The organism is Novacetimonas pomaceti (assembly GCF_003207955.1).
In the GTDB taxonomy this organism is placed as follows: domain Bacteria; phylum Pseudomonadota; class Alphaproteobacteria; order Acetobacterales; family Acetobacteraceae; genus Novacetimonas; species Novacetimonas pomaceti.
Window position 1 is genome coordinate 1 of record NZ_NOXG01000011.1, and the last position, 57,671, is coordinate 57,671.

The following is a 57,671-nucleotide window of genomic DNA, read 5'->3' on the forward strand; positions in this document are numbered from 1 at the left end:
CTGCCATGCCTGGAACCAGCTCGTCAATCAACCATGGCGCATCATGTCAATCGGACTGCGCAATTGGGCTCATGGGTTATAGCAATCAACGGTTGGTATTACATAGCGACGGAAATACTTCCCATATATCTAGGATATCGGAATGAAATAATCCGACACGGAAATCATATATTTATTGTCTATCTAATATCCCTTGATCAGACCTATATACGGAATCAAAAATTATTCCAGTATATGCAAGCATTAATTTTCCCGTTACCGATGAAACATATGCATGTCAATATTTCTTTTCCCAGGCCGATGCACATATCTTCTTTTATCCATCCGCCAGAATATCAACATCAGAATAACTGAAAACAGTTCCATGGATAAATATGTCTGGGAACAGATGATTTATAAACAACATTTTGACTTAACAATAAAACCCTGAAGCATTCAGCGATAATCTCGCGAATGAACGCAACGGTCAATGATACCAATGGGTATAGATAACACCTGCGGATGGGACACAGCAGGCTGGAACCGTCCTGCAACCAGACCTGCCATCTCGCGTGCCGGAACCAAACCCGACATGCCCCCGCCCCGCCAGAAGGCCTTCATGCCATTGTCCACAGGCATGAAGGCTCCCCTGTCGTTCCTGTCGTTCCTGTCGTCCGACACTGACGGCGGTCAGGCAGGCACGAACACCTGCGCCACCGGCACCACAGGCGGCTGCCCCTGCCATCGTCCTGCATCCACGTCTGCGATTTCCCTGTCGATCTCGCCAACGACCCGCCGCGAAAACGGCCCCAGATGCAGGTAAAGCGCGCTGGTCATGACCACATAGGGCAATGCCTTCGGGTTATGCAGGGCGCAATCCAGCAGCATGCGCCAGAACTGCCCCGCCGTGCCAGGTCCCGCGCGATGGATGCGAAAGAGGAGCCGGACAAAGCTGCGCAGGTCGCCACGTATCATCCGATGGCCCCGCCCGCGCCTGAGCATCCGGCCAAGCCGTCGCACGCGACCGAAATAGGCAACCGGGTCATAGATGGCCTTAAGGACCGTCCTGTAATCATCCAGCACGTCACGGCGTGGCCGCTTCGTCTCGAAATTCAGCCCGGCGGTGCACTGGTCCCCTGACTGCGTCTGTTCCCCGCCGGAAAAGAGACGCCCTTCGGCCCGCAGGCGGCGCGTCAGCTGGGTCGTGGGCAGGGCATATAACAGGCCGACCATGCAGACCGGGATCGACGTATCCTCGATACATTCGATCATGCCGGCCGCAACGCTGCCCTTTTCGCTGTCGAACCCCACGATGAAGCCGGCATTGACGAAAATCCCCGCCCTGTGGATCGTCTCGATGCTCTGTTGCAGGCTGCGCCTTGTGTTCTGCTTTTTCTGCATCAGGACGAGGGAGTCCGTATCCGGACTTTCGATCCCCACGAATATGGCGAAGAAATTGGTGTCCGACAGACTGCGCAGCAGGTCGGCATCATCGGCAAGGTTGATCGAGGCCTCGGTTGAAAACTCGAACGGGAAGTTTTTCCTATCCTGCCATGCCCTGAGGTCCGGTAGGAATTTCTTCAGCGCCTTTTTGTTACCGATCAGGTTGTCATCGACAAAATCCACATGCCCACGATAGCCAAGGGCATACAGGGCATCGAGTTCGGCCAGCACCTGTCCATTTGTCTTGGTGCGCGGCACCCGGCCATACAGTTCGATGATATCGCAGAATTCGCAGCTGAACGGACAGCCACGCGAAAACTGGACGCCGACATGCAAATACTGGTCCAGCTTCAGCAGGTCAAAGCGGGGCAGCGGGCTTTTCGTGACGTCCGTCTTGCCCATCGGGGCCTCGAACACGCCCTGCCTGTCACCACGATGCCAAGCGGCGATGAAATCACCCATGATTTCCTCGGCCTCGCCCAGGACCTGAAAATTCGCGGCACTGTAGAGCGCCGGGCTGGACGTGACATCGGGACCGCCGACCACCACCGGCCTGTTACGGGCACGGCACATTTCGATAATGTGCAGGGCGTCGTTACGCTGCGGCAGCATCCCGCCGGTCATCACGATGTCGGCCCAGCCGAGATCGTCATCGCCCAGGGTTTCGGTATTGCGATTGACCAGACGGACTTCCCAGTTTTCAGGCAGCAGGGCCGCAACCGTGATCAGCCCAAGGGGGGCTGCCGGATAACGCGCGCCCGCCAGGTCACAGGCTTCCTGATAGTTCCAGAAGGAGTTGGCGTTGAAACGCGGAAAGATCATCAGGACCTTGCAGGGGGCGGTCATCGTGCAATGTTTCCCCAAGCCGACAATCGGCTATGGGCGAAACGATCTTTTCCCCTGATAACGGAAAATGAACAGATGGACGGATCCACCTCCGGCGAAACGGCGGTATGCCAGCGAACAGTCGTCACTATGGATGCTCCATCTGGATGAACCGACGCTTCTACACCCGCAGGCTGGCAATAGCGATAGGACCGTATCGAAAGGATGGCCGCGTCAGAAGATGCATCCGCGCCCCCCGATTGGTTCTGATGGGATCAAGGCGGTGTTTTTGAACTGGAGGCAGCTGGAGCAGCGCAGATACAGCCAATACGCCCCAAACTGTCCGCCGCCACGTTCAGAAACACCGACAGGAGTGCGCATGGAATGACGCACTGCCACTCGGGCAGAAGATCAAGAACAATCTGTTTCAGGCAGTGTGGGATCGGATGCGGACAGTAAAACTGTCGTATCGGCTGCCGGTCAGCGTAACACCGTGCGGGCCGCCCCTATATGCCAATCCTCTCCAACTTCCGGGTCAGACGATTGGGCGGGAAGAAAGAGGGCTTTGACAATCATTTTAAATTCCGTTCCTACACCCCTCATTACACAGTTTTTGAAATCTCCGCCAACCTATATAGCGTAGCCAGAAGAACGCGGGGTGCCCCTCGCATTCCATGATAGCCTTCCGTCTCCTTTATATTGACCATAGCATCAAGCAAACGGTACGCAGGGCCATCGCAATTGGAGATGACCTCACTGATGGCTTCCATGTCGAGCGTAATGAAGCGCAGACCACGTTCACGCTTCTCAATAAGCGCATCCAAGGCATCAGTGAAATAAGGATCTTCGGTCCAGCTTTTTGTGCGTTCGTTATTAGGTTCTCTCATTTGATGAAATATCCCGTTCTGTCTACTGGCCATTCAGCATAGACCGACGTCCCTTCGGCCTGAATGGCTTTCTCGCACTTATACTGTCCGTATTTCATCTTCCCACAGGCTGCGCGGTTCGAGCGCAACCCAGTGCAGCCAGCACACGCCGAACCCGGGCCCCGGCGCGCAGCAGGGGTTGGCGGGAAAGGTTTCCTTCTTTCGCGCCGCCAGAACACCCTTCACTGTTCTTCCGGCTGCTCATAGCATTTCCCTTTGCCGGAAAAGTATAATGCGGAACATGAAATTATATGTCGGATATATTAGAATTACTTCAAGTTCCCTGTGATGGAACTTGAAGGAATGGTTCGGTTCGACCCCAGATTGATCGCAGTGGTCAAACCGGCAAAGTCGTTACCCTGCACCACAACGTTATTATTCCTGGAAACAAACACAATTCCCGCAGGAGAACCGGAAGCCTCATTGCCGCAGGTGCCGGTAAAATCGTTATTCGCGACAATGACATGCGTAACACCTGTGTTGATATACAGATCAGTTCCGGTAGGACCACCACCACAGAACTCACTATTGAATATTCGAAAGTGCGACATGCCGGTTACGTCGATTGTATTCGCCCGATTCCCGTAAAACCGCATTCCGGAGAACGCAATGTTCTGAATTGAACCCCCTGCGGTGTTCTTGATGTTCACGCCCATATTGCCGTTTGAAGACGACCATGAACCCTCAAAGTTCAGGCCCTTGACCTGGGCGGTGGCGTCAGCCGTATCGATTTTCAAACCATCGACCGTTGCCGTGTCTGACAGCACGGTATTGCTGGCGAACACCCACGTGATCTGCTGGTTTTTACCGGGATCGAATACAGTTCCGTAAGCGCCGTACAAGACATCATTATTAACAAGATAAAGGCCCCCGGCATCTTCAATCCGCATGCCAGTCGCCCCTCGTGCGGATGCAATGGTCGTATTGGTCACCCGTGGATCAACGGTAGCTGCCAAAGTGGTAGCATGGCCGATGCGTAGTCCAATCCTGGAGACGCCTTCAATGCGCGCCCTATCCACTATCTGGGAATTACCGGATAAATCGATTCCGCAGACAGGGTTGATTATGTGCACGTCTCTGATGGACGCTCCGAACGGAGTGTTCGTCGCGGCATCGATACGACACGACGGATTCGTTCCATATTGGGTGATGGTCAGGTCCTGTATCCCGGCATATGCCCCAGCGCCGAACACGAACTTTCCAGCACTCCCTGCCTGTATTATGGTGGAGCCCATCCCCGCCCCCGACACAGTCACACCCGCCGGAATGGTGACCGTGCTGGTGATGTAGCAGGTCACACCAGGTATCGAGACGTGCTTATTGGACGCCGCCGCTGCCTTCATGGCAGCGTTGAAGGCGTTTGTATCGTCGCTGGTCACGGTCCCGTTACATGCCGCCCCAAAATCTTTCACGTTCAGGGAATCCGTAAGACGTGCAGACATAGGTCGGCCAACTGCGCCCGTCCATGCCGGGGTGTATTGCACCAATGACGCCGCCACGCCATCGGTGGTTCCGGCGGATGGCACGATATGGGCCGGATCCCCCGTTTGCGCATAGGACTTCCGCCCGGGCATGGACTGGGCCTGCGCCGCCATGGGCGCCAGCAGGACCGCGCAGAGAAAAGCAATCTTCTTCATTTCACGATGTCCTCCGGCTGGCTCTTCCTGTTTGGCACCAGGATCCCCACGGCTGCGACGACCAGTTCCGCTGCGGGCTTGTCCCATAGTGGCACATACATGCCCAACTGTCCCGGCTTGAAGTGGTTTTCTGCCCATCCGACATTCAGACCGATATCCGTCCTGGTCTGATGGGCGACGGCCCACCGACTGCCCGCGTGGGGCGACGGGATCATCGCGGCGACCGCTGCGCACGCAAGAATGAATGCGGAACCATAAAGCGCATGCTCCCTCGGCACCTCGGCCAGCAGCAACGCAATGACCGCCCCAAGGCCGCCGAACTTTGCGGTTGCGTTCATCTGCCGTCTCCGTTCAGGCCAAGATGGTAGAAATCCTGCCGGGCGATTATCTTGATGAAAAAGCAGGGACTGGGCGAGATGGCATTACTGCGTTCACAAGGATCTGCTCAGGCTACAGGCAGACGGGGGCTGGAGTGAGATCAAGACCGTCACTGGCTATGCCAAACTGATGCCAGATACCTATCGGGATGAGATCATCAGGTGGTGGGCACACGGCCCTGATATCCTGCGGTAGACCCCAAAATGACTGCACGGATTTTGCACGGATCAGGGAGATTTTTTACGGATCATGGCGGACGCTGGCGGATTTTCCAGAAGAAATGAAAAACCCCGGAACCGCGCAATAAATGGCGGTTTTCCGGGGGTTTCTGACCGAAGCACGTGGTGGGCGCAACAGGGATTGAACCTGTGACCCCTACCATGTCAAGGTAGTGCTCTACCGCTGAGCTATGCGCCCTTGTGCTTCGGTGGAATGGCTTCTAGCTCTCGTTTGGGCATGGTGCAACCCCCTTTCTTCAAAAAAATTCACATTGACCAAAATCCTGCGTGCTGCGCCTATGCCCGATATGCGTTCCTATCCCGTCCTGCCGGTCAGTTTCCCTGAATCCCCTGTGTTCTCATGTCGCTAGCCGCCCTCGCTCCCTTTGAGATCATTCACCCCCGGCATGGGAATGCGCCGCTGGTGGTGGCGTCGCCGCATTCCGGACGGAACTATACCGCCCACTTCCTGAAACAGTCGCGCCTGACACCTTTTGCCCTGCGCCGGAGCGAGGACTGCTTTGTCGAGGAACTGCTGCAACATGCGCCGGATTACGGGGCAAGCCTGCTTCATGCCACTTTCCCCCGCGCCTATTGCGATGCGAACCGGGAAGCATGGGAACTCGACCCCAGCATGTTTCGCGACACGCTGCCGGGGTGGTGCAACACCTCAAGCAAAAAGGTGAAGGCAGGGTTTGGAACGATTGCGCGCCTGGCAGGAAGCGGCGGGCTGATTTACAGCCGTCCGCTCGATTTCGAGGAGGCGGAATACCGCATCCGTGGCTGCTGGTATCCCTATCATGCCGCACTGGCCTCGCTGATTGACGGCAGTGTGGAAAAACATGGCGTATGCATCCTGCTGGACGGACATTCGATGCCACGACAGGGACAGCGCGAGCAGGCTGATTTTGTTCTGGGAAATGCCTGGGGAACTTCCTGCGCGCCAGAGGTCACGACACTGGTCGAGGATATCCTGATGGCGCATGGGTATCGTGTTGTCCGTAACATGCCTTTTGCCGGGGGATATGTCACACGACATTACGGGCGTCCGCGCAAGGGCGTGCATGCATTGCAGATGGAGATCAGCCGTCACCTCTATATGGATGAATGCACGCTGCAACGGCATCAGGGTTTTTCCAGCCTGCAGCATGTCCTGTCCGGCATCATGGCTGAACTCGCGAAACTGGGGTATCGGATGGCCAGTCATTAGGCCCTGCAATCATCCGTCAGGAATGTGGCTGACTTTTCTCGCACTGTTCCTGCAGTTTCCGTATGGCATCTGGCGGCATGGGGGCAGTCATCATCGCGTGGTAATTTACGCACGCAGGCGTTTCCTGCCGTTCGCGAGGGTGCCGATGCGAGCAGGATGCAAGCGACAAGGCGATTACGGTTGCGGTAATCCAGAGCTTCATCATGTCCCCTCCAATCCCCGCATGATGATCCTTATGTTCTGATCAGCACGCAAGCCGCCGGGAATTACGGCCGGGAAGGAAACCGCATGTTGGCATGCTTCCATTTCAGATGGCCACCCGGATGGCGACGGTTACAACAGCGTCAGTCGTTGCGCACAAACCTTCCGTCCCCTCACATGCTCGATCACATTCAGACCTGCCACCGAACATGACGGCGGTCCGACTCACAGGCGATGACGCCGCATGCCTATCGGGATGAGATCATTCGGTCGTGGACACAGTGATTTATAATGATCCGTTGTCTGTACTGAATTAAATCAGCACAGTCATCTTCTTGGCATGTCAAGGGACACAGGTTCGATCCCTGTTGTGCCGACCATGGGATTCGGCAGATATATGTGCAAATTGTGCAATTTTTCTGCACCATTTGCACCCTCCCCTGCAATACTCACGCATGTAACCGCGTGGATGGACACGAAGGAGGAAAACAGCCGAAAATGCATTCCCCGGCACCGGGTTGTCGGTGAAACGCAGCTCCGGGCCCGGAGCTGCCTGAGACAGCATGCGCACCCATCGCGCCGTGACGGGCCGGAATCAGGTCCGACCCGCGGCATCAGCTATTCGAAACTCCCAGAATACCCGATCAGGCTTTTGCAGGAACCTCGCCCTGCGGGGTCTGGGCGTTGACCGCCGCCGGAAGCAGATGCGCAAGGACAGGCAGGATTGTATTGGCCGGCAGGCCAACATGATCGACAAGGGCCTGCACCTGCTGATTGCCAAGCAGCGAGCGGAGTTCATCCGCAGAAATCGGCAGATTTTCGCCTGAACCGATCCATGAGCGGACCTTGTCGGTCAGCCCCGCCTGCTGGGCCTGGTCCAGAAGGGAAGAAATCATGGCGGGCGTCAGCATCTGCGACAGGTAGGAATGAATCTGCCCCGACAGTCCCGAACTGGCGGCCAGATCGGTCAGTTTTCCCATTACATCGTCGAAAATACCACTCATGATCATATCCCTGAAATTCGCTACGGCGTTTTTCAATATAATCGATCTTGGATAATTATAAAAAAATATAATAAGCCAGATCAAAAAAAAGCGGTGCATGCGCACCGCTTGAGTTTAGGGAGGAAACGTCCAAGAAGCAGTTGCCAAGGCAAATCTGCTTCCCGGTTTTATGATGTACCTCACGCTTATGTGTCAACAGGAAAATCTCCGGTGATTTCGCCCGCCGTACCCTTACGGGCCAGATAGAGATGATAGGACAGGACGGTCTTGGCATCCGTCCGCCCGATCGTGGGCAGATCATGCAGCGGCAGGACATGCAGCCGGATGTTTTCATGTTCATTCGCCAGCCCCGTATGGCGCCCGTCCATTGCACGAAGGACCTCGGCCCTGACCTCCAGTTCCGCGTAATACAGGGCGATCGCTTCGTCCGTGCCACCGGGCGAAAGCCAGACGGTGTCCAGCAGCACCAGATCGGTCTTGCGGACCTTCAAGTCCACACCGACCTCCTCGGACAGTTCACGCAGGGCGGTACTGACGAATTCCCCCCCGTCCAGCATCCCGGCTGGCAGCGCCAGAAGATCAGGACGGGCAATCGGGACACGCGCTTCCTGCGTCAGCACCGTGCGTGGGGTTTCCCCCGGGCATGTCAGCACCAGCAGGACAGATACCGAATCCCCGCGCAGCATCGCGGCCCCGGGCACGGGCCTGCCATCATGCAGTGCATCCGCCACGGCGAATATGAACCCCACGCGCGTGCCGAACATGACGACATCGTGCACGTCGATGCGGCGCACGTCGAAACGGGCACATAACCCGTCACGCCAGCGGACAAAATGGGGTGCTTCAAGCACGGCCGCCTGCCGCTCGGGCGGGATCAGGGAAGAAAAGTGGATCTGGACCGCATCGGACATGCCTCGCATTCCCCCTTATCGAACGTCCCCTGCCCGGCCTGTCAGACGCGATGGCGGACAGGCGGTCGTTTCCTGTCCACAAACCGGGCAGACAGCCGGACAGGGAACGTCCTGCCCGGCCAAAGCAGTTTTTTACCGCAGGATGCCGGTATGCCCGATCGAATAACGTCCCGGCTGCGGCCAGACCGTCAGGCCATGGGGTTCCTGCCCCACCGCGATCTTACGCACCGCGCCGCTTGTCGTGTCAAATGCGTACACCACGTCATCGAACCTGCCCGACAGCCATAATGTCTTGCCGTCGGCGCTGACATTGCCCATGTCCGGGCTGCCGCCATGCGGGATGGGCCACTGCCTGACCACTTTTTCGGTGGCGAAGCTGACAACGGATACGCCACCGGCCTTGCCATGGGGCGGGCCATGGATCTTGTGCGACCCACGGTTGGCAACGTACATCATCGTGCCATCCCTGCTGGGATAAAGGCCGTGGGTGCCGACACCGGTCGGGATGAAGCCCGTTTCACGGAAACTGTCGCCATCAATGATGAACACGCCATCCGCGTGCATGTCCGCGACATAGAATGTATGGCCGTTCGGCGCCGTCAGGATATCCTGCGGCATGCCGCCACTCGACAGCTTGAGATAGCCGAGGACCGTGTGGTTCACGGTATCCACCTTGGCCAGGTAACCACCGAATTCGCACGTAAAGATGGCATAGCGCCCGTCAATCGAGAAATCGGCGTGATTGACGCCCTTGCATCGCGGCACCGACACGGATGTCTGCAACTGCATGGTATGGGGATCGCGGAAATCCAGCCTCTCGCGTGCTTCGGCCACCGTGATGGCCGATTTTCCATCCGGCGTGAAATACATGTTGTAAGGATCATCGACCGCGACCTCCGGCCCCGGCAGGGTCGTGCGCGGATCGATCGGCGTCAGGGTGCCGTTGGTCGTGCCTTCGGCATTGTTGGTGACCCACAGCGTCCGCAGGTCCCATGACGGCACGACATGCTGGGGGCTTTTGCCCACGCGGAAACGATTGACGACCTTATAGGTCTGGGGGTCGATGACATAGACGTTGTTCGACCGAAGGTTGGGGACATAAATCCGTGGCGGATCCTGCGCCACTTCCGGCGCGATGTGATCCGACGTCGTTTCGGTATAGATGTTGCGGGGATCCACCACCGGCGGCATGCCCGGTATTGTCTGCACCTGCTGCGCCCGCGCCGCGGACGATCCACCCCACGCCAGGGCCGCCATACATAGCCCGGACATCAGAAACAGTTTTTTTACGGTCATGCAATCCACTCTCCTGCCGCCCCTATAGCACGCGGCAAAAATCTGGCAATCAGGGAGAAACCGGACCGTTTTTATCGGTTTCCAGCGCCCTGAGGGCGGCCGCCACCTGCATGTCCGCCCCCACCTGTCCCAGCGCGGCGGTGGCGGGCCGGGGGTCGCCGCCATACACCCCCTGTGCCGCCCCCGGAAGGGCGGCATGCCGCAGGGCGTCCTCGCGCACCATGTCCGGCCGGATCGCCAGCATCAGGGACGTATCGCTGATATCGGCATGCATGCCGACGTCCGCGCCCAGCCCACGCCTGCGCAGGAAACCGGCATAGGCCCCGGCGATGACGTCATAGTACGCCGCCAGATAGACCACATGCGCCCCCGTGCCGGCCCATTTGCGGTTCAGGGCCTGCGCCACGGCTTTCAGGTCCTTCTGGTACCCGCCGTGATCGCCCAGCAGGATGACACGCCGGAACCCCTGCACCCGCAGGCTTTCCGCAGCGCCACTGACCAGTTCGCGAAACACCGCTGGCGGAATGCTGATCGTGCCGGGAAAGCGCATGTGCGACGTACGGGGCGCGGTGCCCCCTTCGGGTACATAGGCAATGGTCGGGGCGACCAGCATGTGCCCGGCCTTCTGCGCGATGCGCTGCGCCAGAACGGTGGCGCGCACGTTATGCTTTCCCACCGCGATGAACGGGCCGCTCTGTTCCGTGCCCCCCACCGGGATCACGATGCTGGTCCAGCCCTGCGCCAGCGCGTCACGGATTTCCGTCCATGTCAGCTGCGCGAACTCGACACTGCCCGGTGTGGCCGTGGCATGGGCATCCGCATGGGCGTCCCGTGGCGATGCCAGCACCATCGCGCCCGCGGCCATGCACGCGTACGCCAGCCGCCGCCACCCCGCGACCTGCCGTCGCGCGGCTTTACCCGTGCCACCTGCCACGCGGCCCGGACGGCCCACGCCGGAACCATCACACGGACATCCCGTTAGTTTAGCGAACATTTTACCCCCGCCCTGCCAGTGTCGGCGGGTCGGTATAAAGGAGAAGACGCGATGAATGCCAGCGCCATCCCGCATCCGCCCCACAGCCGGACAGGCACGGGCGGGGAGACCCATCAGACAGCGGATGACGCTGATATCCCCACCCTGACCACCCAGCAGGGCACCCCGGTCGCGGATGACCAGAATACGCTGCGCCAGGGCGCGGATGGTCCCGCCCTGATGGAGGATTTCCATTTCCGTGAAAAAATCTTCCACTTCGATCATGAACGCATTCCCGAACGCGTGGTCCATGCACGGGGATACGGGGCCCATGGCTATTTCGAGCTGACGGATTCCCTTGCCGATGTCTGCCATGCCGACATCTTCGGCAATGTCGGGGAAAAGACGCCGGCCTTCGTGCGCTTTTCCACCGTGGCGGGGGCAAAGGGATCGTCCGATGTCGTGCGCGACGTGCGTGGCTTCGCGGTAAAGCTTTATACAAAGCAGGGCAACTGGGACATTGTCGGCAACAACATACCGGTCTTCTTCATCCAGGACGCCATCAAATTCCCCGACTTTGTCCACGCGGCCAAGGAAGAACCCGATCGCGCCTTTCCGCAGGCCCAGACGGCGCATGACAATTTCTGGGATTTTGTCTCCCTCTCGCCCGAGGCCACGCACATGGTCTGCTGGGCCATGTCGGATCGCGCCATTCCGCGCTCCTTCCGCTTCATGGAGGGATTTGGCGTCCATACCTTCCGCCTGATCGATGCGCAGGGACGCTCCACCTACGTCAAATTCCACTGGAAGCCACGTCAGGGCCTGCAGTCCGTGGTCTGGAACGAGGCGCTGAAGATCAACGGCGCGGACCCCGATTTTCACCGCCGCGACCTGTGGAACGCCATCAACGCGGGCGATTACCCCGAATGGGACCTTGGGGTACAGCTGTTCGATGACGAATTCGCGGACCGGTTCCCCTTCGACATCCTGGACGCGACCAAGCTGATCCCCGAGGAACTGGTGCCCATCCGCCGTGTCGGCCGCCTTGTGCTGAACCGGGTGGTGGACAATTTCTTTGCCGAGACCGAACAGGTCGCCTTCTGCACCCAGAATATCGTGCCTGGCATCGATTTCACCAACGACCCGCTGCTTCAGGGGCGGAATTTTTCCTATCTCGATACCCAGACCAAGCGCCTCGGCGGTCCGAATTTCACCCATATCCCGATCAACGCGCCCAAATGCCCGTTCCATAATTTCCAGCAGGACGGGCACATGGCGATGCACAACCCGAAGGGACGGGCGAATTACGAACCCAATTCATGGCCCCAGCCGCAGGGCGGCCCACGCGAAAATCCCCGCACCGGCTACCGTTCCTTTCCGCAGGAACAGTCAGGGGCCAAGACGCGTGAGCGTTCGGCCGCGTTCGGGGATCATTACAGCCAGGCGCGCCAGTTCTATATCAGCCAGACCCCGGTCGAGCAGACCCACATGAAGGACGCCTTCGTCTTTGAACTGAGCAAGGTGGAGACGCCCGCCATCCGCATGCGCATGCTTACGCACCTGCGCAACGTGGACGAGGCGCTAGCCCGTGGCGTGGCGGACGGGCTGGGCATTACCACGCTTCCCGACGCGGCGGTCGGCCCCCTGCCGGTCCGGACGGACCTGCCGCCTTCCGACGCGCTGAGCATCCTGAAGAATGGCCCCGGCAGCTTTCGCGGGCGCAAGCTTGGCATCGTGGTGAGCGAGGGCACGGACGCCGCCCTGCTGTCCGCCGTGCAGGAAGCCGCCCATCAGGAAGGGGTGGAGACGGAACTGGTCGGGCCGCGCATCGGCAACATATCCGATGACCGGGGCAAGATCCTGCCGGTCATGCAGAAGATCAACGGCGGCCCGTCGGTCCTGTATGACGCGGTGGTCCTGCTTCCTTCCGCGCAGGGCAGCACGCTGCTGCTGGGCGAGGCGACGATGCGCGATTTCATCGCGGATGCCTTTGCCCATGCCAAGTTCATCGGATTTTCCGCATCGGCCGAACCACTGCTGGATGCGGCGGGGGTGGGTGCGTCCGAACGCGACGACGGCATCATCAGGCTGACCAAGGCCAAGGACGCGCCCGCCTTTATCAATGCCTGCGCCGCGCTGCGGTTCTGGCCGCGCGAAAAGCGCGTGCATGCGGTCTGACCCGTGCCTGCCGGCCTGACACCCGGTCCGGCAATCCGTGATCTTTTTTACGTGCCTGCCCTTGATGCGCTATCGCCGCAGGCACAATGAAAGAGACACGGAGGGACCGAAATGGACGAAAAGCCGAATGAAAAACCGCATGTCTCCATCCATTACTGCACGCGCTGCAACTGGCTGCTCCGTGCGGCATGGATGGCGCAGGAACTGCTTGCGACGTTTGGCGAGGAACTGGGCGGCGTGACCCTTGTGCCGGGAAGTGGCGGCCGTTTTGAAATCCATGTCGGTCCCCACCTGATTTGGGAACGCAGGCGCGATGGCGGTTTCCCCGGCCCGAAGGAGCTCAAGCAGAAGGTCCGCGATATCATCGCGCCCGAACGGGACATGGGCCATATCGACCGCTAGGAAGGTACGATCCCCCATTGTCCGCGCCGCGCCGCCACCCCATATGCGCAGTCATGGCACATACCGCTTCATCCTCGTCCCCGTTCACGACCCGCCCGTCCCTTGACGGCACGCAAATCAGGCGCCGCGTCCAGCGCCTGCGGCGGCTGGCGACCCTGCTGGACGCAGCCTTCACGATACCGGGCACGCGCGTGCGCTGGGGGCTCGATACGCTGATCGGGGCGCTGCCGGTGGCCGGGACCGCGGTGATGGCGATCCCTTCGCTTTATATCATCTGGGAAGCATACCGGATGAACGTGCCGGGGAAAATCATCCTCCGGATGCTGGCGAACGTGCTGGTGGAACTGCTGTTCGACTTTGTCCCTGTCCTCGGCGATCTGGCGGATACGGTATACAAGGCGAACCTGCGCAATATCGACCTTCTGGAACGGCATTTCGGCATGACGGTGGATGTTCCCTCACCCCCGCGCTGACCCTGGGCGCTGACCCTTGATCCTGCGCGCCGACCTTGCGATCCGGCGCCTGTACGGATAACCCGGAACAGGATTACCGCCTGATGGGACCGCCGTTCATGTTCTCTCCGCTTTCGCCCTCCATCGCCACGGTCGCCCGGATCCTGCATCAGCAGATGGGCGAACGGGTCACGACCAATGAATCGATCCGGGAACAGCACAGCCATGGCGAGGGATGGAAACGCGCCAGCCTGCCCGCGCTGGTGGTGTTCGCCGAAAGCACCGGGGACGTGGCGCTGGTCCTGCGCACCTGCCATGAACACGCGGTGGCGGTCGTGGCCTTCGGGGGCGGCACGTCGGTCGAAGGCCACGTCACCCCCGCAACGGATGCCATCAGCCTTGACCTTTCACGCATGACCCGTGTCCTGGAGGTCAATGCCGATGACCTCGACTGCCGGGTGGAAGCCGGGGTCACGCGCCAGTCGCTCAATGCGCATCTGCGCGACATGGGCATGTTCTTTCCGGTCGATCCGGGCGGGGAGGCCACGTTCGGCGGGATGTGCGCCACCCGTGCCTCCGGCACGGCGGCGGTGCGTTACGGCACCATGCGCGAAAATGTGCTGGGGCTGCGGGTCGTCATGGCCGACGGGCGTATCGTCGATACGGGCGGGCGGGTGCGCAAGTCGTCCACCGGTTATGACCTGACCGGCCTGTTCATCGGTTCGGAAGGCACGCTGGGCATCATTACCGAAATCCAGCTGCGGCTGCATGGCATTCCCGAAACCATCGCCGCCGCGACGTGCCAGTTCGAAGATCTGGGCGATGCGGTGCGCACGGCGGTCTCCACCATACAGGTGGGCGTGCCGATCGGGCGGATCGAGCTTCTGGACGATGCCCAGATGGAAGCCTGCATCGCCTATTCCAAGCTGGAGGACTACCGCCCCATCACGACCCTGTTCTTCGAATTCCAGGGATCGCCGGAGGCCGTGCGCGAACAGGTGGAAATGGTGGAATCCATCGCCGCCGACAATAATGGCCTCGGCTTCGTATGGAGCACGAGCCAGGAAGAACGCACCCGCCTATGGAAAGCGCGCCACAGCGCCTACTGGGCGGCCCTTGCGGCATATCCCGGTCGCAACGGCATCGCGACGGACGCCATCGTTCCCATTTCCGCGCTGACGGAACTCATCACGGGGGTCAAGGCGGATATCGAGGCATCGGGACTGCCGGCCCCCATCGTGGGGCATGTTGGGGACGGGAATTTCCACACCATCATCATGGTCCCCCCCGAACCCGATGGATATGAACGCGCGATGGAACTGGACCGCAGGATCGTGCGCCGGGCGCTGGCCCTGAACGGGTCATGCAGCGGCGAACACGGGATCGGCAGCGGCAAGATGGAGTTCATGGCTGCCGAACACGGCGAAAATGCGCTGGAGGTCATGCGCGCGATCAAGAAGGCCCTTGATCCGCGGAACATCCTGAACCCCGGCAAGCTGCTGCCGCCTGCCCCTGACGCGGCCGCCGCCTGAACCTTCCACACGCGGGGGTAACCGTGGCGAAAGCATCGGACAGGACGGCGGAGCGCACGCAGCGGCTGCGCCAGGCGATGCAGAACCTGGACGCGGGTCACTTCGCGCAGGCCCGCGCGCTGGTCGAGCCGATGTGCGGCGACGGGCGGGCCGACGTCATCCTTGCCCATGCGCTGGCGGGCAGCGGCCGCGCGGCCAGGGCGGCGCGACTGCTATGCCGTCTGGCGCATGACAATCCGACGGCGCGTCATCCCGCGCAGGACATGATGACGCTTCTTTTGCGTCATTCGCGCATCGCGGAAATCGAGGCGACGCTGCACGCGACCCTGATGCAGACGCCCAACGATATCCGCCTGTATGACCTGCTGGGGGAATTCCTGCTGCTGCAGAACCGCATGACCGATGCGGTTGAAGTGCTGGTGGAAGGATGCAGGCGTCATCCCGCCGCCCTGCGGACCGGCAACCTGCTGGCGGTGACGCAGAATGAACTGGGACAGGCCCGCGACGCGCAGGCGCTGCTGCGCCACCTGCTGGAATATCATCCCCGCAGCGCGATGACGCATGCCAACCTCGCGCATATCCTGACCATCGACAACCAGATGGATCAGGCCCTGCATCATCACCAGCAGGCGCTGGCGCTGCGTCCCGATGACCCGCAGATCCACCTCAACCACGCCATGACCCTGCTCAAGGCCGGGCGGCATGCGCAGGGCTGGCCCGAATATGAATGGCGCCTGCGCATGCCGGGACGCCAGAAACACCCGTTTGAACGTCTTTTGCCAACGCTGGAGCAGAATACGGACCTGACGGGACAGCGCATCGTGGTCCTGTCAGAGGCAGGGCTGGGCGACATGCTGATGTATCTGCGCTTTGTCCCCGCGCTGATCCGGCGCGGCGCGCGCGTCACCCTTCAGCTTCCGCGTGAGATACTGCCCCTTGGCACGCGTATTTACGGGGTCGAACGGGTTATCGATCCGCTGCGCCCGCTGCCCGCGCATGACTGGCACTGCCCGTTCGGAAGCCTTGCGCGCGCGCTGGGCCGGACATCCGACATCATCGGGGCGCCGATACCCTACCTGTGGGCTGATCCGGAAAAAATCCTGCGATGGGAAGATTACATGCCACCGCGTCCGGGCCTGCGCGTCGGGATCGTCTGGGGTGGCGCCAGCCGACCGGGCGTGGCGCAAGCACAGGCCATCGACCGCAAGCGTTCGATGCATATTTCCCAGCTTGCGCCCCTGACCACGATAGGGGGGATCCATCTGGTCAACCTGCAACGTGGCCAGCATGCGCAGCAGATGGCGGACATGCCCGAGGGCATGCAGCTTTATGATCCCATGGATGACGTGCGCGACATGGATGATACCGCCGCGATCATCATGAACCTTGATATCGTCGTATCGGTCGATACGTCGGTCGTCCATCTTGCCGGCGCCCTGGGCAGACCGACCATCATGATGGACCGGTACGACAATTGCTGGCGATGGCAGTCCGGCCGCCATGACAGCCAGTGGTACCCGCAACTGCGTATCGTGCGCCAGTCGCGTCCGGGGGACTGGGAAGGCGTCGTGGCACAGGTTCGCGACCTGCTGGCAGCCGCCGCCGGCCATCCCTGAAAATCGTCGATTACGCCTGCGCCATCGCCGTCAGCAGGGGGGTTACGGCCTCGCGCGCCGCGCGCTCCGCCCCGGCGGGGTCCTGATTGCGGATCGCATCAAGGATCCTTACATGCGCCGCCAGCCCCGGTTCCGGCAGGGCGGGCTCCACCACGGCGGTATGGGTGCCGCGCCGCACCTCGGAGACGAAATAGCGATAAAGCTCGCTTAACGCCCTGTTATGCGATGCTTCTGCAATCGCAAGGTGAAAGGCCGTGTCACGCGCGACAAAAGCCTCCATATCCGTGCTGTCGGACACTTTTTCGCCCCGCGCCTCAAGCAGTTTTTCCAGACGCTTCAGGTCGCGCTCCGTCCGGCGCAGGGCGGCCAGGCGCGCGGCCTCGGCCTCCAGCACGACACGCAGCTCGAAATGATCGCGCAACCCTGACCGGCTGATGCGGTGCATCACATCGGCAGGGTCGGTCCGCGAACGGACATAGGTGCCATCACCCTGCCGCACCTCCAGCATGCCGGCATGGGACAGGACACGCACCGCCTCGCGCACGGTGTTGCGCCCGACCTGCAACAGCTGCGCCAGTTCCGTTTCCTTGGGAATGCGCTCGCCCAGCGCCCACTCCCCTTTCGCGACACGTTCGCGCATGACTGCGATGGCCTGTTCCACAAGGGAGTGTCGCGGAAGGGGAGGAAAAGAAGACATGGGCCGTTTCATATCCCAAAGATGACGCGTGGGACAGTCCGTCGCGCCCCGCGCGTCATCAGAGCCTCAGTCAAGGCGCACCGCGGGGCGGACAAACACGTCCAGCCAGTCCACCAGGCACGATATCATGCCACGGACAGGTCCGTAGAGTTCGAACTGGTGCTGGCGATAGAGCATCAGATGGACCAGCCGGGCGGAAAGGCCATGAAGCCACCCGCCACCAAAGACGGTGCCGCCGGGAAACGTGCCCCAGCCGTTATAGTCGCCCAGCGCGACCACCGCCCCCTTGTTATTGAACACGAACGGCGGCAGCGGACGCCCGTCCATCCATGCGGGCAGGTGACGCGCCAGATGGTGGGCCTGCTGCCGGGCGGCCTGCGCCGTGGGGGCCACCGGCTTTTCCGCGATGAAGGCACAATCCCCCATGGCGAAGACATTGTCGTCATCCATCACCTGAAGCGTGGGACGCACCTCAAGCTGTCCCGAACGCGAAAGCTTCATGCCCCCGAATTTCGTGGTCACGTCAGGGGCCTTCACCCCGGCGGCCCAGACACGCAGCGTGGCGGGCACACGGCTTCCGTCCTTGAGCATGAAGCCATTTTCGTCCGCGCCGCTGACCATGGCGGAGGTCTGCACGGTCACGCCGATGGCCTCCAGCTGCTTCATCGCGGCCTGCGATACCTTTTCGGGAAAGGCGGGCAGGATGCGCGGCCCGGCCTCCAGCAACGTGATCTTAAGCGCAGGGGGCTTTTCCCCGAAACTGTAAAGCGCGGCAAGGCCCAGGGCCTTGTGAAGTTCGGCGGCAAGCTGCGTTCCGGTCGCCCCGCCACCGACAATGGCGATGTCGAGTTCGCGGTGATAGGCAAACGCCTTGAGCAGTTCCATGCGGAAACGGTCGTTGAAGCCATTCGCATCGACAAGGTTGTCGATGAACATGCAGTGTTCGGCCACGCCCGGCGTCCCGAAATCATTGGCGCGGCTGCCAATGGACAGGATCACGGCATCATATTCCAGGCTGCGTTCCTCCAGGATCGTTTCCCCGTTGGGGTCGATCACCGGGGCAAGGGTAATGGTCCGGGCCTTGCGGTCCATGCCCGAAATCTCGCCGGGCCAGAAATCGAAATGATGGCGGCTGGCCTGCGACATGAAGCTGATGCGGTCATTTTCGTTCGCCGCCGTGCCCGCGGCAAAGCAGTGGAGCATCGGCTTCCACACATGGGCGAAGCTTTTATCCACGAGGGTAATTTCCGCGCGTCCCGATTTCCCGACCGTCTTGCCCAGGCGTGTGGCCAGCGCCAGCCCCGCGACACCCCCGCCAACAATCACGATCCGAAACTTCTGCGCCATCTTGCTCTGCTCCAACCCGTTCGCACGACATGCGGGACGCCCTGGCGATACCCGATGTCTATATTCTGTCACCATCACACTCAGGCATGGCCGTTCCCGTCTGGACACACCCTATTGCAAAATGCGCCATCGACAATGCCACGTCCCACGGCACGGCGAAGGTTATACCCCATTCCCCTTGACAAAAATCAAAAAACGGCGCGCGAAGACGGCCATATCGGCCCCGGTACGCGGCCTGCGTCGCGTGGCTGCCGGCAGGTGGCGCACAATATCTTTATCCATGCCGGAGCGGCGCGTGCACACGTACAATGCGTGATATGCCAATCGTCGATATGCCCCCGCGCCATGACAGGAAAGCCGTGACAGGGAAAGCGGAAATGACCACGTCACCGATGTCTCTCCTCGATAACCTTCTCCCCCATTACCAGTTTCAGGAATGTCACCGGATCGCCATCCGCGCGCCCGCCGCTGCCATCATGCGCAGCATCCGCGCCTATCGCGCCCTCCATGATCCGCTGATCCGGCTGGCGATCGGCCTGCGCGAAGGTCCGGCCCGGCTTTTGGGGCGCAGGCCCGGCCCGATGCTCGATCTGGACGATTTCACCATCCTGGGCCGCGAAGGAGAGCGGGAAATCGTTTTCGGCCTGATGGGCGCGTTCTGGAAAGCCGATTACGGGCTGGTCCCGCTGTCATCGGCCGCCTGCTTTCATGAAAGCCATCATCCCGGCCTGTGCAGGCTGGCCATGGGGTTCGCCATCGCGCCCCTTTCCGGCGATATCCGCCGGGTTACGACACGGACCCGCGTCTTCTGCCCGACCCCGGCATCGCAGCGGCGCTTCGCACCTTACTGGTACGCCATCCGTCCCGTCAGCGGCCTGATCCGGCGCCGGATGCTGGGGCGCATCCGTGCGATGGCGCAAAGGCCGTCCCCCTCCTGAACTGAGGTCTGCGATGCGCCGGCACGGCAGGAAATGGCCTGACCTTTGATAAGGTATAATGTTTACGTGCGATAATATATTGGCCTTTTTAGCGGAAATGACCCCTTCGCCGTCCCGTCATGACAAAAAAACCGGGATCACATGCCCGGAATGTCGCCTCCCCTGCCCGCGTCAGGGTGCCTCGTCATCCGATGACCCACCCGCCACATGCAGTTGCACATTGCCTGCCTTGAGGATCTGGCGGATCCGTGCGGAGGGTTCACGGTCGGTGAAAAAACCATGGATATTGGACAGGTGCCCCAGCCGCCCCATCGGACGGCGGCCGAATTTGCCCTGATCGGCCAGCAGGAACACCTTGCGCGCATTGCGCATCATCGCCTGCGCGACATTGATTTCATCGGCGTCAAAATCCAGCAGGGTGCCATCTTCCTCGATCCCGCTTATGCCGATGACGGCAAAATCCGTCCTGTACTGGTCAATGGACGTGCTTGCGGTCGATCCGGTAATGCCGCCGTCGGAAAACCTGACCTGTCCCCCCGTCACGATGACCTGGAAATCGGTCCGCGACGACAGGGTGGAGGCCACGTGCAGATTGTTCGTGATGACCCGCAGGGCCTTGTGCCGGCGCAATGCCTGGGCAAAGGCCTCGGTCGTGGTGCCGATACTGATGAACAGGGAGGAATTGTCGGGAATGGCGCGCGCCGCGATGCGCCCGATCGCCTCCTTGGCATTGCGGTTCAGGACCTGCCGTTCCGCATAGGCGATATTTTCAACCGAGGACGCCAGCCCCGCCCCGCCATGATGGCGGGTCACCAGTCCCTGTCGCGCCAGGGCATTGACATCCCGCCGGATGGTCTGCACCGCTACATTCAGCCGCTGGGCCAGATCCTCGTTCGAGACGTACCCCTGCAGACGCACCAGTTCCATGATTTCGCGGTGTCGTTCCTCCGCCGATACGCTGGCCATATGTTCCTGATCCTGCCCCTGCCACATCATTCCCGGCACACGATCCCGCGCCGGCGCAAGTGCAACCTACTGCAATTGGGGAACACGCAAAACCACGGGCGCAAGGATGACGGAGGAAGGGCGCGCACCTCCCCCCGTTTCACTCATTGCATCAGGAAGAAGCGGCAAGCGTCTTTCCCGTCGCCCCCAGGTCGGCGAATGTCTTGTCCAGACGGGCCACGATGCCGCATTCGCCCATGCGCAGCCATTTGCGCGGGTCATAAATCTTCTTCAGCGGTTTGCCGGTCGATGGGGAAATCTGGTGGCGGAATGCCTCGGAATGTTCCAGCACGTATCCGCCCACGCTTTCGGCAAAGGCGAACTGAATGTCCGTATCGATGTTCATCTTGAACACGCCGTAGGAAACCGCCTCCGCGATCTGGCGCTGTTCCGAACCGGACCCCCCATGGAAGACGAGTGCGAGCGGGCGTTCCCCCTGCCCCGTCGCCTCCGACACGGCCTGTTGCGAATGCAGCAGGATTTCGGGGCGCAGTTTGACATTACCGGGGGCATAGACCCCATGCACGTTGCCAAATGACGCCGCGATCGTCACGAATCCCAGCGGGGACAGTTCGTTATAGGCACGCAGCACGTCCGCCGGCTGGGTATAGAGGTGGGCATTGTCGGCGCCATCATCCAGATCGTGACCGATCCCGTCCTCTTCCCCGCCGGTCACGCCAAGCTCGATTTCCAGGCCGATCCCCAAGGGCGCCATGCGGCGCAGGAAGCGGGCGCATTCCGCGATGTTTTCCTCCAGCGGTTCTGCCGAAAGATCGATCATGTGCGACGAAAACAGCGGACGGCCGGTTTCACGCACCGCGATTTCGCTTTCATCAATCAGACCCGACACCCATGGCAGCAGTTTCCGGTCGGCGTGATCCGTGTGCAGGATCACGCAGATGCCGTATTCCGCTGCAAGCGTATGCACATGCCGCGCCGCCGCGACCGCGCCGAGGATACGCGCACGGTTCTGGTCCTTCATCCCTTCGCCCGCGTAAAAGCGCGCGCCACCATTCGACAGCTGGATGATGACATCCGAACGGTTGCGGGCCGCCGCCTCCATTACGGCATTGATGCTGTCGGTTCCGACGACATTGACCGCAGGCAGGGCATATCCCTCGCTACAGCATGTCGCGACCAGCCTGCGGTAATCCGCGCCCGTGACGACACCGGGGGACAGGGATGCGCGCGCGGATACGGGACGTTCCTGATTTGTCATGATCGAACCAGCCTTTCGTGGTTTTTGTTTTTATCGCCAGGTCTTGGTGGAATAATCGTGATGTCCTTCGACAAAACGCAGGGTGCCGGATTTTGAACGCATGACCAGCGAATGGGTGATCGTCCATCCGTTGCTCTGCCTGATGCCGCGCAGCAACGTGCCGCCCGTGACGCCCGTCGCGGAAAACAGCACGTCGCCGCTTGCGATATCCGTCAGGTCCAGCTTGCGCGACGGATCGGCGCCGGGGTTCATTTCCTTCGCGCGGGTGATCTGGCTTTCATCCTCGAACAGCAGGCGGCCCTGCATCTGCCCGTGCACGCAGCGCACCGCCGCGGCGGCCAGAACGCCCTCGGGCGCGCCGCCCGACCCCAGATAGATATCGACTTCGTTTTCCTCCAGGCACGCCGCGATGGCCGCCGCGACATCCCCGTCGCTGAGCAGCGTCACGCGCGCCCCCATCGCACGCGCGCGACCGATGATCTCCTCATGGCGCGGACGATCCAGCGTGCACAGCATCAGGTCGCGGATATCCTTGTCCTTCGCCCTGGCAAGGGCCTTCAGGTTGGCTTCCACGCTGGCGTCAAGGTCCACGACATTCTCGGGCAGGTTGGGGCCGACCACGATCTTGTCCATATAGATGTCGGGCGCGTGCAGGAAATGCCCCTCTTCCGCCAGGGCCACCACCGTCAGCGCATTGGGCAGGTTCTTGGCGCACAGGTTGGTGCCCTCCAGCGGATCGACGGCAATGTCCATCGCCGGGCCGCCCGCGCCGACATGTTCCCCGATGAACAGCATCGGGGCCTCGTCCATCTCGCCCTCGCCAATGACGACGGTGCCGTTGATCGCCACGGTGTCAAACGCGCGGCGCATTGCCTCGACCGCTGCGCCGTCGGCCTCGTTCTTCTTTCCGCGCCCGGTCCAGGCGGATGCCGCAACCGCCGCCGCCTCCGTCACGCGCACCAGTTCGAGGGCAAGGTTACGGTCGGTGACCTGATAGGGGGTCGGCGTGACGGTCATGTAACAATCCTTCCTGTAGGGTTCTTATCGTCGTTCAAGAGGCAACAGTACTGGTCAGGGTACGCTTCACGGCCTGATGCCATCCCCGGACCAGCACATCGCGCTGATCGGCGGGCATCAACGGCTGGAACAGACGCCCCCGCGTCCAGGTTCCGGCCAGTTCGGGAATACTGTCCCATACCCCGACGGCAAGTCCCGCAAGGAATGCCGCCCCGAGCGCCGTCGTTTCCACCTGCCGGGGACGTTCCACCGGAGTCTGGAGCATATCCGCCAGAAACTGGCAGAACCAGTCATTGACCGACATTCCCCCATCAACACGTAGCGCGCTGAGCTTGCCGCCGCCGTCCTCGAACATGGCGCCAACCAGATCAAGGGTCTGGTACGCCACGGATTCCAGCGCCGCGCGCGCGATATGCGCCGCCGTCGCATCCAGCGTCAGCCCGCAGATCAGGCCACGCGCGTCGGGATCCCAGTGCGGCGCGCCCAGCCCGACGAAACCCGGCACCATGTAGACGCCGTGGCTGTGCGGCACGCGGGTGGCCATGTCGTCCGTCTGGGACGCATGGGTAATCAGGTTCAGGCCGTCACGCAGCCAGCGTATCGCCGCCCCCGCCACGAAAATCGAACCTTCGAGTGCATAGGTCGTCGTATCACCGATGCGATAACCGATGGTCGTCAGCATCCGGTTGTTCGACATGACCGGGCGATCCCCGGTATTGAGCAGGGCGAAACACCCCGTGCCGTACGTCGCCTTGGCCATTCCCGGCGCGAAGCAGGCCTGCCCCACCAGCGCCGCGTTCTGGTCCCCCGCCATGCCCGCCACCATGATCGGGCACCCGAACAGTTCCGGATCGGTTTCGCCGAACGGTTCGCTGTTGCCCTGTATGCGCGGCAGGATCGCGGCGGGGACGTGGAACAGGTCCAGCAGGTCCCTGTCCCACGTCCCGGTATGGATGTTGAACAGCAGGGTGCGCGCGGCGTTGGTGATGTCGGTCGCATGCACCCGCCCGCCCGTCAGGCGCCACAGCAGGAAACTGTCGATCGTGCCGCATGCCAGTTCCCCGGCCTCCGCCCGCTTGCGGGCGCCGGGGACGTTGTCGAGAATCCATGCAAGCTTGGTCGCGGAAAAGTACGGATCCAGCAGCAGGCCGGTCCGCTCACGCACCAGTGACTCATGCCCTTCCTGACGCATACGTGCGCACTGCGCCGTGGTGCGGCGGTCCTGCCACACGATGGCGCGATGGATGGGTTCGCCCGTCCTGCGGTCCCATACGACAATGGTCTCGCGCTGGTTGGTGATGCCGATGGCCGCGATCTGCTCCGCGCCGCCCACCTGCTCCATCGCCTCGCGCGCGGTGGAGACGACATTGCCCCAGATCTCGACCGGGTCATGTTCGACCCAGCCCTGATCGGGATAATGCTGCTGGAATTCAACATGCGCCGTGGCAAGTGCCGCGGTGTCACGGTTGAACACGATGCTGCGTGTCGATGTCGTACCCTGGTCAATGGCCAGAATTTTGTTTTTCTTGTTCATTGTCGTTTCCTGTCCCATCAGGATCGAGATATCGATAGCACGGCTTGCATGGCCGCAATGAAATGGATCAACGCGCCTGACGCTGCCGGATATAGGCGTCGAGGCGGGCCGCATCCTCGTCAGTTACATGCAGCCCCATGCGCGAACGCCGCCACAGGATGTCCTCCACCGTTTCGGCGCGTTCATGGTCCATCAGGTAATCGATTTCGCGTGCCGTCAGGCCACCGCCAAAACCTTCCCCCATGTCGGCCGCCGATTTCGCGTCGCCCACGATATCCATCGCGCACGACCCGTAATTGCGCACCAGACGCCAGTGCTGGCTGGCGTCGAGGAAGGGCGTCGCCCGCGCGAAACGCGCCAGCGCGCCATCGAACCCGCCCGCGCCCAGGTCACCGCCCGGCAGCACGCGATCGGCCGTCCACCCCGCCGCCGACAGAACCGGCAGGAAAGGCCGCAGCTTTTCCAGCGCATGTTCGGCAAGGCGGCGATAGGTCGTGATCTTGCCCCCGAAAATCGACAGCAGCGGCGCCTGCCCGTTGGCCGCGTCGATATCAAGGACATAATCGCGCGTCACGGCCGAGGCATTTTTCGACGCATCGTCATAAAGCGGCCGCACCCCGGCATAGCTCCAGACCACGTCGTCGGGGGTCACCGGTTTCTTGAAATAGCGGCTGACGCTTTCACACAGGTAGCGGATTTCCTCGGGCGAGATCTCGACCCGGCCCGGCGCCTGGGTCCACGGCACGTCGGTCGTGCCGATCAGGGTGAATTTCTGCTCGTACGGTATGGCGAACACGATCCGCTTGTCAGGGTTCTGCAGGATATAGGCCTGCTCCCCGTCAAACATGCGCGGCACGACGATATGGCTGCCCTTGACCAGGCGGACATGCTTGTCGGTCTGGATGCGGGCGCGGTCACGCAGGATTTCGCTGACCCACGGGCCGCCGGCATTGACCAGGACGCGGGCACGCACGGTTTCGCGCGAACCGTCGCGCACATTCTCGATCACCGCCGACCATACGCCATTGGTGCGCTGCGCGCTGACCATGCGGGTGCGGGTGCGGACATCCGCGCCACGGGCCACCGCGTCCATGGCATTGAGCACCACAAGCCGGCTGTCCTGCACCCATCCGTCGGAATAGGCGAATCCCTTGACGCATGTCCCGTTCAGCGGGGCGCCGACGGGGCTGGTGGCGAAGTTCACCGACTTCGACTTTGGCAGGGTCATGTGCCCGGCCAGGTGGTCGTACAGGAACAGCCCCATCCGCAGCATCCACGCCGGTCGCGCCTGCGGGGCATAGGGCAGGATGAAACGCATCGGCCAGATGATGTGCGGCGCAATGCGCAGCAGCCGCTCACGCTCGATCAGGGCCTCGCGCACCAGCCGGAATTCATAATATTCCAGATAGCGCAGGCCGCCGTGAATCAGCTTGGTGCTGGCGGACGAGGTATGACTTGCGAAGTCATCCTGCTCCACCAGCAGGACGGAGGCACCCCGGCCCACCGCATCGCGCGCGATGCCGGCGCCGTTTATGCCCCCGCCCACAACCAGCATATCGACCGTCTTGCCATTGTCGCGTGGCATCTGGGACGATGGCTGGGACGTTTCATCCATGGACAGCATGTGCGTAATTCCTCCTGAAATGTTCGTAAACGAACATGTTTGGGTTTTCAATATGCCTTCTGCACTTATTCCATCGACAGGAACCAGGGGAAAGAATTCGGAAAGTCCATTCCATACAAACCATTTCTGGCGGAAATCCGTCATCCGATGCCATATCCCATGCCACCACGAATTGCGCGGTATCGCACATCTTCCTGTTGCGACAGCATCCGCAATTCCCATGGTGCAATGCACAAAATACTTTATTGTAATACGTTAGTTACCGGTTTTGTTTGCTGCATAAAATTTTTTATAATGTTGCCGTCAAATTGTACCCGACCCACTGAAAATAATCATTTTGAAGCGACGCATGTTCGTTTAAGAACATACCAGATCGCAAAGATCGGGGCTCAAGGGCCGATAACGGCCTGTTTCCATTGACCGAACAAAAAAGAACAAAGCAGGTCCGATGTTCATAAACAGACAATTCTTCGGGGAGCTGATCTCCGAATGCCTCGCCGTCATGATTATCGTGCTGATCGGCGATTCCGTTGCCGCCATGTACACGCTGTATGATCCCAGCCCGTACAAGCTGTCCTACTGGGGCGTGTGCATCGTATGGGGTCTGGGGGTCACGATCGCCATCTACATCACCGGCAGCGTATCGGGCACCCACGCGAACCCGGCGGTTTCCGTGTCGCTGGCGCTGTATCGCGGATTCCCGTGGCGCAAGGTGCTGCCCTATTGCGGGGCGCAGGTCCTGGGGGGAATGATTGGCGCGATGCTGGTCTATGTCATGTACCAGCCGGTGATCGACCATTACAACCTGGCGCATCACCTTGACCGGGCCAGCGATGGCGGGGCGGCGGGTGTCTTTTTCACCCATCCGGGGGAATTCGTGACGCCCATGCATGCCCTGCTGGATGAAACCATCCTGACGGCGCTGCTGCTGTTCGGCATCTTTGCCGTGACGTGCGAATACAACACGCAGGCCCCGCAGGCGAATTCCAGCGCCCTGATCATCGGCCTGCTTGTCGCGTCCATCGGGGCGTGCGCGGGTTATCTGGAAAGCTGGGCCATCAATCCGGCGCGTGATTTCGGCCCCCGTCTGTTCTGCTTTCTGGGCGGATGGAAATATTCCGCCCTTCCGGGACCCGACGGTTTCTGGTGGGTGCCCATTGTCGGCCCGCTGTGCGGGGGCGTGATCGGCGCCGGGGCCTACCAGTTCCTGGTGCGTCCCTTCATTCCCCGTCCCACCCCGGAAATCCCGGTGGTTCACAAGGCCACGGTCCGCGAGGATATCGCCCCCCTGCCCGTAACAGGGACCACCGGGCAGGAGGCCTGAAAAGGTCGCTCCAACAGCAGACAGGCCGGGCAGTCCAATGCCCGGCCTGTTGTGCGATTCGCGGTTCAGGACAGTTTGCGGATGACGGTCCTGATGGCGAAATTGCTCTGGATACGGGCAACACCCGGCATGCGTGACAGCTCCTCCTTGTGGATGCGTTCATAATCGGCCGTGTCGCGGGCCTCCACCCGCAGCAGGTAATCCGCATCCCCCGTCATCAGGTAACATTCGCGCACGTCGGGGCATTCGCGGACCCGTGCCTCAAAACGGCGCTGGCATTCATCGGTCTGCCGTTCCAGGGTGATCTGCACGATCACGGTCGTCATGCCATGAACCGAACGTTCGTCGATCATGGCGCGATATCCGCAGATAACCCCCTGATTTTCCAAAAGCCTGACACGACGCAGGCAGGCCGAGGGCGACAGCCCCACCTTCTGCGCCAGCTCCGCGTTCGTCATCCGTCCGTCATGGGACAGATGACGCAGGATGGCATCATTCACCCGGTCCACGATCATGATACAATATTCCGCCATTATGCGCATTTTCTTGCGCGACAGAAGAATGTGTTAGCATCTTCTGCCATTGAATGGCAGGACATTTCATTTCGATCCAACATAGGATTTTCCATGCCTTCCCCCATGCCGGAACCTGTGCCCGTGTCGATACCATCCCCCGCCAGCACACCCGCCCCCAGCGCATCCACCCCCAGCACGTCCACCCACTGGCCGCGTCACCGCGCGGGCGCCAGCCTGAGAATCGACCTTGGCGCGATTGCCGACAATTACCGCCTGCTCCGCCAGAAGGTCGGGGCGGGGACGACATGCGCGGCGGTGGTGAAGGCGGATGCCTACGGGCTGGGTCTGGCGCAGGTCGCGCCGGCGCTGGAACGTGCGGGGGCGGATCATTTCTATGTCGCGCACCTGGAGGAAGGACTCGCCCTGCGGCGCCATGTCGCCCCGACGGCGCGGATCTTTGTCCTTCATGGTCCCCTGCCGGAAACGGAAGAGGAATTCGTGGCGCACGGCCTGACACCCGTCCTCAATTCCATGGAACAGATCGCGGGCTGGCGCGAACTGGCGCGGCGTGAGGGCCGGATCCTGCCTGCGGTCATCCAGCTTGACACCGGCATGTCGCGCTTCGGGCTTTCGATGTCCGACGTGCGCGCCATCGCGGATGATGCCACCGTGCTGCAGGGCATCGATCCCTGCCTGATCATCAGCCACCTTGCCTGCGCCGACACGCCGGACAATCCCGCCAACGCGCAGCAGCGCGCGCAGCTGATCCGCATGGCGGCACTGCTGCCCCCGGCCCCGCTGGCGCTGTCGGCATCATCGGGGATTTTCCTTGGCCCCGACTACCACTTTGACATGGTCCGCCCGGGTGCGGCCCTGTATGGCATCGCGCCCAACGAAACCGCGCCCAACCCGCTGCGCCCCGTCGTGAAGCTGAGCGCGCGCATCCTGCAGATCCGTGACATCGCGCCGGGCGATGGCGTGGGATACGGCCTGACCTATCGCGCGACGCGCCCACGGCGCATTGCCACGATAGGGGCCGGATATGCCGACGGATGCCTGCGACAGGGCGCGGGCCATGGGGCGGCATGGTTCGGGGACACACGCCTGCCGATCCTGGGCCGCATTTCCATGGATTCCATCACCATCGACATCACGGACGTACCTGCGGGGCAACTGGCACCCGACATGGCGGTGGACCTGCTGGGTCCCCATCATAGCGTCGATGCTGCGGCGCGCGCCGCCGGCACGATCGGGTACGAGATCCTGACTTCCCTCGGCCATCGCTATCACCGCACCTATGTCGCCGGGGGCTGAGGCCTGTCTTCATCATCTTTTGCACGAAAGCATAAGCGCAATGAAAATCATCGTTCTGGGTAGCGGTGTCGTCGGCGTCACATCGGCGTGGTATCTGGCACAGGCAGGCCACGAGGTCACGGTCGTCGACCGTCAGCCCGCCGCAGGCCTGGAAACCAGTTTTGCCAATGCGGGGCAGGTTTCGCCGGGATATTCCGCCCCGTGGGCCGGGCCGGGCGTGCCGCTGAAATCCATTCAGTGGCTTCTGATGAAATACCGTCCCTTCGTGTTCTGGCCGATGCCCGACCCGCACCTGTGGTCGTGGCTGCTCAAGATGCTCGAAAACTGCACGACCGCCGCGTATGACCGCAACAAGGGACGGATGGTGCGTCTGGCGGAATACAGCCGCGATGTCATGCGCGACCTGCGCGCCAGCACGGGCATTACCTATGACGACCGTCAGCAGGGCACGCTGCAGGTATTCCGCACGCAAAAGCAGGTGGACGCCGCCGCCAAGGATATCAGCGTGCTTGAACAGTACAAGGTCGGGTACGAGGTGCTGGACGCGGCCGGATGCATCGCAGCCGAGCCCGGCCTGGCGAGCGCGCGTGACAAGATCGTGGGCGGCCTGCGACTGCCGGGGGACGAAACCGGCGATGCGTTCAAGTTCACCCAGACCCTTGCGGCCATGGCGGCAAAGGCTGGCGTCGAATTTCTCTATGACACGCAGATCCGCGCCCTGCATGCCGATGGCGGAAAAATTACGGGCGTGCAGACGAGCCGGGGCAAGCTGACGGCGGATTCCTATGTCCTGTCCCTTGGCAGCTATTCCCCGGCGCTTGTGCGCTCCCTCGGGCTGGATCTGCCGATTTACCCGGTCAAGGGATATTCCATCACCGCGCCGATCATCAACGAGGACCGCGCGCCGGTTTCCACCATCATGGACGAAACGTTCAAGATCGGCATCACCCGCCTGGGGTCGCGCACCCGCGTCGGGGGCACCGCCGAACTGGCCGGGTTCAGCAAGCGCCTGCGCAAGCCCCGGCGCGAAACGCTTGAGCACTCGCTGACCGATCTTTTCCCCGGCGGCAACAACCTGTCGGAGGCAACGTTCTGGACCGGCCTGCGTCCCATGACACCCGATGGCACCCCCATCATCGGGCGCACGCGCTACGACAACCTGTTCCTCAATACCGGGCATGGCACGCTGGGCTGGACCATGGCCTGCGGATCGGGCCGTGTGCTGGCGGACATCATGTCGGGACGCATGCCCGAAATCCCGCATGAAGATCTCGGGCTGGTGCGCTACGGACACTGACCATACCTTCCGGCAGGCGGGGCTTGCATGCCCCGCCTGCCGCCTGCCCTTACCCCATGCCCATCCACCACAGCGCGGCGCACAGGATCAGGCCACTCACCCCGATCAGCGTCTCGATGACCGACCATGTGGCGATTGTCTGCGGCACGGTCATGCCCAGCGCCTCCTTCACCTGCCAGAATCCGGAATCGTTCAGCGGCCCGAACATCACGGCCCCGGACCCGGTCGCCAGCACCATCAGTTCAGGCGACACCCCATGCCCCTGCAGCATGATCGGACCGACCACCCCGGCCGTTGTTCCCATCGCGACTGTGGCCGACCCCACCGCAAGGCGCAGCGCGGACGCCATCAGCCACGCCAGCAGCAGCAGCGGGATATGCATGCCGATGGCCGCTCCCGTGATGATCGCTGACAGGTTGCTTTCCATCAGTTCCTGCCCGAAGCCGCCCCCCGCCCCGATCATCAGGAACAGCGAGGCCAGCGGGGCAAGGGACTCATTGCTCAGCCGCAGCATGTCCTGGCGCGTCAGCCCCTGTCGCGCCCCCAGCGTGCAAAACGACAGCAGCACCGACAGCACCATCCCCACGTTCGGGTCACCGACAAAGCGCAGGACGATGCTGGCAAGGCTGTCCGGCGCGCAGACCAGCCGCGCGATGGAACCACCCAGCATCAGCACGACAGGGGCAAGTATGGTCAGCAGTGTTATGCCAAAGGATGGCAGGGGACGGCCACCGGAACCGTCATCAGGATGCTCACCCGGACGCGCACTGGCGCCCTGTAGCACCTCCCCGTGTCCCGCCGGCATGGGCACGGCGCCGAGGCGCGGCACGACAAATCCGGCATAAAGCGGCCCGGCGATGATGGCGATGGGAATGCTGAGCAGTATGCCCCAGACGATCAGGCGCCCCACGTCGGCATGATAGGCCGCCAGCGCGAACATCGCCCCCGGATGCGGGGGGACCAGCCCCTGCACCACCGAAAGGGCCGCCGTCATCGGCAGCGCCACCCTGAGCATCGGAAGCCCCGTCTGCCGCGCGACCGACATCGCAAGCGGGACCAGGATGACAAATCCGACCGTAAAGAAGACCGAGATCCCCACCAGAAGCCCGATCAGCATCATGGCCCATGCCATGTTCCGCCGTCCCGACAGGCGCACGACCGTCAGCGCGATCTGGTCCGCCCCCCCCGAAACCTCCAGCATCTTTCCCAGCATCGCGCCAAGGGCGATCACCGATGCGATCTGCCCCAGCACCTCCCCCGCCCCGTTTTCAAAGGCGCTGATGACGTGGGCGGGCGCCATGCCGGCACAAGTTCCCAGAAACAGCGACGTCAGGAACAGGGCGATGAACGGATGCAGTCTGCCGCGCTGGATCAGCACCACCGCCATGGCAATGGAAACCGCGACAATCGTGAACGCCAGCGAAACGGACATCCGTCTCCTTCCTTTCCCTCAAACAGGTCAGTGGTGACGGCGGGATGTGGACTGCGGACGAAGCGGCGGGGCATCGTCACTTTCATGCCTCCACCCGCCGCCCAGTGCACGGGCCAGATGGATGCTGGCAAGCGTCTGCATGTCCTGATTGCGCAACACCTGTTCCTGCGCGTCGAGCGCGTCCAGCCGGCTGCGCAGGACATCGTGCATCATCCGCTGCCCCCCTTCATAAAGGCCGGTCACGTCATGCACGTTCGTCTGCGCCTGCGTCACGGCGGTCGCCAGGTCATGCGCACGGGCATCCGCGCTCATGCGGGCTTCATAGGCGTCCTCGACCTCCGCCAGCGCGTTGAGCACGCTCCTGTCATATCCCGCGACCGCCGCGTCCAGACGCGCATGGGCGGCATGGATGCGCGCGCGCACCCGCCCCGCCGTGAAGATCGGCAGATACGTCGTCAGCGCCATCAGCCCCCCCGTTCCGGACAGGCCAGGAATGCCGTCAAAACGCAGGCGCCCGTCCCCACCGAAGAATTCAAGTCCGAAGCGCGGCAGCAGGTCGGTCTTGACGCTTTTCAGGTGCTGCAACGCCGCCTCCACCTGATCGCGGCGGGCAAGGACATCGGGACGTCGTTCCAGAACGGTGTCGGGCATCTCCCCCATCGGGGGGGCAGGCACGAAGAACGCGCCGGGCGCGGGCAGCGGCCCGGCACTTTCGGGCGTGCGGCCCGACAGGATCGCAAGCCTGCGGCGATGAAGGTCATATTCCTCGACCAGCAGGGGACGCCGCGCCCGCTGGAGCGAAAGTTTCTCGTCAACATCACGCACGTCGGCGGATACCGCCTGCCCCGCCGCGAACCGCGCCTGTGTGTAGGTCCGCAGGCGTTCCAGTATGGCGATGCTGCGGTCCAGCAGGTCCATCTGTCGCCGCACGCCCTGCGCGCGCAGGTAATTTTCCGCCACGTCGGCGGCCACCAGCATCTGCATGCCGTGATATTCGGCCTGCTGTCCCAGCATCAGGGCGCGGGCCGCGCGGCTGTCGGCATGACGGCCGCCAAACAGGTCCGGCTCCCACGATGCCCCGATCCCCGCCAGGTGGGCGTCCGTGGCCGGGTCCCCATCGGACAGTTGCGACAGGCCGGCAGGATTGCGCCAGCTCATCCCGCCGCCGCCGATATCCCCCGTCGCGCCCACGGTGGGATACAGCGTGGAACGGGCGATCACATGCGCGGCGCGGGCCTGCAGCACATTGTCGCGGGCGATGCGGATATCGGGATTGGCCGCCAGCGCGGCCTCCACCATGCCGGTCAGGACGGGGTCATTCCACGAACGCCACCATGTCGTAAGGTCGGTGCCCGCATCCGTTCCCGTCGGGGCCTGCGCAAAACGCGCCGGCACCACCACGCGGGAGGGAGGCGCGCTGGTATGAAAGGGCGAACAGGCCGTCATCGCCCCGATGGCCGCAAGACAGATGATGCGTGAAAGTGTCTTCTTCTTCATTATCCCTGCCTTGCCAGCATGGAGCGAAAGCGCAGGAGCGCACAGAACAGGAAAACCACCCCCGTCACGACGATCGTCAGCAGCGGGGCCGCGATCGTCGCAATCCCCGCGTCGCGATAGAGGATGGCCTGCGACAGGTTGACGAACTGCGTCGTTGGCAGGAAGCGCACCACCATGCGGATCAGGGTCGGCATGTTTTCCACCGGCGTCGCCGCCCCCGACAGCAGGTACGCCACGGCATAGACCGGCACCGCAAGCAGCCCGAACTGCGGCATGGTGGGGGCCACCGTCGCCAGCATGATGCCCAGCGACGTCACCGAAAACAGGTAGATCAGCGCGCATCCGCCAAACAGCGGGATCGACCCCACCAGCGGCACGCCCAGCCATACATGCACCACCAGCCATAGCGACAGCATGGTGGCGACGAAGATGACGAAGCCGTTGGTCACGATTTTCGAAAGCGCGATCTCACTCGCCGATACCGGCATGACCAGCAGGTGTTCGATCGTGCCATGTTCGCGTTCACGGATGACCGCCGCCCCCACCAGTATGATCGACAGGATGGTGATATTGGTCACGATCTGCATGACGGAGGTAAACCACTGCGATTCCCCGTTTGGATTGAAACGGATGCGGCTTTCGGCGCGAAAGGGAATGGCATTGGCCAGATGTCCGGAATGCAGGACGGATTCAACCTCGCCCATGAAAATCCCGTTCAGGTAGGTCGTGCCCAGTCCCGCCTGCGTCATGGCGGTGGCATCAACCTGTATCTGCAGCGACGGGGAACGCCCCGACAGCACGTCGGCCTCAAACCGGGGGGGGATATCAACGACGAAAATATAATCCCCCCGGTCCATCAGGCGCGACGCATCCTCCCGCGCGATCAGGACCGGCGGCTTGAAATAGGGCGGCAGCACCGCATCGCGCAGGCGACGCGACAGGGGGGAGTTATCCTCGTCCACAAAGGCGATGGTCGCGTTGGAGACATCGACCCGCACGCCATTGGCCACCAGAAGCACGCCCGCCGTAAAGGCGAAGACGATCAGCCCCAGCAGGATGACATCATTGAACAGGCTGCGGAATTCCTTGCCGCACAACAGGCCGACATTGATGATCCAGCGTCCCATGGGCGGTTATGCTTCCTGCTTCTTCAGCAACAGCCGCGCACCCAGCATGTACAGGGCGGCAAACCCCGCCAGCGCCGCATACATCCGCATGAAGGCAAGCATCCCCATCCCCTTGGTAAAGCTGCCAAGGCTGATGAGCTGGAACCACGAGGCGGGAAAACCCAGCCCCACAAGACGGCTGAACCCCGTCAGTGTGGAGGACGGATAAAGCATGCCGGAGAAGTTCACCGCCGGGATCAGGCATATGATGGCGGTGCCGAAAATGGCCGCGACCTGCGAACTGACGAAGGTGGAAATCAGCATCCCCAGCCCCGTCGCCCCCAGTATGAACAGCAGCGCGCCGATGCTCAGCGCCACGAACGACCCCTTCAGCGGCACCCCGAGGACAAGGACGGACAGCACGACCAGCACCACGTAACTGCAGCCCGCCAGCGCGACATAGGGGGCCTGCTTGCCCACCAGGTACTGCCCCACCGTGGCGGGGGAGGCATAAAGGTTGACGATGGAGCCGATTTCCTTTTCCCGCACGACGCCAAGGGCGGTCAGCATCGTGGGGATCAGGATCAGCGCCAGCATGACCATGCCCGGCGTCATGGCATAGATGCTGCGGAACTCCTGATTGTAGATGAACCGGGGTTCCAGCGTGATCGGCACGCCCGCCGTCTGGGGCAGTTCACGGCCCAGTGTCGTTGCATACCGCAGCAGTACCCCTTCGACATAGGCCCGGACATCCGCCGCAAGGAACGGCACGGCCCCGTCGATGACAACGCCCACGGCGGGACGGCGCCCGGCCTCCATGTCACGGGCGAAACCCGGCGGGATATCCAGCGCCAGCTGTACCGCGCCATCCTGCACGCGCCGGTCCATCTGCGCCGGATCGGCGGAGGGCGCGGTCTCCACGAAATAGGGGGATCCGCGGAAGCTGTCGATCAGGTCCTGGCTGATATGCGTGCGGTCCTGATCGCAGACCGTGAAATACACACCATTGACATCGAAGGAGATGCTCGACGCCGCGATCAGCAGAAGCACGACCGGACCGATGATCGCGAATGTCAGGCGCATCCTGTCACGCAGCAGTTCCACCGCCTCGCGCCGGGCAAAGGCCCATGCACGCGGCAGCCATGTGCCCCCACGCCATCCGCGCCAGGTCCATGCATGCCGCCGGTGGCGCGGCTGTGCCTGTTGTGCCGCGCCGTCCGGTTCGGCCTCCGCCTCCTTGAGGTAGGCGATGAACGCGGCCTCCAGATCCTTCGCGCCCCGCCTGCGCACCAGTTCGGCGGGGGTTCCGACCGCCAGCACCCGCCCGCGATGCATCAGCGAGATGCGGTCGCAGCGCGCGGCCTCGTTCATGAAATGGGTGGATACGAAAATCGTGACATGCCGCTGGCGCGAAAGGTGGATCAGATGCCGCCAGAACATGTCGCGCGCCGCCGGGTCCACCCCGGAGGTCGGTTCGTCAAGGATCAGGATTTCGGGATTGTTGATGCACGCCGCCGCAAGCTGGAGCCTCTGGCGTATGCCCAGCGGCAGGGCGGAGGGACGCACGTCGGCGACGTTGTCGAGTTCGAAATCCGACAGCGCCTGGTTGACGCGCTGCGTCGCCTCATGCGCGGGGATGCGGTACAGCCGCGCCTGAAGCCGCAGGTTCTGCCGGACGGTCAGCTCCTCGTACAACGAAAAGGACTGCGACATGTAACCAATGCGCATGCGTGTTGACATGTCGCCCGGCGTGATGACCTTTCCAAACAGTTCCGCCGTCCCGCTGCTGGCGTCGAGCAGGCCGGTCAGCATTTTCATGGTGGTCGACTTGCCGCAGCCATTGGAACCGAGGAAGCCGAAAATCTCCCCCCGGCCGATGCGGAAACTGACATTGTCCACCGCGACAAAGCTGCCGAACCGCTTTGTCAGGCCCTGCGCCATGATGGCGGGCGCGCCGCCGGGATCCTGATAGGGCGGGATGGAAAATCCGGTGGCGTTCGCCCGCTTCTCATCCGGCAGCAGGGAAATATAGGCCTGTTCCAGCGAGGTGGAATGGGTGCGCGCCAGCACGCGCGGCGTCTCGTCCGCGATCAGCACATGCCCCGCATCCATCGCGACGAGATAGGCGAAACGCTCCGCCTCCTCCATGTACGCGGTGGAGACAAGCACCGTCATGCCCGGCCGTTCGCTGCGCAACTGGTTGACCAGCGTCCAGAACTGCTGGCGCGACAGCGGATCGACGCCGGTGGTGGGTTCGTCAAGTATCAGCAGGTCGGGATCATGCACCAGCGCGCAGCACAGGCTGACCTTCTGCTTCATCCCGCCAGACAGGTGACCCGCCGGCCGGTCGGGAAACGGCGCAAGGCCCGTTGCCTCCAGCAGGCGGGAAATCCTTTTGTCGCGCTCTTCGGCCGCAAGGCCGAACAGGCGGGCGAAAAAATCCACATTTTCCCAAACCGACAGCGTGGGATACAGGTTGCGGCCCAGCCCCTGCGGCATGAAGGCGACACGTGGCAGAAACGCCTCCCGCGCGGCGCGGTCGGCCATGTTCGTGCCCAGCACGTCCACCTGCCCCGACTGTATCCGCCGCACCCCCGCGATCAGGCCCAGCAGCGTGGATTTCCCCACCCCGTCGGGACCGACAAGGCCGATGGTCGTCCCCGCCGGCAGGGTAAGGGAAATATTGTCAAGCGCCCTTACCGGGCCATAGCGATGCGAAAGCCCCCTGATGACAATCCCGCCGTCATGTTGCGTGGCCGCGTCCATCATCACTTCGCATTGGCAAGAAACAGGCTGTCGGGCCAGCGGATCGCCGGGTCAAGGCGGACATAACCATCGCCCGTCATGCCTGATTTCAGCATCGTCCCGTACTGTCGCGCCGTCTGTGGCGCCACCTGCAGCTTCACGCGATAGACCAGCTTTTCACGCTCGCTTGTCGTCTCGACATATTTCGGGGTGAACTGCGCCTCGGGCGCGACAAAGGAAATGGTGGCGGGAATGACCTGCCGGTGCAGGGCATCAAGCACGATGCGCGCCTCATCGCCCACATGCAGCCCGCCTGCGACCTCTGACGGGTAAAAGACCGTCAGATACATGTCGGAGGGATCCAGCATGGAGCCGATTCGTCCCCCGCCCGGCACCACGGCGCCCTTTTCGACAATGCGGTATTCCACCCGCCCGGACACGGGGGCATGGATGGTCATGTCGCCCACGACCGTCGCGGCCCGCCCCGCCTGGGCCTGTGCCGCATCCTGCGCCGCCGTGGCTGCCGCCACGGCATGATCCGCCGCCTGCAACGCCGCCTGATGGGCGTCGAGGTCCGTCTGGCGCTGCTGAAGCTCCATGTCGGAGACAAGATGCTGCCGGTACATCACGCGGGCATGGTCAAGTTCAAGCTGCGCCAGATGGAGGGCCGCCTGCTGCGCGTCGCGTTCGGCGCTAGCACGCTGTCCCGTTTCACGCGCCTCGGTCACCTGCGCCCGCGCGGCGGCAAGCTGGTCACGCGCCTCGGCATCGTCTTCATGCGCCAGAACCTGCCCGGCCGTGACCTCGTCACCTTCGGAAAAATCAAGGTCGGTGACGCGACCGGGATATTTCACCGCGATATCCAGCCGGGTCAGTTCCAGACGCCCGTTGGCCCGCGCGATTCCGGCAGGCAGTTCATCGCGATGCGCGACATAGAACCAGGCGGCCCCGCCACCGGCAATCACGATGGCAAGCCCCGCGCCAATCAGCAGATCGCGCGTATTCACGCGCACCGGCCGATGCATGCACGTAAAATATTGCGAAAAATACGCGACAAGTATCTTGCTCCCCTGAATCTTTTACGCGGTTCCGGCGCGCGATGTTCCAGATGGCATGGACCATGTTACAACGCCATTACAGTCTCGGGACAGCATGGGCAACAGGCGATTACCTGCAAAATCAATGCAGGAAAACCATCCTGTCCTTTTCCCCCGTCCCATCATCCCCGATCACCCGCGCGGGCCGCGAAATGGCATGTCCCCGCGCCCGTTCCCTTCGTCCTGCGCCAGCAGTTCGGCACGCCCCAGGATCCGTGACAGGACATCGACCGTCCGGTCCATCATGTCGGCCGGGATATCACGCAGGAAACGTGCCTCCACCTCCGCGCATATTTCATGCAGGCGGGCGCACCTGCTCTTCCCCTCGGCCGTCAGGACAAGCCGCTTGGCACGCCGGTCGGCCGGGTCGGCCCGCCGTTCGACCAGCCCCTCGTTTTCCAGCAGGTCCAGCACGCGCACCAGCGCGGAACTGTCGGTATTCATGGCGTGCGCCAGGTCACGCTGCGACACGCCATCGGGCAGCATCATGAGGTAGGCGAGCGGACGCATCATCGCCATGCTCATCCCTTCGGGACGGATCGCGCGGTCCAGAAGCAGCCGCCACGTGTTGGACAGGCGCATCGTCAGGAACGTCATGCGCATGTCCTGAAAGCCGGTTCCTTCGACATCGGGCAGTGGGGAATGTGCTGACATGATGCTCCAACGTGTCGGTCTATCGCCTGCCCCTTCGATATCATGAAGCAAGACATGAGTGGATGCGGCGATTCCACACGGCATCCACGCATTCGTACGACCTGTCGGGATTCAATGCATCCAAAATATTGACATGGCAATAATTGTTATGAAATTAATGTGCCGTATTTCGCAACGGATCCCCTGGCATGCCATTTCCCTTCGCGCCTTCCCCCGGCCCATCTTCGTCCCATGACGGAACCGCGTCTTGGTAAGACGCCTGTCCGGAGCGTTCGATACCTTCCGTGACGACGCGCGATGGCGTGCCCATATGGCCACCGCCGCCTTCAGCGCGCGCGTCATGCTGTCGGTATGCATCGCGCTGTTCCTGGCCTTCAGTTTCCAGCTCCAGTCCCCGATGAGTTCGGTGACCACCGTCATGATCGTCGCGAACCCGGCGGTGGGCGCACTGGTGTCGAAAAGCATATGGCGCATGATCGGCACCGTGATCGGCGCGATCATCAGCGTGGCGCTGATGGCAACGTTCGTGCAGTCGCCAATCCTCTACATCATGGCGCTGTCGGTCACGGTGGGGCTGGCCTGCATGGCCGCGACCTTCCTGCGGCTGTTCCGCGCCTATGCCGCCGTGCTGACGGGATATACCATCGTCATCATCGCCGCCCCCGCCTTTGGCGATCCCGATGGCGTGTTCCTCAGCGCTCTTTCGCGGCTGTCCGCCGTGGTCGTGGGCATCGTGACCACGGCGGCGGTCTTCATGGTCACGTCGCCCCGCCGTTCCGACCCGCTGATCGAGCGGATCCGCGCCATCTTCCGCGATACCGTCGGTTACGTGCTGTCGCGCCATGACACGGGCGCCGACGCGATGACGCAGGCCGCGTTTCACGCCCGGCGCGCCGGACTGCTGTCACGGCTTGCCAGCCTGTCGGACGCCGTGGAATACGCCGCGACCGACAATTACGACATCAGCGTGCGCCACCGTGAAATCCGGGCGGGGCTGGCGCGGCTGTCGGGAATTGTCGCGGCCTATCACCCGCATGCCATCATCGCGTCGGGACATGGGGGCATATCGGATGAGCAGCGATCCCCCGACGGACTGATCGCGGACCTGATGCGCGACCTGCTGCGGGCAAGCGAACATGCCGCGCTCGACGAAATCTGCGCCACGGCCTGCCTGCGCATCGAACGGACGCGCCAGGCATTGCTGGCGCGGGCGGAAAGTGATTTGTCGCCCCGGCAGCTCCTGTTCCTTGATGATGCGCGCGACCTGCTGTCGCGACTGGAAAACGGCCTGCGCGATCTTGCCCATCGCGGGGGCCGCGACCGCACGCTGCGGCTGCGCCCGTTCATGGAATGGCCCACGGCGCTGCGCAACGGCGCGCGCGGGGCGCTGACGACGCTGATCGCGGGGCTGACATGGTATATCCTGCACTGGACGGCGGGACCGATGATGATGCTGTATGTCGTCGCGGCCTCCAGCCTTCTGTCCACGGCGCCGTCGGCATCGCGTGCCTCCGGGCTGCTGGCCGGGGGGACCGCGCTGGGCGTGCCGGCGGGACTGCTGTGCCATCTGTTCGTTCTGCCCCGGATCGACGGATACCCCCTGCTGTGCGCCAGCCTGTGCCTGTTCCTGCTGCCGGGGATATGGCTGCAGTTCAGTCCCCGCCTGGGTATCGGGGCCTTTGGGTATTCCGTGTTTTCCACCATCATGCTGCAGATCAACAATCCCATTCACTACAATGACATCTCCCTGATGAATGAATGGGTGGCGATTCTGGTGGGATGCTGCATGCTGGTGCTGTCGTTCCGCGTCATCCTGCCCCCCAATCACCGTCTGGACGGGGCACGGCTGGTCTCCTCCCTCTCCCGCAGCGTCCGGCAGCTAGCGCTGGGTCGTTCATCCCTGCAGGGGCAATGGATCGTGTGGGAAAACCTGCAGCTTCAGAAAGTGGCGCGTCTTGCCATGCGGCTGTCTTTCTGCGCGCCCGCGCCGGTTGCGAACCTGTATGTCGATGCGGCGCTGGCGACCATTTCGCTGGGGCGTCTGGTCGCGCGGCTGCGCCATCTTGCCTTTGATGCCGCCACCCCCGGGCCGGAACGCGAGCAGCTGCGCGATGCGCTGTCCACCTTTGGCGAACTGACGCACAGGCCCCTGCAGACCGCGCGAAACCTGCGCGAAATCTGCGCGCGCATCAGCGCTGGACATGCCCTGACATCGCTGCCGCCCCGCCAGATGGAGGCCATTGCCTGCATGGAACAGGCGGAACGGATCATTTCCGACATTCCCGACTTCCTTGACCATAACGGCCCGATCCAGTGGTCGGACGCCTATCCCCGCGCGCGGGCATTCCTTGCCCTGCCTCAACCGGACGGCAGGTTTTCCGAATGATGGGCGCAGCCGGGATCATGGTCGATAATCATGCCCATCGCCTGCATCCATGCATAAACGATGACCGGCCCCACGAAACGGAACCCCCGCGCCCTGAGCGACCGTGACATGGCCTGCGACAGGGGCGACTGCGCCTGCACCGCCCCGCTTTCGTTGCGGACCGGCCCATCGGGCGTCATGCTCCACGCGAATGTCGCGAAATCCTCGCCCCGCGCCTGCATGTCCAGATAGGCCCGCGCATTGCCGATCGTGGACATGATCTTGCGGCGGCAACGGATGATCCCCGGATCGGCCATCAGGCGCGCGATATCCCCCTCCCCGAACCGGGCGACACGGGCCGGGTCGAAACCGGCGAAGGCACGGCGGAATCCCTCGCGCCGTTTCAGCACCGTCACCCATGACAGGCCGGCCTGAAACCCCTCCAGCATCAGCCCTTCCCAAAGGGCGCGGCCATCATGCACCGGTCGCCCCCATTCTTCGTCGTGATAGGCCGCCAGCAGCGCGCTGTTGCCCACCCATGCGCACCGACGCGGCAGGGATGCGCTCATGCGCCGGACTCCACCTCCACCGTGGGGGGGCAGGCATATCCGAAGACCGAGCGTCCGCCGTATTCATGGGACCTGCGCCGCTCCTCCCCGATGAAGCCCGACAGGGAGGGGCCGGTCGCATCCCGTTCCAGACGTCGGGCCTGCCTGTCCAGCCGGCGCAGGGCGTCCAGCCGCTCCTCATTTCCAAGGCGCGCCGCCGCCACGGCAGCCTTCATGACGGAGATGGTGCGGTCATATACCGCGACCGGAACGGGATAGGGTTCGCGGTCCTTGCCGCCATGGGCCAGCGAAAACCGCGCCGGATCGGCAAAGCGGCACGGCGCGCCATGCACCACCTCCGCCACCTGCGCCAGCGACAGCACGGTGCGCGCGCCCACGCCGGGAACCAGCAGCAGGTCCGCGAAATCCTGCGGACCGCAATGGGCCGCCGCCGCCAGAGCGCCGTGCAGGCGCCGCAGCACCACGTCGGACGAACGCACGTCATGATGTTCCGGCATCACGAGATGGGGCAGGAACGGCATGTCGGCAGGTGCGGTATTGCGCGGGCCACGCAGGGCCGAAACCTCCCTGACGATCCGATCGGGGCCGAAATCGTGCAGCAGTTCAAGCTGCCCGCGTCGGGATGCATCGGCGCGCCGGTCGGTCAGGTTGACGATCTGCCCCTGTCGACGCCCCTCAATCGCGGCATGGGGCATTTCGACGAAGCTCCGCACCCCTTCGGACAGCCAGTGATACCGCCGGGCAAGGCGCTGCGTGTCGTTCATTCCCTGCTGGATGACCGTCCAGCGTCCGTCATCGGTGACGATGAAGCCGTGAAGATACAGGTCAAAACCGTCCTGGACCGCGGCACTGTCCACCTTTGCCACCAGGCGGCTGGCCCTGACCCACGCGGCGGCGTCTCCGCCCGTTTTTTCCCCCACCAGCAGCAGTTCGTCGGGCGTGCGGCGCGAATGTCGCCCCCTGCCCCCGCAGACATGAACGCCCAGTTCGGCCGACAGGGGCGCAAGGCCACGCTTGAGCGCGCCGATCACGCTGGTCGTGATGCCGGAAGAATGCCAGTCCATGCCCATGACGGCGCCAAAGGACTGGAACCAGAAGGGATGCGCCAGGCGACGCAGGAATTCGTCGCGGCCATAATGGTGGATGATCGCCTGCGCGATGACGGCCCCAAGACGGGCCATCCGCTGTCCCAGCCAGTGGGGCACCCGTCCCCCATGAAGCGGCATATCCGCGCTGCCTGCCCGTCGTGCCACGCTCCACGCCCCTGCAAGAACATTAAGGAAACATTGTTCCTAGCACGAAGCGTGCATCACAGGCCACAGGGAACGCGGCCGGAGGTGGAATTACCCCTCCGTCACCTGCGCAAGGGCGAAAATCCGCCGCAGGACGATGCTGTCGTCTTCGCTCAGCAGGCTGCCGAGCGTCGCATCATCCAGCACCGCCATGAACGCACCGACCGCCTGTCCCAGCAACCCGCGCAGGCGGCACTGTCGCGCCAGGACGCATGCACGCCCGTTTTCATCCATCGGTTCGCAGGTGACAAGCGTCATGTCCTCTTCGGTATGGCGGACCACATCGCCAATTCGGATGTCATCTGGCGAACGCGCCAGCGTCAGCCCGCCGCCACGCCCGCGCACGGTCTGGATAAAGCCCCCACGCCCAAGCCTATGTATGACCTTGACGAGGTGATTTTCCGAAATGCCATAGGCCGTCGCCACCTCATGGATGGAAACCCGGCGCTCACTATGAAGCCCTACATAAAACAATGTCCGCAAGGCATAATCAGTATGTAAGGTCATTCGCATGGCAAGTACATAACATCCGTACCATGCGCAAAAAAGAGGGAACAAAAGATACTATAATTATCTATGTTTTAAGGAAGTATTAACATATTCAGTTTTTCAGGACTTCGACAGCAGTTTTTCAGTCCAGAACCTGATGATACGCGCATGATTACCAGAATTCACTTGTTCGTGATGTCCGATCTGGGCGGATTTTATCCGACTGCTGGCTTTCGCACCTTTGCACAACCACGTCCTTCGGGGACTGCCTGAAAAGATCGGGCCAATAATATTCTGAAATCATAAAACTTTTTGGTGAAGCTTTTTCCAAAAAGCTTCAAAAGACGTCGCCTTTTTGCAAAAAGGCGACACCCGAAAACTTCTGTCATTTTTTGTCAAAGGACTGTTTTCAAACAGCTTCTCAGCGGTTAACGAACCTTCACCATGGGAACATATCATAAATGTCTTTTTGTATCCCTGCTTATATTATCAGGGCTTTCCCATATCCCGGTCATTTTTCCGCAACAGTCGTGTTGTTCATCCTGCGCAGGGGCGGATGCGCGATCATGTCGATGATGGCGGCCGCCGTTTCCTCGACCGAACGATGCGTGACATCGATAACCGGCCAGCCATGCCGGGCACACAGCCGACGCGCCCAGACAAGCTCCTCCTCCACCCGCATCGGGTCGACATAAGGGCGCATGGATTCATCGGATATCCTGCGCCGGGCGAATTTACGGCCCGGCAACATCATATCCACACGCGAACGCCGGATTTCCACCAATGTATGCGGGTCGATCATCAGGCCGACAACCGTTCCCCTGTACTCCAGCAGCCCAGCGGGAAGCGGGACATCCTGCACCAGCGGAACATTGGCCGCGCGCACCCCGCGATTGGCAAGGTAGAAGCAGGTGGGGGTTTTCGACGTCCGCGATACCCCCACCAGAATTACGTCCGCGTCCTCCAGCGACTTGGCCCGCTGTCCGTCATCATGGCCGATGACGTACTGCATGGCGTCAATGCGACGGCGGTATTCATCATCCATGACATACTGGCCGCCCGGATGGCGTTCCGCCCGCCTGCCGGTTTCGCGTTCCAGAAAATAGATGGTGCTGTCGAGGATGTTTTCGACATGCACCCCCATGCGGTGACATCCCGTCCGCAGTGCATCACGCAGGACGGGCGTCGTCAGGGACGACAGGACCGGCCCCGGTTCCGCCGCGACCCCGGCCAGGACACGCCCGACCTGAATTTGTGAACGGACCAGATTCCAGCTGCGTTGCACGAAGGAAGATTCCGGAAACTGCGCGCCACAGGCGCGCACGACCGCCTCCAGCGTCTGGCCCGTGGCCTCCGACACCAGATGCAGGACAATCGGCTTACTGTTCATATATCTTCGCAGTGCAACGCCACCATCAGGCAGCGCTGCCTGCCTCCACGCTGCGGTCAGGCGACCGCGTTTTCCTCACGATGGGCCAGGGCTGCCTGGGCCGCGGCCAGACGCGCCACCGGCACACGGAAGGGCGAGCACGAGACATAATCCAGACCGACCAGGTCAAAGAAGGCGATCGAATCCGGATCCCCGCCATGTTCGCCACAGATGCCCAGTTTCAGGTCCGGACGCGTCGCGCGCCCCCGTTCACTGCCCATCCGCACCAGCGCGCCTACGCCGTCCCGGTCGATCGACACGAACGGATCCTTCGGCAGCAGTCCGTGGTCCACATAAAACGGCAGGAACGACCCGGCATCATCGCGCGACAGGCCAAAGGTCGTCTGCGTCAGGTCATTGGTCCCGAACGAGAAGAAATCGGCGCATTGCGCGATTTCCCCCGCCTGTATCGCCGCACGGGGCAGTTCGATCATCGTGCCGATCCGATAGTCGAGCGCCGCGCCACGTTCGCGCAGCACGGACGCGATTTCCGCCTCCGCCGCGCGACGGACGACCTCCAGTTCCGCGCGCATCGCGACCAGCGGGATCATGATTTCCGGCACGATCCCCTTGCCCGTCTCGTCCGAGACCTGCAACGCGGCCTCGATGATCGCACGGACCTGCATGGCATAGATTTCCGGATTGGTCAGGCCCAGCCGGCAGCCGCGATGACCAAGCATCGGATTGGCCTCCGACAGGGCGGCGCAACGCGCACGCACCTCTTCGACCGTCCGGCCCAGCGCGGCGGCGACCTCGGCGATTTCGGAATCGGCATGCGGCAGGAATTCATGCAGCGGCGGATCAAGCAGCCGCACCGTGACCGGAAGCCCGGCCATGATGCGGAAGATGCTGACGAAATCCTCCCGCTGGAAGGTCAGAAGCGCGTTGATCGCGCGCTGGCGCACAGCCTCTTCATCCGCGATGATCATCTGGCGCACATGTCCGATCCTGTCGGGGCCGAAGAACATGTGCTCCGTGCGTGCCAGCCCGATTCCTTCCGCCCCGAAACGACGCGCCGTGCGGGCATCGTCGGGCGTTTCGGCATTGGCGCGCACGCCAAGCCGACGGATGGAATCGGCCCATCCCATCAGGGTGTTGAAATCATCCGACAGGACCGGGGGAATCGTCGCAACACGCCCCAGATAGACGGCCCCCGTGCTGCCATCGAGGGTGATCCAGTCACCTTCGGCGATGGAATGACCGTCGATGGTCATGACCATGGTGGCATAATCGATGTGGATGCTGCCCGCGCCGGCGACGCAGACACGCCCCATGCCACGCGCGACGACAGCGGCATGCGACGTCATGCCGCCACGCGCCGTAAGCACGCCACGGGCGGCGTGCATGCCATGGACGTCTTCGGGCGACGTTTCCACGCGCACCAGGATCACGTCCTCGCCACGCGCGGCGCGCACCTCGCATTCTTCCGCGGTGAACACGACCGCGCCGGAGGCCGCGCCGGGCGACGCGGGAAGGCCACGCGTCAGCTGCACGCGCTCGGCCTTCGGATCAAGGGCGGGATGCAGCAGCTGGTCCAGCGAGGTCGCCGGAACGCGCCGGATCGCGTCTTCCTTTGAAATCAGCCCTTCACGCGCCATGTCGATGGCGATTTTCAGGGCGGCGGCGGCCGTCCGCTTGCCGTTTCGGGTCTGCAGCAGGTACAGGACATTGCGCTGGACCGTGAATTCGATGTCCTGCATGTCGCGGTAATGGCGTTCCAGCAGGGTGCGGACCCGCAGAAGCTCGGCATACGCATCAGGAAGCACCGTTTCCATGGGGTGCTGCCCTTCCTCCGCGCGGGCGTTGGACATGGGCTGCGGGGTGCGGATCCCGGCGACCACGTCCTCGCCCTGCGCATTGATCAGGTATTCGCCATAGAAAACATCCTCGCCCGTGGCGGGATCGCGGGTGAAACACACGCCCGTGGCGCAGTCGTCGCCCATGTTGCCGAACACCATCGACTGGACATTGACCGCCGTCCCCCAGGACGCCGGGATATCATGCAGCTTGCGATAGGTATGGGCACGCGGGTTCATCCAGGATCCGAAAACCGCGCCAATCGCCCCCCACAGCTGCGCCTGCGGGTCGGAAGGGAATTCCTGTCCGGTATGTTCACGGATGATCTCGTGATAGGCGCCGACGACCTCGCGCCATTGCGCGGCGGAAATGGCGGTGTCGTCAACAACACCCAGCGTCCGCTTGAACTGGTCGAGGACATCCTCGAAATGGTGGTGGGCGACTCCCATGACCACGGATCCGTACATCTGCACGAACCGGCGATAGCTGTCCCATGCAAAGCGCGGATCGCCGGATGAACGGGCCAGACCTTCCACCGTCCGGTCATTGAGGCCGAGGTTGAGGACCGTATCCATCATCCCCGGCATGGACACGCGGGCCCCGGAACGGACCGACACCAGCAGCGGGGCGTTTTCATCGCCGAAACGCAGCCCCATCGCCGCCTCGATACGCTGCATGGCCGCGTCCACCTGGGCGCGCAGGTCATCGGGATAATTGCGCCCGTTTTCATAGAACGCCGAGCAGACATCCGTCGTTATGGTAAAGCCGGGCGGAACCGGCAGGCCGATCGACGCCATTTCCGCAAGATTCGCGCCCTTCCCGCCGAGGAGGTTGCGCATCTCCGCGCGTCCTTCGTTCAGGCCGTTTCCGAAACTGTATACCCACTTCGTCATGTCTGCTCGTTCCCACTTGCGATAGCGCCACGCCCCTGAAATCCCATTCTGGCGCAAGGAATGCAAAGGCCGGCCACCATATTCTTCATATTATTGTTTTCAGCAGGGCCAGATAGAAAAATTATGCGAGTTCCCGAATTTCGGCAACAGATATTTTCGCGCAACGGGAATGACAATACATCAGGAATGCGAACATATCGCAGATGGACGCCATTAATGACAGACAAGAGCGGTCCGGTTCTGTTGCATTGCAACATATTTATTTCAATATCTTGCAGCGGACATGGCAGCTTTGCGGTTTTCTACTTCAACAGGATTTTGCCATGACCGGATGCCGGTGATACCAGACCGGACACCGCAATGGTGGCATTCCTTTGCGTCTGCCGCCGTGGAACATTACACTGGGCCGTGGCATTCATTACACGCCGCCCCCAATCACCAAGGACAGGAAACATGATCCGCGATCCGAAGATCATCGAACATCTCAACACCCAGCTTACCAATGAACTGACGGCCATCAACCAGTATTTCCTGCATGCCCGCACGCTCAACCACTGGGGCGTCACCCTGCTGGGCAAGAAGGAATATGAAGAATCAATCGAGGAAATGCGTCATGCCGACTGGCTGATCGAACGCATCCTGTTCCTTGGCGGCCTGCCCAACGTCCAGCGCTACAACCAGATCCTCATCGGCCAGAATGTCGAGGAGATCCTGAAATGCGACCTGAAGCTGGAAGAAAAGGCGATCGCGGACCTGCGGGAGGCCATTGCCTACTGTGAAAGCGTGCGTGACTATGTCTCGCGCGATCTGTTCCTGAAGATCCTGGATAACGAGGAAGAGCATGAAGACTTCCTCGACCGTCAGTTCGACCTGATCAAGATGATCGGCATCGAACGCTATATCCAGCTCAACTCCGGATCCGCTGAACAGGACTGATCCAAGCCTGCGCCGGCCATCCCCTCGGGCTGGCTGGCGTTATCCCTGTGACGTTATCCCTGCGTGGCGAAAACGGGCAGGCGCCGTGACGCCATCCGCCCTCAGGCCGGCAGGGAATTTTCCACGCCACCCGGCAGACCAAGCTCCGCGCCCTGTCCCTCACGCGCCTGACGCAACGCGCGGCGCAACAGGCACAGCACGCCGGGAACGCAGTTGCCGCACTGCGCCTTGCACCCCTTTGCCGCATAAACTTCCTTCGGACGGGTTGCCCCCTGGTTTACCGCCATATCGACATCCGTATCCGTCAGCATGTTGCACGAGCAGACAAACATGAAACACCCATCCATTACCGCGAGTCCGGCTCACTATATATGAGAACAATTCTCACTATCAATGGGTGGATGATAATTTTTCGCAATTGGATGGACACGCCCGTGCGAGCACCCTTCCCCGCCCATCCGGGCAGGTAGCGAATGCGTGTCCACGCACCCCATGACCGGGGTGCGAAAAACATGACAGCAGACTGTTGTTGCAAAGGGAGCAGGTCATGCCGACGACCGCCCACAAAGGGGTGTGCAGCCATCGACATGCATAAACATGCCGTCACCCGACCGCTCCACGCATCGGGGGACAGGAAATAGAACGCCCCACATGGATACCGGGCCATGCGGGGCGCGTGTTTTGAGATATCAGCCCAGCTTCTTGCGCAGGCGGGCATCGAGCACGTCCAGAAATGGCTGCGTATCCAGCCATTTGGTGCCGTTGCCCACCAGAAGGGCGAGGTCCTTGGTCATTTCCCCGCCTTCGACCGTTTCAATGCAGACGCGCTCCAGCGTTTCGGCGAAATGGATGACATCCGGGGTGTCGTCGAAACGCCCGCGATAGGCCAGACCCCGCGTCCATGCGAAGATGGAGGCGATGGGATTCGTGCTGGTCGGACGTCCCTTCTGATATTCGCGGAAATGGCGGGTCACGGTGCCATGCGCGGCCTCCGCCTCCACCACGTCGCCCGTGGGGTTCAGCAGGACCGAGGTCATCAGGCCAAGGCTGCCGAAACCCTGCGCGACGATATCGCTCTCTACATCGCCGTCATAGTTCTTGCACGCCCAGACGTAGCCGCCGCTCCATTTCAGGGCGCAGGCCACCATGTCGTCAATCAGGCGATGTTCGTACGTCAGGCCCAGCTTTTCGAAATCCGCGCGGAATTCGCGGTCATAGATCTCCTGGAACACATCCTTGAACATGCCGTCATAGGCCTTGAGGATCGTGTTCTTGGTGGAAAGGTAAACCGGCAGCTTGCGGTCACGGCCATAGGACAGCGACGCGCGGGCAAACCCCTCGATCGAGGCACGGGTATTGTGCATGCCCAGCGCGACGCCCGGCCCCTTGAAATCATGCACGTCAAGGACCTGCTCCTCCCCGCCGTCGGCGGGAACATAACGCAGCGTGACCTTGCCGGGACCGGGGATGCGGGTTTCGGCCGCGCGGTAGATATCCCCATAGGCATGCCGCCCGATGACGATCGGCCTGGTCCAGTGCGGCACCAGGCGCGGCACGTTGGAACAGATGATGGGTTCGCGGAAAATGGTGCCATCCAGGATATTGCGGATCGTCCCGTTGGGGGAGCGCCACATTTTCTTAAGGCCGAATTCCTTGACCCGCTCCTCGTCCGGGGTGATCGTCGCGCACTTGACGCCCACGCCATACCGGCGGACAGCCTCGGCCGCCTCGACCGTGACGCGGTCATCCGTCTCGTCACGATGGACGATCCCCAGGTCGAAATATTTCAGGTCGATATCCAGATAGGGCAGTATCAGGCGTTCCTTGATGAAATGCCAGATAATGCGCGTCATTTCATCCCCGTCCATTTCGACAACGGGATTTTTTACCTTGATTTTGGCCATGAATGTGTCCGCTCTTTATTGTTACATCCATGCAGGCATGGACGTTTCCTTGGGGCGAACATTAATAAAGTCCACCTTGGCGAAGAATAAAGAGATACAGGCGCCTCCCCTCTTCACAAACATGACAGCACGAAAAAAAAGGCAGGACCGGCGTACCCCGCGTCTTAGCCCTGCACCCGCCGCAACTGGCGCGAAAGCATGCCCAGCGCAAACATCAGGACCACCCCGAACGGCACAAGCCATGTAAAGGCAATGGCATGCCCACGGGGATGGACGAACATCATGACGGCGCAGACGCCCAGCAATGTCAGGATAAAGGCGGGCAGCACGTCCCTGACCTTTGCGCGCGGCAGGAACATGGCGAACAGGAACGCCCCCAGCATCGCGCCATAGGAACAGGCGGCGACCGAAAGGCCGAATACCACCGCGGGGCCATGGCTGCGTGAAAAACCCAGGGCGGCCAGCACAAGAACCACGGCCCAGCCCAGCGTCACCAGCCGCGCGAACGCCAGCGGACGCAGCCGCAGGCGCCGTGCCGCATCGGCGCACGGTCCGGAAAAGTCGAGCAATGTCGCGCTTGTCATCGAATTGAGCGTCGCGGACAACGACCCCATCGTGGCGCTGAGCAGCCCTGCGATCAGCAACCCGGCAAGCCCCTGCGGCAGTCCGCGCACGATAAAGTCGGGGAAAAGCTCGTCGGACGCATGAAGCCCCACCTCCGCCAGCGACCGGCCATCATTGTGCGCCCACAACAGGATCCCCACCAGCGAGAGCAGCGCGAACAGCATCCCGACCATGAACCCGCTGCCAATCAGCGCCTTGCGGGCATCGGCAAGGTTCCGCGCCGCCAGGACACGCTGCACCATCAGCTGGTCCGTCCCGTGGGATGCCATCGACATGATGGCCCCGCCCAGCACCGCAGCGAAGGGGGTATAGGGATTGAGGAAAAACATCGACGAACGCTGGAACAGGTGAAACCTGTTGGAATGCGCCAGCATGTGCGCCTGCCCCGCCGTTTCGTGATGGAACAGCAGAAGGACACAGGCCGCCGCCCCCGTCACATACACCGCAAGCTGTATGGCATCGGACCAGACCACGGCCCGCAGGCCGCCAAAAAGCGTATAGAACAGCGTCAGCCCCATGATGAGGAGCATCACGACGAAATCAGGCAGCGGGAAATGCATGGCGGCCAGGATGGCGGCCACGGGCAGCATGCCCGCGAACATCCTGATCCCCTCCGCAAGGACGCGCATCAGGAGAAAGGTGACCGACACCGTGCGTTCCATCGAGGAACCGAAACGCTGTCCCAGATACTGATAGACGCTGCTGAACTTTCCCGAAAAGTAATGCGGCAGGAACAGCCAGGCCACCAGCGCGCGTCCCACGACATATCCCGTTGCCAGCCCGACAAAGACCATGCCGTCGCCATAGGCGATGCCGGGAATGCTGATGACCGTAAGGGTGGAGGTTTCCGTCGCGACAAGGGACAGGCAGATCGCCCACCACGGCAGGTCATGTCCCCCGCCGACATACGCGGAAACGGAATCCTGTCGTCCCGACAGCGCGAACGCGATGAACGGCAGGGTCAGGCAGTAGATGCAGATAATCGCGAGATCGACAGGAGACATGCCGGTTCCATCATACTTCAGAAACATGGGTCATATGACCAAAGCAATACCATATGAACGCCACAGATCATCCTGCCCCGAAACGTTTTTTTTGTCATTCCGAAACGGAACCATCCCATGAAAAAATAAACCACGCCTGTTTATCACAGGAATTTCAGCAAGATCCGCATCCCGGCCCCGACAGGCAGGCGATGGGCGGCATGGGACAGGATTGTCATTCCATAACCACAATGGTATTTCTTCTGTATCAGGCATATGCATGCCTCCCCTGCCATCGGACCCTTTGCCCATGCATGCTTTCCCTGTCGCGCGACATCCGCGCCGCCGTCATGTCCTCACGCTTGGGGGGGCGGCCATCCTTACGGCCTGCGCGCGCACCGGCCGTGGCCAGCAGATGAAAACAGGCATGGCGGATGTGGATCGCCTGCTCAGACAGGCCGTCGCGACGCATGCGACCCCCGGCGTGGTCTGCGCCATCGGACATGGGCAGCAGGTCGTGCACCGCGCCGTCTATGGACAGCGCGCCGTCGTCCCGACGCCCGAGCCCATGACGTGGGATACCGTGTTCGACATGGCCTCCCTGACCAAGGCCGTCATAACCGCGCCATGCGTGATGCAGCTGTGGGAGGAAGGGCGCCTTGACCTCGACGATCCCGTATCGCGCTACCTGCCGCAATTCGCGACCGCGGGGAAAGGCGGCATCACGATCCGGCATCTGCTGACCCATTATTCGGGACTGCGGCCCGATCTGGACCTGACGCAGAAATGGCAGGGCCGCACCGCCGCCTTTCAGCGCGTGATGGATACCGTCCCGTCCCACCCGCCCGGCAGCGGCTTCGTCTACAGCGACATCAATTTCCTCACGCTGGGCTTCCTGGTCGAAAAACTGTCCGGCATGACGCTGGATGCCTATGCCGCGCGTTATATCCTGGCCCCGCTGGGCATGAGCCACTCCCGCTTCCTGCCGCCCCCTTCATGGCAGGGACAGATTGCGCCGACCCAGTTCGACGATGACGGGCACATGCTGCGCGGGGTGGTGCATGACCCGTCCGCACGTCGCATGGGCGGGGTTGCGGGACACGCGGGGCTGTTTTCCAACGCCGCGGACATGTGCGTCTATGCGCAGGCCCTGCTTGACCGCCGCGCCGGCCGCCCCTCCGCCTTTCCCCTGCAGCAGCAGACGCTGATGATGATGACGACGCCGCAGCAGCCGCAGGACAAGACCGACCTGCGCGGGCTGGGCTGGGATATCTCCACCCCTTATTCCTCCCCTCGCGGGGATCATTTTCCGGTCGGGTCCTTCGGCCATACGGGCTTTACCGGCACCTCGCTCTGGCTGGATCCGCAAAGCGACAGCTATGTCCTGATCCTTGCCAACCGCGTCCATCCCGACGGGCACGGCAATGTCATCCGCCTGCGCCATGATGTCGCGACAGCGGCCGCCCTGGCGCTGGCGTCGCCCCGAACCTGATCCGCCCTCCTTCTTCCCTGTCAGGAGCCCGCGCCCCATGACCCTTGATGCCCTTCCCCCCTTTCCCACCCTGACCGAGGGGCAGGACCCGCGCTATGCCGATGTCGACCTGTGGCCCGTCGCCTCCGTGCTGGACGCGCTTGTCGAATCGCAGATGAGCGCCATCGCCGCCGTCCGCGCGGCCGTCCCCCGGATGGAACAGGCCGTGACCGCAGCCCTGCCCCGCCTGATGGCGGGCGGCCGGCTGTTTTATGTCGGCGCGGGCACATCCGGACGCATCGGGATGCAGGACGGCGTGGAACTGCTGCCGACCTTTGGCTGGGAACCCGAACGGCTTATCCTGCTGCTGGCGGGCGGCAATGACGCCGTCTATCAGGCCGCCGAGGGGGCGGAGGACCGCGACGATGTCGCCCGCGCGGAAATACTGGCCCACGATCCCTGCGCCAATGACGTGGTCCTTGGCATCGCGGCAAGCGGCAGCACCCCCTATACCTGTGCCGCCATCGGCGCGGCGCGCACCGCCGGCAGCCTGACGATCGGCATTGCGTGCAACCCTTCGTGCCAGCTGCTGAACATGGCGGAGGTGGGCATACCGGTCGTGACGGGGATGGAGGTCATCTCCGGCTCCACGCGGCTGAAGGCGGGAACCGCGCAGAAGGCGACGCTGAACCTGATTTCAACCACGCTGATGATCCGCATGGGCCATGCCTATCGCGGGCAGATGGTGGATATGCGCGTCGTCAATGACAAGCTACGCCGTCGCGCCTGCCGCATGGTGCGCAGCCTGACCGGCTGCACGGAACAGCAGGCCATGGCGACGCTGCAGGCCGCGAACTTCAACGTCAAGCGGGCGGTCATGCTGTGCTGGGGGATTCCCGCCGATCAGATCGAGACCCTGCTCAGCACACATGACGACAACCTGCGCGGCGTCTTTGCACAGCTTCATCCATCCGGCGCCAGCGGGGACTGAACCGGGTGAGCCCTCGTACACGGATTGCAGACTCGCTCCAGCCCGACCCCGACAGCCGCATGCCGCTCTATCTCCAGCTCGAAGCGCGGCTGCGGCATATGATTGACAGCGGGCAACTGCGCCGGGGCGACGTCATCCCGGCCGAGCGGGAACTGGCCAGCATGACCGGAGTTTCGCGCGTGACCGTGCGCAAGGCCATGGGCAAGCTGGTGCAGGATGGGCTCGTGATCCAGAAAACAGGCGCGGGCACGTTCGTATCCGGCCGTTTCAGCCAGCCTCTTTCGGAACTGAGCGGCTTTTCCCAGGACATGCGGGCGCGCGGCTTTACGCCGGGTTCGCACTGGCTGGACAGGCAGCACGCCATGGCCGGCCCGGACGAAGCCATGGCGCTGGGGATCGCGCCGGGCACGCGGATCACGCGGCTCAAACGGATCCGGACGGCCGACGACGAACCCATGGCAATAGAAACCGCCATCGTGACGGCGCGCGACCTGCCTGATCCGTCGATGGTCCAGGACTCGCTCTATGCCGCCTTCAGGGCGCGCGGGCTGGTGGCGGTCCGCGCCCTGCAACGCCTGCGGGCGGGACTGGCGACCCAGCAGGAGGCACAGTGGCTGCACCTCAAACCGCACGCCGCCATCCTCCGGATCGAACGCCGCGCGTTCCTGGCCGATGGCCGCGTGCTGGATGTCACCTATTCCACCTATCGCGGGGACATGTATGATTTCGTGGTGGAGCTTACGGCCGCTTCCACGACCCTTTCCTGAGCCTCAGGGCAGGCCCCTGATGAAAACAGCAGATGTTTCCGGGGGACGGCCTTTTTTCAAAAGACGCTGACAAACAGAAGACTATTTAAAAGTCTGGCCGATAATATCCTGAAATTTTCAAAAAAGCATGACAGGAACGTCGCCTTTTTGAAAAAAGGCGACACCCAAAAACTTTTGTCGTTTTTATCAGCAGCTTATTTTCAGACAGTTTCGAAGTCTTTTCACCGGAACCTTCCCGGATCAATGCGTCACGCAGGGGGAAACATGCGCGATTTTCCGCCACAACTCAGTGCAGGCGCTTTCCCCCGACCCAGACTTCCTCGATCCGCAGGGCATTATTCATGACCACGAAATCGGCGCGCCGGCCCGGCGCCAGGACGCCCCGGTCCTCCAGCCCCAGATAACGGGCGGGATTGGTGCTGACCAGCGATGCGGCGTCGGACAGGGACATGCCCGCATCCACCGCGTTGCGCAGCGCCACGTCAAGCGTGAGCACACTGCCCGCCAGCGATCCGTTCTCCAGACGCGCGACCCCGTTGTGGATATGCACGGTCTGCCCCCCCAACTGGCTGATCCCGTCACCCCCGCCGGTGCCCCGCATGGCGTCGGTTACGAAAAGCAGCCGCGCCCCCATGACGCGATGCGCCAGGCGGAACGTCGCGGGATGGACATGGTGGGTGTCAAAAATCATCTCGGCATAGGCGGCATCACTACACATCAGGGCGGTCACCGGGCCGGGCCTGCGGCTTTCGATCGGGGCCATGGCGTTGAACAGGTGGGTGGCACCCGCCACGCCCCCCGCGGCACAGATGCGACAGATCGCGCGTTCCGCGCCCTCGTAATCCGTTACTGTATGCCCCAGGCTTACCCGCACGCCCGCCCCGGCGAACGCCTCCATGGCGGTTTCGGCATGCTCCAGTTCGGGGGCAAGGGTGACAACCCGCACCACGCCGGTGGAAAGGGCTTGCTCCACATGGAACGGGTCCGGGGCAATGGCGAAGGGTGGCTGCGCGCCCAGACGGTGGGGACTGACGAACGGTCCCTCCAGATGCGCGCCATGGACCTGCGGGCCGTCCGGGATCCCGGTGCGCCAGACCTCCGCCACGGCATGCAGGGCGTCCATCACGTCGGCCCACGGGCGCGTAATGGTGGTCGGCAGGATGGTCGTGGTGCCGTGGGAGAGGTGAAAGCGTGACAGGCGATGGATGGCGTCCACCCCATCCATCGTATCCGCGCCATCGCCGCCATGGACATGACCGTCGATGAACCCCGGCAGGATATAGCGTTCCGGCATATCGGCCTGTGGCGTGATTTCGCCGATCATCGCATCAAAGGACATCGACGCGCTGACAATCCGATCCTCAAGGACAAGCTGGCCACTGATGTTCATAGGTTACGTCCGATCATGAATCCCGTCCGCCATTCATATCACATTCCCGTCAGTCACACGACAGGCCATGGCGAAGCCGCGCCAGCCACGAAGGGTCGATATCCCATCCCGCAAGTCGCGCGGCCCGCATGGCGCCGCCGCCAATGGCCGAAAACTGCGGTGGCTGCGGGGCCTCGTCCAGGAAGCGCGTCACGGTTTCGACCACAGTGCGGCTGTGGAACACGCTGC

At 62.4% G+C, this 57,671-nt stretch carries 48 protein-coding genes and 1 tRNA gene (1 of these 49 running past the window's edge); 15 read left to right on the top strand and 34 right to left on the bottom strand.

The genetic code is table 11. The features are described from left to right. Positions 1–669: 669 nt before the first annotated feature. From CFR71_RS10005 to CFR71_RS10030, 6 genes are all read right to left on the bottom strand, one after another. Positions 670–2,268 carry a B12-binding domain-containing radical SAM protein gene (locus CFR71_RS10005; RefSeq protein ID WP_110530688.1) on the bottom strand — a complete coding sequence of 533 codons (1,599 nt, stop codon included), beginning with the start codon at positions 2,266–2,268 and terminating at the stop codon, positions 670–672. 581 nt (positions 2,269–2,849) lie between these two features. Continuing rightward, positions 2,850–3,134: a hypothetical protein gene (locus CFR71_RS10010; RefSeq protein ID WP_110530781.1), complete on the bottom strand. Its 285-nt coding sequence runs from the start codon at positions 3,132–3,134 to the stop codon at positions 2,850–2,852. Positions 3,135–3,212: 78 nt separating this feature from the next. Then, positions 3,213–3,359, bottom strand: coding sequence for a hypothetical protein (locus CFR71_RS16535; protein WP_165832087.1), 147 nt, complete (start codon positions 3,357–3,359; stop codon positions 3,213–3,215). Between the two features lie 83 nt (positions 3,360–3,442). After that, positions 3,443–4,810, bottom strand: coding sequence for a glycosyl hydrolase family 28-related protein (locus tag CFR71_RS10015; RefSeq protein WP_165832088.1), 1,368 nt, complete (start codon positions 4,808–4,810; stop codon positions 3,443–3,445). After that, positions 4,807–5,148 carry a hypothetical protein gene (locus CFR71_RS10020; RefSeq protein WP_110530693.1) on the bottom strand — a complete coding sequence of 114 codons (342 nt, stop codon included), beginning with the start codon at positions 5,146–5,148 and terminating at the stop codon, positions 4,807–4,809. Before CFR71_RS10020 ends, CFR71_RS10015 begins: the two co-directional genes overlap by 4 nt. A gap of 382 nt (positions 5,149–5,530) precedes the next feature. After that, positions 5,531–5,605, bottom strand: a tRNA-Val gene (locus CFR71_RS10030). A 162-nt stretch (positions 5,606–5,767) separates the two neighbouring features. Here CFR71_RS10030 and CFR71_RS10035 point away from each other — a divergent pair. Further along, positions 5,768–6,616, top strand: coding sequence for an N-formylglutamate amidohydrolase (locus CFR71_RS10035; protein WP_110530695.1), 849 nt, complete (start codon positions 5,768–5,770; stop codon positions 6,614–6,616). Positions 6,617–7,461: 845 nt separating this feature from the next. Here the strand turns inward: CFR71_RS10035 and CFR71_RS10045 are convergent. The 4 genes from CFR71_RS10045 to CFR71_RS10060 all read right to left on the bottom strand — a co-directional run bounded on the left by CFR71_RS10045 (position 7,462) and on the right by CFR71_RS10060 (position 10,878). Continuing rightward, a complete protein-coding gene (locus CFR71_RS10045; protein WP_110530785.1) occupies positions 7,462–7,821 on the bottom strand; it encodes a YidB family protein in 360 nt (119 codons plus the stop codon). A 185-nt stretch (positions 7,822–8,006) separates the two neighbouring features. Further along, on the bottom strand, positions 8,007–8,732 hold the full coding sequence (locus CFR71_RS10050; RefSeq protein WP_110530697.1) for an NUDIX domain-containing protein: 726 nt from the start codon (positions 8,730–8,732) through the stop codon (positions 8,007–8,009). 132 nt (positions 8,733–8,864) lie between these two features. After that, positions 8,865–9,989, bottom strand: coding sequence for a YncE family protein (locus CFR71_RS10055; RefSeq protein ID WP_239020357.1), 1,125 nt, complete (start codon positions 9,987–9,989; stop codon positions 8,865–8,867). Positions 9,990–10,077: 88 nt separating this feature from the next. Beyond that, positions 10,078–10,878: a creatininase family protein gene (locus CFR71_RS10060; RefSeq protein WP_239020358.1), complete on the bottom strand. Its 801-nt coding sequence runs from the start codon at positions 10,876–10,878 to the stop codon at positions 10,078–10,080. Positions 10,879–11,073: 195 nt separating this feature from the next. Between CFR71_RS10060 and CFR71_RS10065 the strand changes: the two genes are divergently transcribed. The 5 genes from CFR71_RS10065 (at position 11,074) to CFR71_RS10085 (ending at position 17,181) form a co-directional block, all read left to right on the top strand. Then, positions 11,074–13,179, top strand: coding sequence for a catalase (locus CFR71_RS10065; RefSeq protein WP_110530703.1), 2,106 nt, complete (start codon positions 11,074–11,076; stop codon positions 13,177–13,179). Positions 13,180–13,290: 111 nt separating this feature from the next. Further along, positions 13,291–13,581, top strand: a complete 291-nt coding sequence (locus CFR71_RS10070; RefSeq protein ID WP_110530705.1) for a SelT/SelW/SelH family protein — start codon at positions 13,291–13,293, stop codon at positions 13,579–13,581. A 53-nt stretch (positions 13,582–13,634) separates the two neighbouring features. Then, positions 13,635–14,054 (top strand): DUF4112 domain-containing protein, encoded by a 420-nt coding sequence (locus CFR71_RS10075; protein ID WP_110530787.1) that lies wholly within the window; start codon positions 13,635–13,637, stop codon positions 14,052–14,054. 83 nt (positions 14,055–14,137) lie between these two features. Beyond that, positions 14,138–15,565 (top strand): FAD-binding oxidoreductase, encoded by a 1,428-nt coding sequence (locus CFR71_RS10080; protein ID WP_110530707.1) that lies wholly within the window; start codon positions 14,138–14,140, stop codon positions 15,563–15,565. 23 nt (positions 15,566–15,588) lie between these two features. After that, positions 15,589–17,181 (top strand): glycosyltransferase family 9 protein, encoded by a 1,593-nt coding sequence (locus tag CFR71_RS10085; protein ID WP_239020350.1) that lies wholly within the window; start codon positions 15,589–15,591, stop codon positions 17,179–17,181. A 10-nt stretch (positions 17,182–17,191) separates the two neighbouring features. Here CFR71_RS10085 and CFR71_RS10090 read toward each other — a convergent pair whose 3' ends face one another. Further along, positions 17,192–17,878, bottom strand: coding sequence for a FadR/GntR family transcriptional regulator (locus tag CFR71_RS10090; protein WP_239019291.1), 687 nt, complete (start codon positions 17,876–17,878; stop codon positions 17,192–17,194). Between the two features lie 66 nt (positions 17,879–17,944). Beyond that, positions 17,945–19,225: an NAD(P)/FAD-dependent oxidoreductase gene (locus CFR71_RS10095; protein WP_110530711.1), complete on the bottom strand. Its 1,281-nt coding sequence runs from the start codon at positions 19,223–19,225 to the stop codon at positions 17,945–17,947. A 377-nt stretch (positions 19,226–19,602) separates the two neighbouring features. Here CFR71_RS10095 and CFR71_RS10100 point away from each other — a divergent pair, with 377 nt between their 5' ends. Beyond that, a complete protein-coding gene (locus tag CFR71_RS10100) occupies positions 19,603–20,163 on the top strand; it encodes a hypothetical protein (RefSeq protein ID WP_110530792.1) in 561 nt (186 codons plus the stop codon). A 171-nt stretch (positions 20,164–20,334) separates the two neighbouring features. On the opposite strand, the gene CFR71_RS10105 is transcribed toward CFR71_RS10100, so the two are convergent. The 5 genes from CFR71_RS10105 to glpD all read right to left on the bottom strand — a co-directional run bounded on the left by CFR71_RS10105 (position 20,335) and on the right by glpD (position 26,562). Next, entirely contained in the window at positions 20,335–21,129 is a 795-nt protein-coding gene (locus CFR71_RS10105) for a DeoR/GlpR family DNA-binding transcription regulator (RefSeq protein WP_110530793.1), read from the bottom strand. Between the two features lie 151 nt (positions 21,130–21,280). Then, positions 21,281–22,387: a class II fructose-bisphosphate aldolase gene (gene fbaA, locus CFR71_RS10110; RefSeq protein ID WP_110530713.1), complete on the bottom strand. Its 1,107-nt coding sequence runs from the start codon at positions 22,385–22,387 to the stop codon at positions 21,281–21,283. Between the two features lie 30 nt (positions 22,388–22,417). Continuing rightward, positions 22,418–23,404, bottom strand: a complete 987-nt coding sequence (gene glpX, locus CFR71_RS10115) for a class II fructose-bisphosphatase (RefSeq protein WP_110530715.1) — start codon at positions 23,402–23,404, stop codon at positions 22,418–22,420. Between the two features lie 34 nt (positions 23,405–23,438). Continuing rightward, complete coding sequence (gene glpK, locus CFR71_RS10120; RefSeq protein WP_110530717.1) at positions 23,439–24,938, bottom strand: glycerol kinase GlpK; 1,500 nt, start codon at positions 24,936–24,938, stop codon at positions 23,439–23,441. Positions 24,939–25,005: 67 nt separating this feature from the next. Next, positions 25,006–26,562, bottom strand: coding sequence for a glycerol-3-phosphate dehydrogenase (glpD, locus tag CFR71_RS10125; protein ID WP_207781364.1), 1,557 nt, complete (start codon positions 26,560–26,562; stop codon positions 25,006–25,008). A gap of 448 nt (positions 26,563–27,010) precedes the next feature. Between glpD and CFR71_RS10130 the strand changes: the two genes are divergently transcribed. Next, positions 27,011–27,886 (top strand): MIP/aquaporin family protein, encoded by an 876-nt coding sequence (locus tag CFR71_RS10130; protein ID WP_239019290.1) that lies wholly within the window; start codon positions 27,011–27,013, stop codon positions 27,884–27,886. Between the two features lie 65 nt (positions 27,887–27,951). Here CFR71_RS10130 and CFR71_RS10135 read toward each other — a convergent pair whose 3' ends face one another. After that, positions 27,952–28,401, bottom strand: a complete 450-nt coding sequence (locus CFR71_RS10135) for an Lrp/AsnC family transcriptional regulator (protein ID WP_110530719.1) — start codon at positions 28,399–28,401, stop codon at positions 27,952–27,954. Positions 28,402–28,512: 111 nt separating this feature from the next. Here CFR71_RS10135 and alr point away from each other — a divergent pair, with 111 nt between their 5' ends. After that, entirely contained in the window at positions 28,513–29,715 is a 1,203-nt protein-coding gene (gene alr / locus CFR71_RS10140) for an alanine racemase (protein ID WP_110530797.1), read from the top strand. A gap of 40 nt (positions 29,716–29,755) precedes the next feature. Continuing rightward, entirely contained in the window at positions 29,756–31,012 is a 1,257-nt protein-coding gene (locus tag CFR71_RS10145) for a D-amino acid dehydrogenase (RefSeq protein ID WP_110530799.1), read from the top strand. A 49-nt stretch (positions 31,013–31,061) separates the two neighbouring features. On the opposite strand, the gene CFR71_RS10150 is transcribed toward CFR71_RS10145, so the two are convergent. The 6 genes from CFR71_RS10150 to CFR71_RS10175 form a co-directional block, all read right to left on the bottom strand. After that, entirely contained in the window at positions 31,062–32,444 is a 1,383-nt protein-coding gene (locus CFR71_RS10150) for a GntT/GntP/DsdX family permease (protein ID WP_110530721.1), read from the bottom strand. A gap of 27 nt (positions 32,445–32,471) precedes the next feature. Beyond that, positions 32,472–33,941: an efflux transporter outer membrane subunit gene (locus CFR71_RS10155; protein ID WP_110530724.1), complete on the bottom strand. Its 1,470-nt coding sequence runs from the start codon at positions 33,939–33,941 to the stop codon at positions 32,472–32,474. Next, the gene (locus CFR71_RS10160) at positions 33,941–35,068 is read right to left on the bottom strand and encodes an ABC transporter permease (protein WP_110530726.1); all 1,128 of its coding nucleotides are present in this window, start codon (positions 35,066–35,068) and stop codon (positions 33,941–33,943) included. Before CFR71_RS10160 ends, CFR71_RS10155 begins: the two co-directional genes overlap by 1 nt. Before the next feature lie 6 nt (positions 35,069–35,074). Continuing rightward, positions 35,075–37,813: a ribosome-associated ATPase/putative transporter RbbA gene (gene rbbA / locus CFR71_RS10165; RefSeq protein ID WP_110530728.1), complete on the bottom strand. Its 2,739-nt coding sequence runs from the start codon at positions 37,811–37,813 to the stop codon at positions 35,075–35,077. A gap of 2 nt (positions 37,814–37,815) precedes the next feature. After that, positions 37,816–38,799, bottom strand: a complete 984-nt coding sequence (locus CFR71_RS10170; RefSeq protein ID WP_110530801.1) for an HlyD family secretion protein — start codon at positions 38,797–38,799, stop codon at positions 37,816–37,818. Positions 38,800–39,021: 222 nt separating this feature from the next. Beyond that, positions 39,022–39,543: a MarR family winged helix-turn-helix transcriptional regulator gene (locus CFR71_RS10175; RefSeq protein ID WP_239020352.1), complete on the bottom strand. Its 522-nt coding sequence runs from the start codon at positions 39,541–39,543 to the stop codon at positions 39,022–39,024. Positions 39,544–39,853: 310 nt separating this feature from the next. Between CFR71_RS10175 and CFR71_RS10180 the strand changes: the two genes are divergently transcribed. After that, positions 39,854–41,929 carry an FUSC family protein gene (locus CFR71_RS10180; RefSeq protein ID WP_110530805.1) on the top strand — a complete coding sequence of 692 codons (2,076 nt, stop codon included), beginning with the start codon at positions 39,854–39,856 and terminating at the stop codon, positions 41,927–41,929. Here CFR71_RS10180 and CFR71_RS10185 read toward each other — a convergent pair. The 5 genes from CFR71_RS10185 to ppdK all read right to left on the bottom strand — a co-directional run bounded on the left by CFR71_RS10185 (position 41,902) and on the right by ppdK (position 48,377). Continuing rightward, positions 41,902–42,477: a DNA-3-methyladenine glycosylase I gene (locus CFR71_RS10185; RefSeq protein WP_110530731.1), complete on the bottom strand. Its 576-nt coding sequence runs from the start codon at positions 42,475–42,477 to the stop codon at positions 41,902–41,904. The genes CFR71_RS10180 and CFR71_RS10185 overlap by 28 nt on opposite strands. Next, the gene (locus CFR71_RS10190; RefSeq protein ID WP_110530733.1) at positions 42,474–43,730 is read right to left on the bottom strand and encodes a DUF763 domain-containing protein; all 1,257 of its coding nucleotides are present in this window, start codon (positions 43,728–43,730) and stop codon (positions 42,474–42,476) included. The genes CFR71_RS10185 and CFR71_RS10190 overlap by 4 nt, the downstream gene beginning before the upstream one ends. 90 nt (positions 43,731–43,820) lie before the next feature. Further along, complete coding sequence (locus CFR71_RS10195; RefSeq protein ID WP_110530735.1) at positions 43,821–44,282, bottom strand: RrF2 family transcriptional regulator; 462 nt, start codon at positions 44,280–44,282, stop codon at positions 43,821–43,823. Positions 44,283–44,769: 487 nt separating this feature from the next. Next, entirely contained in the window at positions 44,770–45,648 is an 879-nt protein-coding gene (locus tag CFR71_RS10200) for a pyruvate, water dikinase regulatory protein (protein WP_110530738.1), read from the bottom strand. A gap of 56 nt (positions 45,649–45,704) precedes the next feature. After that, positions 45,705–48,377: a pyruvate, phosphate dikinase gene (gene ppdK / locus CFR71_RS10205; RefSeq protein WP_110530740.1), complete on the bottom strand. Its 2,673-nt coding sequence runs from the start codon at positions 48,375–48,377 to the stop codon at positions 45,705–45,707. Positions 48,378–48,830: 453 nt separating this feature from the next. Between ppdK and bfr the strand changes: the two genes are divergently transcribed. Further along, positions 48,831–49,313, top strand: a complete 483-nt coding sequence (bfr, locus tag CFR71_RS10210; RefSeq protein ID WP_110530742.1) for a bacterioferritin — start codon at positions 48,831–48,833, stop codon at positions 49,311–49,313. Between the two features lie 101 nt (positions 49,314–49,414). On the opposite strand, the gene CFR71_RS10215 is transcribed toward bfr, so the two are convergent. From CFR71_RS10215 to CFR71_RS10225, 3 genes are all read right to left on the bottom strand, one after another. Beyond that, positions 49,415–49,645: a (2Fe-2S)-binding protein gene (locus CFR71_RS10215; RefSeq protein ID WP_110530808.1), complete on the bottom strand. Its 231-nt coding sequence runs from the start codon at positions 49,643–49,645 to the stop codon at positions 49,415–49,417. 357 nt (positions 49,646–50,002) lie between these two features. Next, entirely contained in the window at positions 50,003–51,217 is a 1,215-nt protein-coding gene (locus CFR71_RS10220) for an NADP-dependent isocitrate dehydrogenase (protein ID WP_110530744.1), read from the bottom strand. Between the two features lie 164 nt (positions 51,218–51,381). Then, positions 51,382–52,845 carry a sodium:solute symporter gene (locus CFR71_RS10225; RefSeq protein WP_110530810.1) on the bottom strand — a complete coding sequence of 488 codons (1,464 nt, stop codon included), beginning with the start codon at positions 52,843–52,845 and terminating at the stop codon, positions 51,382–51,384. A 289-nt stretch (positions 52,846–53,134) separates the two neighbouring features. Between CFR71_RS10225 and CFR71_RS10230 the strand changes: the two genes are divergently transcribed. Genes CFR71_RS10230 through CFR71_RS10240 form a run of 3 tightly spaced genes read left to right on the top strand, consistent with a single transcriptional unit; the run spans position 53,135 to position 56,053 of the window. Further along, positions 53,135–54,316 (top strand): serine hydrolase domain-containing protein, encoded by a 1,182-nt coding sequence (locus CFR71_RS10230; protein ID WP_110530746.1) that lies wholly within the window; start codon positions 53,135–53,137, stop codon positions 54,314–54,316. A gap of 37 nt (positions 54,317–54,353) precedes the next feature. Then, on the top strand, positions 54,354–55,286 hold the full coding sequence (locus CFR71_RS10235) for an N-acetylmuramic acid 6-phosphate etherase (RefSeq protein ID WP_110530748.1): 933 nt from the start codon (positions 54,354–54,356) through the stop codon (positions 55,284–55,286). 5 nt (positions 55,287–55,291) lie between these two features. Then, positions 55,292–56,053 (top strand): GntR family transcriptional regulator, encoded by a 762-nt coding sequence (locus CFR71_RS10240; RefSeq protein ID WP_239019288.1) that lies wholly within the window; start codon positions 55,292–55,294, stop codon positions 56,051–56,053. A 286-nt stretch (positions 56,054–56,339) separates the two neighbouring features. Here CFR71_RS10240 and nagA read toward each other — a convergent pair whose 3' ends face one another. Together nagA and CFR71_RS10250 are read right to left on the bottom strand one after the other, a co-directional pair. Continuing rightward, positions 56,340–57,443, bottom strand: a complete 1,104-nt coding sequence (gene nagA / locus CFR71_RS10245; protein WP_110530752.1) for an N-acetylglucosamine-6-phosphate deacetylase — start codon at positions 57,441–57,443, stop codon at positions 56,340–56,342. A gap of 49 nt (positions 57,444–57,492) precedes the next feature. Then, a protein-coding gene (locus tag CFR71_RS10250) for an N-acetylglucosamine kinase (RefSeq protein WP_110530754.1) crosses the window boundary here: on the bottom strand, positions 57,493–57,671 show its final stretch. Its footprint extends 772 nt past the window's final position; 179 of the gene's 951 nt are visible here — the last part of the coding sequence; its start codon lies beyond the right edge, outside the window; the stop codon is at positions 57,493–57,495.

Excerpts from the sequence above, each read along its gene's own strand:
- CFR71_RS10065 (WP_110530703.1), top strand. The coding sequence starts at position 11,074 with ATGAATGCCAGCGCCATCCCGCATCCGCCCCACAGCCGGACAGGCACG.
- CFR71_RS10225 (WP_110530810.1), bottom strand. The coding sequence starts at position 52,845 with ATGTCTCCTGTCGATCTCGCGATTATCTGCATCTACTGCCTGACCCTG.
- CFR71_RS10175 (WP_239020352.1), bottom strand. The coding sequence starts at position 39,543 with ATGTCAGCACATTCCCCACTGCCCGATGTCGAAGGAACCGGCTTTCAG.
- CFR71_RS10095 (WP_110530711.1), bottom strand. The coding sequence starts at position 19,225 with ATGGCGCAGAAGTTTCGGATCGTGATTGTTGGCGGGGGTGTCGCGGGG.
- CFR71_RS10015 (WP_165832088.1), bottom strand. The coding sequence starts at position 4,810 with ATGAAGAAGATTGCTTTTCTCTGCGCGGTCCTGCTGGCGCCCATGGCG.
- glpX (WP_110530715.1), bottom strand. The coding sequence starts at position 23,404 with ATGACCGTCACGCCGACCCCCTATCAGGTCACCGACCGTAACCTTGCC.
- CFR71_RS10035 (WP_110530695.1), top strand. The coding sequence starts at position 5,768 with ATGTCGCTAGCCGCCCTCGCTCCCTTTGAGATCATTCACCCCCGGCAT.
- glpK (WP_110530717.1), bottom strand. The coding sequence starts at position 24,938 with ATGAACAAGAAAAACAAAATTCTGGCCATTGACCAGGGTACGACATCG.
- CFR71_RS10055 (WP_239020357.1), bottom strand. The coding sequence starts at position 9,989 with ATGGCGGCCCTGGCGTGGGGTGGATCGTCCGCGGCGCGGGCGCAGCAG.
- CFR71_RS10060 (WP_239020358.1), bottom strand. The coding sequence starts at position 10,878 with ATGGTGCTGGCATCGCCACGGGACGCCCATGCGGATGCCCATGCCACG.
- CFR71_RS10215 (WP_110530808.1), bottom strand. The coding sequence starts at position 49,645 with ATGTTTGTCTGCTCGTGCAACATGCTGACGGATACGGATGTCGATATG.
- CFR71_RS10130 (WP_239019290.1), top strand. The coding sequence starts at position 27,011 with ATGTTCATAAACAGACAATTCTTCGGGGAGCTGATCTCCGAATGCCTC.
- alr (WP_110530797.1), top strand. The coding sequence starts at position 28,513 with ATGCCTTCCCCCATGCCGGAACCTGTGCCCGTGTCGATACCATCCCCC.
- CFR71_RS10010 (WP_110530781.1), bottom strand. The coding sequence starts at position 3,134 with ATGAGAGAACCTAATAACGAACGCACAAAAAGCTGGACCGAAGATCCT.
- CFR71_RS10075 (WP_110530787.1), top strand. The coding sequence starts at position 13,635 with ATGGCACATACCGCTTCATCCTCGTCCCCGTTCACGACCCGCCCGTCC.
- CFR71_RS10160 (WP_110530726.1), bottom strand. The coding sequence starts at position 35,068 with ATGGGACGCTGGATCATCAATGTCGGCCTGTTGTGCGGCAAGGAATTC.
- CFR71_RS10090 (WP_239019291.1), bottom strand. The coding sequence starts at position 17,878 with ATGTCTTCTTTTCCTCCCCTTCCGCGACACTCCCTTGTGGAACAGGCC.
- CFR71_RS10050 (WP_110530697.1), bottom strand. The coding sequence starts at position 8,732 with ATGTCCGATGCGGTCCAGATCCACTTTTCTTCCCTGATCCCGCCCGAG.
- CFR71_RS10070 (WP_110530705.1), top strand. The coding sequence starts at position 13,291 with ATGGACGAAAAGCCGAATGAAAAACCGCATGTCTCCATCCATTACTGC.
- CFR71_RS10230 (WP_110530746.1), top strand. The coding sequence starts at position 53,135 with ATGCATGCTTTCCCTGTCGCGCGACATCCGCGCCGCCGTCATGTCCTC.
- CFR71_RS10195 (WP_110530735.1), bottom strand. The coding sequence starts at position 44,282 with ATGCGAATGACCTTACATACTGATTATGCCTTGCGGACATTGTTTTAT.
- CFR71_RS10045 (WP_110530785.1), bottom strand. The coding sequence starts at position 7,821 with ATGAGTGGTATTTTCGACGATGTAATGGGAAAACTGACCGATCTGGCC.
- nagA (WP_110530752.1), bottom strand. The coding sequence starts at position 57,443 with ATGAACATCAGTGGCCAGCTTGTCCTTGAGGATCGGATTGTCAGCGCG.
- fbaA (WP_110530713.1), bottom strand. The coding sequence starts at position 22,387 with ATGACAAATCAGGAACGTCCCGTATCCGCGCGCGCATCCCTGTCCCCC.
- CFR71_RS10150 (WP_110530721.1), bottom strand. The coding sequence starts at position 32,444 with ATGTCCGTTTCGCTGGCGTTCACGATTGTCGCGGTTTCCATTGCCATG.
- CFR71_RS10100 (WP_110530792.1), top strand. The coding sequence starts at position 19,603 with ATGACCACGTCACCGATGTCTCTCCTCGATAACCTTCTCCCCCATTAC.
- CFR71_RS10105 (WP_110530793.1), bottom strand. The coding sequence starts at position 21,129 with ATGGCCAGCGTATCGGCGGAGGAACGACACCGCGAAATCATGGAACTG.
- CFR71_RS10220 (WP_110530744.1), bottom strand. The coding sequence starts at position 51,217 with ATGGCCAAAATCAAGGTAAAAAATCCCGTTGTCGAAATGGACGGGGAT.
- CFR71_RS10020 (WP_110530693.1), bottom strand. The coding sequence starts at position 5,148 with ATGAACGCAACCGCAAAGTTCGGCGGCCTTGGGGCGGTCATTGCGTTG.
- CFR71_RS10180 (WP_110530805.1), top strand. The coding sequence starts at position 39,854 with ATGGCCACCGCCGCCTTCAGCGCGCGCGTCATGCTGTCGGTATGCATC.
- CFR71_RS10235 (WP_110530748.1), top strand. The coding sequence starts at position 54,354 with ATGACCCTTGATGCCCTTCCCCCCTTTCCCACCCTGACCGAGGGGCAG.
- bfr (WP_110530742.1), top strand. The coding sequence starts at position 48,831 with ATGATCCGCGATCCGAAGATCATCGAACATCTCAACACCCAGCTTACC.
- CFR71_RS10005 (WP_110530688.1), bottom strand. The coding sequence starts at position 2,268 with ATGACCGCCCCCTGCAAGGTCCTGATGATCTTTCCGCGTTTCAACGCC.
- CFR71_RS10155 (WP_110530724.1), bottom strand. The coding sequence starts at position 33,941 with ATGAAGAAGAAGACACTTTCACGCATCATCTGTCTTGCGGCCATCGGG.
- CFR71_RS10080 (WP_110530707.1), top strand. The coding sequence starts at position 14,138 with ATGGGACCGCCGTTCATGTTCTCTCCGCTTTCGCCCTCCATCGCCACG.
- rbbA (WP_110530728.1), bottom strand. The coding sequence starts at position 37,813 with ATGGACGCGGCCACGCAACATGACGGCGGGATTGTCATCAGGGGGCTT.
- CFR71_RS10185 (WP_110530731.1), bottom strand. The coding sequence starts at position 42,477 with ATGAGCGCATCCCTGCCGCGTCGGTGCGCATGGGTGGGCAACAGCGCG.
- ppdK (WP_110530740.1), bottom strand. The coding sequence starts at position 48,377 with ATGACGAAGTGGGTATACAGTTTCGGAAACGGCCTGAACGAAGGACGC.
- CFR71_RS10200 (WP_110530738.1), bottom strand. The coding sequence starts at position 45,648 with ATGAACAGTAAGCCGATTGTCCTGCATCTGGTGTCGGAGGCCACGGGC.
- CFR71_RS10145 (WP_110530799.1), top strand. The coding sequence starts at position 29,756 with ATGAAAATCATCGTTCTGGGTAGCGGTGTCGTCGGCGTCACATCGGCG.
- glpD (WP_207781364.1), bottom strand. The coding sequence starts at position 26,562 with ATGCTGTCCATGGATGAAACGTCCCAGCCATCGTCCCAGATGCCACGC.
- CFR71_RS10135 (WP_110530719.1), bottom strand. The coding sequence starts at position 28,401 with ATGATCGTGGACCGGGTGAATGATGCCATCCTGCGTCATCTGTCCCAT.